The sequence below is a fragment of the Paenibacillus sp. ACRSA genome, assembly GCF_022346845.1.
GTDB lineage: Bacteria > Bacillota > Bacilli > Paenibacillales > Paenibacillaceae > Paenibacillus.
In genome coordinates, this window is record NZ_JAKRNP010000009.1 from 1 (window position 1) to 57,671 (window position 57,671).

The 57,671-nt window shown below is 43.0% G+C and carries 53 protein-coding genes, 1 pseudogene and 1 riboswitch (1 of these 55 running past the window's edge); of the genes and pseudogenes, 47 read left to right on the forward strand and 7 right to left on the reverse strand.

Annotation, left to right across the window (positions count from 1 at the left end):
* A pseudogene (locus MH215_RS21780) lies at nt 1-108 on the forward strand (IS30 family transposase); the annotation flags it as partial.
* A 322-nt stretch (nt 109-430) separates the two neighbouring features.
* Here the strand turns inward: MH215_RS21780 and MH215_RS21785 are convergent.
* Both MH215_RS21785 and MH215_RS21790 read right to left on the reverse strand, forming a co-directional pair.
* Nucleotides 431-1,927 (reverse strand): amidase, encoded by a 1,497-nt coding sequence (locus MH215_RS21785; RefSeq protein WP_239293283.1) that lies wholly within the window; start codon nt 1,925-1,927, stop codon nt 431-433.
* A 171-nt stretch (nt 1,928-2,098) separates the two neighbouring features.
* The gene (locus MH215_RS21790; protein WP_239293284.1) at nt 2,099-3,079 is read right to left on the reverse strand and encodes a DMT family transporter; all 981 of its coding nucleotides are present in this window, start codon (nt 3,077-3,079) and stop codon (nt 2,099-2,101) included.
* A 146-nt stretch (nt 3,080-3,225) separates the two neighbouring features.
* Nucleotides 3,226-3,371: riboswitch (FMN riboswitch) on the reverse strand.
* A gap of 438 nt (nt 3,372-3,809) precedes the next feature.
* Between MH215_RS21790 and MH215_RS21795 the strand changes: the two genes are divergently transcribed.
* The 6 genes from MH215_RS21795 (at nt 3,810) to MH215_RS21820 (ending at nt 10,534) form a co-directional block, all read left to right on the forward strand.
* Nucleotides 3,810-4,406, forward strand: coding sequence for a hypothetical protein (locus MH215_RS21795; protein ID WP_239293285.1), 597 nt, complete (start codon nt 3,810-3,812; stop codon nt 4,404-4,406).
* Complete coding sequence (locus MH215_RS21800; protein WP_239293286.1) at nt 4,403-4,600, forward strand: hypothetical protein; 198 nt, start codon at nt 4,403-4,405, stop codon at nt 4,598-4,600. Before MH215_RS21795 ends, MH215_RS21800 begins: the two co-directional genes overlap by 4 nt.
* Before the next feature lie 360 nt (nt 4,601-4,960).
* Nucleotides 4,961-6,328, forward strand: coding sequence for an amidohydrolase family protein (locus tag MH215_RS21805; protein WP_239293287.1), 1,368 nt, complete (start codon nt 4,961-4,963; stop codon nt 6,326-6,328).
* 449 nt (nt 6,329-6,777) lie between these two features.
* Complete coding sequence (gene bcaP, locus MH215_RS21810) at nt 6,778-8,178, forward strand: branched-chain amino acid transporter BcaP (protein WP_239293288.1); 1,401 nt, start codon at nt 6,778-6,780, stop codon at nt 8,176-8,178.
* Between the two features lie 307 nt (nt 8,179-8,485).
* Nucleotides 8,486-9,556, forward strand: coding sequence for a hypothetical protein (locus MH215_RS21815; protein WP_239293289.1), 1,071 nt, complete (start codon nt 8,486-8,488; stop codon nt 9,554-9,556).
* Between the two features lie 36 nt (nt 9,557-9,592).
* Nucleotides 9,593-10,534, forward strand: coding sequence for a tyrosine-type recombinase/integrase (locus tag MH215_RS21820; RefSeq protein WP_239293290.1), 942 nt, complete (start codon nt 9,593-9,595; stop codon nt 10,532-10,534).
* A 409-nt stretch (nt 10,535-10,943) separates the two neighbouring features.
* On the opposite strand, the gene MH215_RS21825 is transcribed toward MH215_RS21820, so the two are convergent.
* A complete protein-coding gene (locus MH215_RS21825) occupies nt 10,944-11,873 on the reverse strand; it encodes an L-lactate dehydrogenase (protein WP_239293291.1) in 930 nt (309 codons plus the stop codon).
* 322 nt (nt 11,874-12,195) lie between these two features.
* Between MH215_RS21825 and MH215_RS21830 the strand changes: the two genes are divergently transcribed.
* The 26 genes from MH215_RS21830 to MH215_RS21960 all read left to right on the forward strand — a co-directional run bounded on the left by MH215_RS21830 (nt 12,196) and on the right by MH215_RS21960 (nt 34,504).
* Nucleotides 12,196-13,473 carry a WD40/YVTN/BNR-like repeat-containing protein gene (locus tag MH215_RS21830; protein ID WP_056691564.1) on the forward strand — a complete coding sequence of 426 codons (1,278 nt, stop codon included), beginning with the start codon at nt 12,196-12,198 and terminating at the stop codon, nt 13,471-13,473.
* A gap of 135 nt (nt 13,474-13,608) precedes the next feature.
* On the forward strand, nt 13,609-13,818 hold the full coding sequence (locus MH215_RS21835) for a hypothetical protein (RefSeq protein ID WP_239293292.1): 210 nt from the start codon (nt 13,609-13,611) through the stop codon (nt 13,816-13,818).
* 233 nt (nt 13,819-14,051) lie between these two features.
* The gene (locus MH215_RS21840; RefSeq protein ID WP_239293293.1) at nt 14,052-14,615 is read left to right on the forward strand and encodes a histidine phosphatase family protein; all 564 of its coding nucleotides are present in this window, start codon (nt 14,052-14,054) and stop codon (nt 14,613-14,615) included.
* An 85-nt stretch (nt 14,616-14,700) separates the two neighbouring features.
* Nucleotides 14,701-15,096, forward strand: coding sequence for a VOC family protein (locus tag MH215_RS21845; RefSeq protein WP_239293294.1), 396 nt, complete (start codon nt 14,701-14,703; stop codon nt 15,094-15,096).
* 84 nt (nt 15,097-15,180) lie between these two features.
* Complete coding sequence (locus MH215_RS21850) at nt 15,181-15,540, forward strand: hypothetical protein (protein ID WP_239293295.1); 360 nt, start codon at nt 15,181-15,183, stop codon at nt 15,538-15,540.
* A 55-nt stretch (nt 15,541-15,595) separates the two neighbouring features.
* A complete protein-coding gene (locus MH215_RS21855) occupies nt 15,596-16,378 on the forward strand; it encodes a phosphotransferase family protein (RefSeq protein ID WP_239293296.1) in 783 nt (260 codons plus the stop codon).
* Nucleotides 16,379-16,513: 135 nt separating this feature from the next.
* Nucleotides 16,514-16,981, forward strand: a complete 468-nt coding sequence (locus MH215_RS21860) for a GNAT family N-acetyltransferase (protein WP_239293297.1) — start codon at nt 16,514-16,516, stop codon at nt 16,979-16,981.
* A gap of 56 nt (nt 16,982-17,037) precedes the next feature.
* Nucleotides 17,038-17,517, forward strand: a complete 480-nt coding sequence (locus tag MH215_RS21865) for an RNA polymerase subunit sigma (RefSeq protein ID WP_239293298.1) — start codon at nt 17,038-17,040, stop codon at nt 17,515-17,517.
* A 22-nt stretch (nt 17,518-17,539) separates the two neighbouring features.
* Nucleotides 17,540-18,616 carry a CHAP domain-containing protein gene (locus tag MH215_RS21870; protein ID WP_239293299.1) on the forward strand — a complete coding sequence of 359 codons (1,077 nt, stop codon included), beginning with the start codon at nt 17,540-17,542 and terminating at the stop codon, nt 18,614-18,616.
* A gap of 44 nt (nt 18,617-18,660) precedes the next feature.
* Nucleotides 18,661-19,434, forward strand: coding sequence for a sugar phosphate isomerase/epimerase family protein (locus MH215_RS21875; RefSeq protein WP_239293300.1), 774 nt, complete (start codon nt 18,661-18,663; stop codon nt 19,432-19,434).
* 94 nt (nt 19,435-19,528) lie between these two features.
* Nucleotides 19,529-20,275 (forward strand): class I SAM-dependent methyltransferase, encoded by a 747-nt coding sequence (locus MH215_RS21880; protein ID WP_239293301.1) that lies wholly within the window; start codon nt 19,529-19,531, stop codon nt 20,273-20,275.
* Nucleotides 20,276-20,323: 48 nt separating this feature from the next.
* Nucleotides 20,324-21,058 carry a class I SAM-dependent methyltransferase gene (locus MH215_RS21885; RefSeq protein ID WP_239293302.1) on the forward strand — a complete coding sequence of 245 codons (735 nt, stop codon included), beginning with the start codon at nt 20,324-20,326 and terminating at the stop codon, nt 21,056-21,058.
* Nucleotides 21,059-21,088: 30 nt separating this feature from the next.
* Nucleotides 21,089-21,589 (forward strand): GNAT family N-acetyltransferase, encoded by a 501-nt coding sequence (locus MH215_RS21890; protein WP_239293303.1) that lies wholly within the window; start codon nt 21,089-21,091, stop codon nt 21,587-21,589.
* 20 nt (nt 21,590-21,609) lie between these two features.
* Entirely contained in the window at nt 21,610-22,074 is a 465-nt protein-coding gene (locus tag MH215_RS21895) for an NUDIX domain-containing protein (protein WP_239293304.1), read from the forward strand.
* A 740-nt stretch (nt 22,075-22,814) separates the two neighbouring features.
* Entirely contained in the window at nt 22,815-23,972 is a 1,158-nt protein-coding gene (gene yqeK, locus MH215_RS29270; RefSeq protein ID WP_343224605.1) for a bis(5'-nucleosyl)-tetraphosphatase (symmetrical) YqeK, read from the forward strand.
* 119 nt (nt 23,973-24,091) lie between these two features.
* Nucleotides 24,092-24,670, forward strand: a complete 579-nt coding sequence (locus tag MH215_RS21910) for a cysteine peptidase family C39 domain-containing protein (RefSeq protein ID WP_239293305.1) — start codon at nt 24,092-24,094, stop codon at nt 24,668-24,670.
* A gap of 69 nt (nt 24,671-24,739) precedes the next feature.
* Nucleotides 24,740-25,156, forward strand: coding sequence for a DUF7674 family protein (locus MH215_RS21915; protein ID WP_239293306.1), 417 nt, complete (start codon nt 24,740-24,742; stop codon nt 25,154-25,156).
* 208 nt (nt 25,157-25,364) lie between these two features.
* Nucleotides 25,365-25,637 (forward strand): hypothetical protein, encoded by a 273-nt coding sequence (locus tag MH215_RS21920; RefSeq protein WP_239293307.1) that lies wholly within the window; start codon nt 25,365-25,367, stop codon nt 25,635-25,637.
* Nucleotides 25,638-25,801: 164 nt separating this feature from the next.
* Nucleotides 25,802-26,194, forward strand: coding sequence for a DUF2500 domain-containing protein (locus MH215_RS21925; protein WP_145047675.1), 393 nt, complete (start codon nt 25,802-25,804; stop codon nt 26,192-26,194).
* A 191-nt stretch (nt 26,195-26,385) separates the two neighbouring features.
* The gene (locus MH215_RS21930) at nt 26,386-27,135 is read left to right on the forward strand and encodes an SDR family NAD(P)-dependent oxidoreductase (protein ID WP_239293308.1); all 750 of its coding nucleotides are present in this window, start codon (nt 26,386-26,388) and stop codon (nt 27,133-27,135) included.
* Between the two features lie 204 nt (nt 27,136-27,339).
* Nucleotides 27,340-29,031, forward strand: a complete 1,692-nt coding sequence (locus MH215_RS21935) for a hypothetical protein (protein WP_239293309.1) — start codon at nt 27,340-27,342, stop codon at nt 29,029-29,031.
* A gap of 160 nt (nt 29,032-29,191) precedes the next feature.
* On the forward strand, nt 29,192-29,614 hold the full coding sequence (locus MH215_RS21940; RefSeq protein WP_239293310.1) for a cell wall hydrolase: 423 nt from the start codon (nt 29,192-29,194) through the stop codon (nt 29,612-29,614).
* A 55-nt stretch (nt 29,615-29,669) separates the two neighbouring features.
* Complete coding sequence (gene gerQ / locus MH215_RS21945) at nt 29,670-30,161, forward strand: spore coat protein GerQ (RefSeq protein WP_481857473.1); 492 nt, start codon at nt 29,670-29,672, stop codon at nt 30,159-30,161.
* Nucleotides 30,162-30,567: 406 nt separating this feature from the next.
* Nucleotides 30,568-32,139 (forward strand): sigma-70 family RNA polymerase sigma factor, encoded by a 1,572-nt coding sequence (locus MH215_RS29275; protein WP_239293311.1) that lies wholly within the window; start codon nt 30,568-30,570, stop codon nt 32,137-32,139.
* A gap of 295 nt (nt 32,140-32,434) precedes the next feature.
* Nucleotides 32,435-33,751 (forward strand): hemolysin family protein, encoded by a 1,317-nt coding sequence (locus MH215_RS21955; protein WP_275446285.1) that lies wholly within the window; start codon nt 32,435-32,437, stop codon nt 33,749-33,751.
* Between the two features lie 258 nt (nt 33,752-34,009).
* Nucleotides 34,010-34,504 carry a hypothetical protein gene (locus tag MH215_RS21960; RefSeq protein ID WP_239293312.1) on the forward strand — a complete coding sequence of 165 codons (495 nt, stop codon included), beginning with the start codon at nt 34,010-34,012 and terminating at the stop codon, nt 34,502-34,504.
* 8 nt (nt 34,505-34,512) lie between these two features.
* On the opposite strand, the gene MH215_RS21965 is transcribed toward MH215_RS21960, so the two are convergent.
* The 4 genes from MH215_RS21965 to MH215_RS21980 all read right to left on the reverse strand — a co-directional run bounded on the left by MH215_RS21965 (nt 34,513) and on the right by MH215_RS21980 (nt 38,856).
* Nucleotides 34,513-35,478, reverse strand: a complete 966-nt coding sequence (locus MH215_RS21965; RefSeq protein WP_239293313.1) for a hypothetical protein — start codon at nt 35,476-35,478, stop codon at nt 34,513-34,515.
* Nucleotides 35,456-36,046 (reverse strand): RNA polymerase sigma factor, encoded by a 591-nt coding sequence (locus tag MH215_RS21970; RefSeq protein ID WP_239293314.1) that lies wholly within the window; start codon nt 36,044-36,046, stop codon nt 35,456-35,458. The genes MH215_RS21965 and MH215_RS21970 overlap by 23 nt, the downstream gene beginning before the upstream one ends.
* 209 nt (nt 36,047-36,255) lie before the next feature.
* Nucleotides 36,256-37,488, reverse strand: coding sequence for an aminopeptidase (locus MH215_RS21975; protein ID WP_239293315.1), 1,233 nt, complete (start codon nt 37,486-37,488; stop codon nt 36,256-36,258).
* Between the two features lie 135 nt (nt 37,489-37,623).
* On the reverse strand, nt 37,624-38,856 hold the full coding sequence (locus tag MH215_RS21980; RefSeq protein WP_239293316.1) for an aminopeptidase: 1,233 nt from the start codon (nt 38,854-38,856) through the stop codon (nt 37,624-37,626).
* Between the two features lie 217 nt (nt 38,857-39,073).
* Here MH215_RS21980 and MH215_RS21985 point away from each other — a divergent pair, with 217 nt between their 5' ends.
* The 14 genes from MH215_RS21985 to MH215_RS22050 all read left to right on the forward strand — a co-directional run.
* Nucleotides 39,074-39,340 carry a hypothetical protein gene (locus tag MH215_RS21985; protein WP_186380910.1) on the forward strand — a complete coding sequence of 89 codons (267 nt, stop codon included), beginning with the start codon at nt 39,074-39,076 and terminating at the stop codon, nt 39,338-39,340.
* Between the two features lie 196 nt (nt 39,341-39,536).
* Nucleotides 39,537-40,346 (forward strand): MBL fold metallo-hydrolase, encoded by an 810-nt coding sequence (locus MH215_RS21990; protein WP_239293317.1) that lies wholly within the window; start codon nt 39,537-39,539, stop codon nt 40,344-40,346.
* A gap of 192 nt (nt 40,347-40,538) precedes the next feature.
* Nucleotides 40,539-41,549 carry an aldose 1-epimerase gene (locus MH215_RS21995; protein WP_239293318.1) on the forward strand — a complete coding sequence of 337 codons (1,011 nt, stop codon included), beginning with the start codon at nt 40,539-40,541 and terminating at the stop codon, nt 41,547-41,549.
* Nucleotides 41,550-41,874: 325 nt separating this feature from the next.
* The gene (gene fumC / locus MH215_RS22000) at nt 41,875-43,263 is read left to right on the forward strand and encodes a class II fumarate hydratase (protein WP_239293319.1); all 1,389 of its coding nucleotides are present in this window, start codon (nt 41,875-41,877) and stop codon (nt 43,261-43,263) included.
* A 198-nt stretch (nt 43,264-43,461) separates the two neighbouring features.
* Nucleotides 43,462-46,227, forward strand: a complete 2,766-nt coding sequence (locus MH215_RS22005; RefSeq protein ID WP_239293320.1) for a CHASE3 domain-containing protein — start codon at nt 43,462-43,464, stop codon at nt 46,225-46,227.
* A 265-nt stretch (nt 46,228-46,492) separates the two neighbouring features.
* Nucleotides 46,493-48,100: a PucR family transcriptional regulator gene (locus MH215_RS22010; RefSeq protein ID WP_239293321.1), complete on the forward strand. Its 1,608-nt coding sequence runs from the start codon at nt 46,493-46,495 to the stop codon at nt 48,098-48,100.
* A gap of 249 nt (nt 48,101-48,349) precedes the next feature.
* A complete protein-coding gene (uraD, locus tag MH215_RS22015) occupies nt 48,350-49,864 on the forward strand; it encodes a 2-oxo-4-hydroxy-4-carboxy-5-ureidoimidazoline decarboxylase (protein WP_239293322.1) in 1,515 nt (504 codons plus the stop codon).
* Complete coding sequence (gene uraH, locus MH215_RS22020; RefSeq protein WP_239293323.1) at nt 49,861-50,244, forward strand: hydroxyisourate hydrolase; 384 nt, start codon at nt 49,861-49,863, stop codon at nt 50,242-50,244. Before uraD ends, uraH begins: the two co-directional genes overlap by 4 nt.
* Nucleotides 50,245-50,348: 104 nt before the next feature.
* Complete coding sequence (locus tag MH215_RS22025) at nt 50,349-51,665, forward strand: Zn-dependent hydrolase (protein ID WP_239293324.1); 1,317 nt, start codon at nt 50,349-50,351, stop codon at nt 51,663-51,665.
* A gap of 90 nt (nt 51,666-51,755) precedes the next feature.
* Nucleotides 51,756-53,351: a gamma-glutamyltransferase gene (gene ggt, locus MH215_RS22030; RefSeq protein WP_239293325.1), complete on the forward strand. Its 1,596-nt coding sequence runs from the start codon at nt 51,756-51,758 to the stop codon at nt 53,349-53,351.
* A gap of 101 nt (nt 53,352-53,452) precedes the next feature.
* Nucleotides 53,453-54,775, forward strand: a complete 1,323-nt coding sequence (locus tag MH215_RS22035) for a 5'-deoxyadenosine deaminase (RefSeq protein WP_239293326.1) — start codon at nt 53,453-53,455, stop codon at nt 54,773-54,775.
* Between the two features lie 81 nt (nt 54,776-54,856).
* Complete coding sequence (locus MH215_RS22040) at nt 54,857-56,008, forward strand: XdhC family protein (RefSeq protein WP_239293327.1); 1,152 nt, start codon at nt 54,857-54,859, stop codon at nt 56,006-56,008.
* Complete coding sequence (locus MH215_RS22045; protein ID WP_239293328.1) at nt 55,974-56,636, forward strand: nucleotidyltransferase family protein; 663 nt, start codon at nt 55,974-55,976, stop codon at nt 56,634-56,636. Before MH215_RS22040 ends, MH215_RS22045 begins: the two co-directional genes overlap by 35 nt.
* Before the next feature lie 354 nt (nt 56,637-56,990).
* Nucleotides 56,991-57,671, forward strand: partial view of an FAD binding domain-containing protein gene (locus MH215_RS22050; RefSeq protein WP_239293329.1) — the 5' portion only. The gene runs 228 nt beyond the window's last position; 681 of the gene's 909 nt are visible here — the first part of the coding sequence; the start codon lies at nt 56,991-56,993; its stop codon lies beyond the right edge, outside the window.

The window sequence follows — 57,671 nt, forward strand, 5'->3', positions numbered from 1 at the left end:
GACGAGCTTGCCCGTTCACTCGATTTAATCAATAACAGACCCCGTAAATGTTTGGGATGGAAAACCGCTCACGAATCTTTTTCAAAGGAACTGTCGCACTTGGCTTGACAATTCGTCACATTCTAAAAAATACTAGAGTGTGATTTTATGTAAAAATGTAAAATAGGTAGAGTAAGGTAGTTTAATTTTACATCGTGCCTATTTCAATGTTCCAACATACTCATAATCCAATTGATAGGTCATTGACCGTATCCCATTTGAGTTCTCATTCGATTTCTCTAGGAGCTTACAGACAAACTAAGAATAACTTGTTGTAGATATTAAATCAGCTACTACAATCGCTTTAACACGATTGCAGCAGCTTATCTGATAGTGAGTCAGTAACTTCAATAACCTTAATAACTTCAATTAAGTCAACTCTAATCAGAGATCATGAAGGAAACAACGGGTTACCTTTCATGCCAATCCAGAGATCGGATGCCTCAAGCTGTCCAGCAAGATGCAACAGCCAGTCTTCGCGGCCTTTGGTGGCCATTACCTGAACACCCATCGGTAAACCTTCAGGAGTCATATGAACAGGTACACTCATAGCAGGCTGGCCCGTTAGATTTGCAAGCTGGGTATAAGGAGTGTACGTAAGACTTGGTTCGAACATTTCATAGATCAATTGCTGCTGTTCTATCTTGTCCAGATCACTTATTCGCATTAGATGCTGAATCTGCTCCGCATGAGGCGTGAGCTCTCCAATCTGAGGTGCTGGATAAGCATTAACTGGCGTAACATAGAAGTCATAACGGGTGAACAGGTTAGACATTTGTGCCGCCGCAACATCCCATTCCGCTAAACTATGGACAAACTCTGCTGCAGATACCTTTTTGCCTGCTTCAGCGAGAACCCATGACTCAATCTCCATATCGTCAGCCGTGAGCTCTCTACCCATAGCATGCTCCATAGAAGCAATCATCGCGGCCATTTCACCGCTATTCATCATATAATAGTTTTCCATCAACCGTACGCCATTAACTGGACTTAACTTCTCTTCAACCTCATGACCTTGCTCCTCCAACCAACGAACGACCTTATACACGGCTTGTATGGCTTCCTCACTTACAGAAGTCCCTACTGGAGAATCGGTAGTATAAGCAATTTTTAATTTGCGTTGATGAGGATAATTCAGATCTGCCAAGTAACTGCCAGGAAAGAGGGGAGCATGAAATGCAGCTTCTGGTTGAATAACTTGCAACGTATCTAACAGCGCAGCGCTGTCCCGGACAGTTCGGGATAATGCAAAATCAATCGAAGCGCCTTGCCATTGACGACCAACACCTGGTCCTACTGGAGTACGTCCACGTGTTGGCTTCAGACCAAACAACCCGCTGAAGGAGGCAGGGATGCGGATAGAACCACCTCCGTCACTGGCACCGGCTAGAGGTACAATTCCGGATGCTACTGCCGCAGCGGCGCCCCCGCTTGAACCTCCAGGAGAATGATTCGTATTCCATGGATTGCGTGTTGGGCCGTGTAAACGGGGCTCGGTAATATTTTTCAGCCCAAACTCTGGGGTGTTCGTATGTCCGATAATAATAAAACCAGCTTCACGTAATCGAGAGACAAAGTTAGAACTTCGTAACGCTCGATGATCTTTAAGAAGACGGGAGCCTGAAGTGAGGATCTGACCCTCTAGGGATTGAGAGATGTCCTTAAGTAGCAAAGGCACACCAGCAAAAGGTTGCTCCCCTGGGCGAATCATGCTTGCTTCCTGACGAGCTTGTACTTCATATGTACGAATTACCGCATTAAGCTGTGGATTCACTTCTTCGAGTCGTGCATATGCTGCTTCAAGCAGTTCAATTGGAGATACTTCTCGGGAGCGTACAAGCTCTGCTAAACCAATAGCATCGTAAGATGTATATGAAAATGAAGACATTAAGCATCTTTCCTTTCTAAGATGGATATCTAGTGTTCCATATGTCATCGTACCATCGGATTGCTGAAAAAACAAAAGCACTGTTCATCCAGTGGGATAAACAGTGCTGCGTTCATTTTATAATGTTTGAGAAGTTGACATATATGTTAGGAATGCATCCTGCGTAGGTAATTATTCTGTACGAAGCTTAGGGGCAGCATCAGCAACACTTGACGACCGCTCCTGCTGTCTGGAAATCGCAAAGAGTGCAATCCATATTAGGATAAAACCAACGAGTTGTTCCCATGTAATCAACGTACGGAAAGCGATCCAGTTCACTAGAACACCCGCCATCGGGAAACTAAGTTCCGCTAGCGTAGCGACAGAGGCTTTTGTAGAGGATAAGCCTTTATAATATAACAGCAAGCTCAATAGTCCAGGCAATAAAGCTTGACCCAATACATTAAGCACGACGGCCGCTTGTTCACCAGTTCCGGAGGGGAATGTCCATGCTGCTCCTTCATGCCATGTCATCAAGAAGAGGAGCGGCAGAGCGACTACGAACCGGAGAGAAGTAACGGTCTCATATCTTGCTTGCCCTAACATTAATCGTCCCATCACCGTAGATCCGCCCCAGAGAGCAGCTGCTCCTAAGGATAACAGGCTGCCTGCATGAATCCAGGTGTTCCAGTTTCCTAGAGGAAGTGTGAATCCAAACGTGAGCAAATAGGTACCTGCAAGTGCAATGAAGAAAAGTCCTCCGAAGCGACGTGGTAACGTTTCTTTCAAAAGCAGCTTCGCGAGCACAATGGCGAACAAGGGTTGCATTTTTTGCAACAAGAGAACGGTATTAGGATCGTTATTGGTGAGCGCCATGGTGAATAAAACCGTTGCTAGTGCTGATCCGCCCCAGGAAATGAAGATTACAGCAACCCAGTGTCTAGCACGTAGATTTTTCAGGTCTGCGCGGAATTTCCATAAGACAGGAATGGCGACTAGACTTACAATGATGTGCTCAATAAGTACAATTTGAGTTGAGGTCATCGTCTGAAGCAAAATAATACGGAACAATGGATCTACGCCCCATAATGCAGCGCCGATTACAACAAGCCAGAATCCAGTGTTACTTCGTTCTTTCCGATAAACCGTTGAGGCAGTTTGATTCTTTTCCATATTCAGGACTCCTTCGTCAGAACACGGAATCTTCAGTTGGCAAAATCGACAAAAGCCCCCGTTCTGGCGAATCACCAAATAAACGGGGGCTCATCCATGCATATGTCGTAGGGGAAGAGGACTTCCCGTAAAACGGCATGACATGTGTTGATCTTCTCTCATCCGGACTTTACCGTCGGCCTTGGAGTCTCACCAAGTCAGTCGCTGATAACTATATCAGTCAGCGAGTCGCGGGCTGGTTCCGAAGAACATCACCGCCGGTTGGGAATTGCACCCTACCCCGAAGATCCTATTCAATTGTTAGTGTGTTGAACAAGTTGTAACATCAATGATTTCATCTTAATCTTGTAAGCGCTAGCAGTTCAAGTGTTTTTTTCAGAATATGATATTCCAGCTTCCTTGCTGTCTACGAAGAAGAACAATGGCTCGGTATTCGTTGGAAGATACGATGGTTGTCATAATGAATATGGTTTACCAGTTGCCTGATGCTTAGTCCATCTGAAGGTGGAACCCAAGTAGCCTGTTCAGGTGATTTTATAGAAAGTCTATGAATAAAAAGGGGTTCAAACATCTTATGTATAATTATGTTAATATTACAATGATACGTAGTAAACTTCTAACGAATTGGATCAAGTGAGCAATATTTATCGTTCGGGTAGCATTAAATATGTAGCGTTCATCTGAAATGCATTAATTATTAAATTATTATGTAATTGTATGGAGGGATATTTTGCGAAAAGGTTTAATTATAGTTGGTCTATGCTTGCTTGTGATATTAGGATTTGGCGCGGTGCAAGGGTTGCATGTGAATGAAATCAACGCATTGCCTCATGATGGTCGGATTGTAAAATCCAAAGAAATTCATGGTTACGGCCAAGTGGTATTATTTGAAGATAATCAAGACCAGAGCTTTGGTATAGCCAAACTTGAAAAGAAGTTCGGTTTCTTGCATCGTTATGATGGAAGCTCATATGGTCGTACGGTCGAGGAAGGTAAGCCGTTTGAGGCTACTGGTCTAGGTGATCTTAATCACTTTGTAGTTGGTGTAGTAACAACCAGGGAATCCGACATCAAATACATAGCGGTGGGCAATCACCTGAAGGATGTTTCGTCTTCGCAATCTTACGAGCTCTCCCTTGAAGAAGTGAAAGCTAATCCGGATGACTATCAACTTGAAGAGATTGACGATCAGTATGCACTGTTTGTATTAGATGAGTATACCGAGGAGAACTGGACAATAAGAGCTTTTGATCAAGATGGAAATATCGTTGCAGACAAGATTTTTGGCGGGGAAGTAAGATACATGAATGAGGAGAGAGTCGATTGAAAAGAGTCATTTTTACTTTGAGTGGGATTGTTATCATTAGCTTTGCATTATTAATAGGGATTAACCTCATCGGTTCACCTTTTCCCATTGTTGTTGAGGAACATCCAGCGATTCCTGGAGATGGCGAAGTGAAGTATCATGAAGGAGACCATTCACTGCTTCAATTAATCTGGTGGGACGATGAGATTGATTGAAAGTATTCAATAGAATGGACTATACAAATGGACTATAAAGTATAGGTTTTATACGAAATGGAACTGTTTATGAAGTGTTGTGATTGCAGAAGTTTAGGTGTGTTCTGGGGTGGGTTTGGTGAGAAACCAAATGAGCATGTCCCAGTGCTAGACTCAAAGTGACTAAAAGATTCATAAAACCTTGTATAGCTACTTGCTACTCAAGGTTTTTTTAATTCCAAAATTTGCAAATATAGCGATGTAACTATATAATACATATATACTTTATAAAAATAAGTTGTGTAATAATGTCGTTCAGCACTGATCGTACCATCATGCAAGCCATATCCAACTAAAAAACTATGATTGGAGATGTGTCTAATGGGGAAAAGTTATTTGCTGAAAAATGGTTGTGTTGTTTCAATGGATGCCTCGGTTGGTCAGTACAAAAGAGCCGATGTCTTAATTGAGGATTCTATCATTATAGCTATTAAGCCTGATCTGGAGTGTGACGAAGCAGAGGTTATTGACGCATCTGATATGATTGTGCTCCCGGGACTTGTAGATACCCATCGTCATGTGTGGGAGTCTCTGGTTAAAACAACAGGAACGAATTGGTCACTGCCTGTGTATTTGCAGAATCTATATTATGGAGCCATGGGAAGCAAGCTTCGTCCTCAAGACAGCTACATTGCGAATTTATTGGGATCTTTGGAAGCGCTTAATGCAGGAGTGACGACGGTGTTGGATTGGAGTATGCCGTATTCTCCAGAGCACACAGATGAATTGATTCATGGACTTCAGGATGCGGGAATCCGTGCGGTATTCGCTCAGGGTGTACCTGGTGAAACGAATTACTGGAATAGAGATAGTATTCTTACATACTCCAACGATGTACGCAGAGTGAAGCAGCAATACTTCTCATCAAGGGATCAATTGCTGACGTTTGGACTTTCTATTCGAGGGCCGGAGTTCAGTCATTGGGATACAACAGTCAAGGAGATTCGTCTTGCAGAGGAACTAGATGCCATTTGTTCCATGCATGTAGGATTCGGGACTTGGGGAAGTGTAGATCGGTCAGTGACAAAGTTACATGAGGCAGGTCTACTAAGTCCGCAAATAAATGTAGTTCATGGTAATACGATGGGAATCGATGAGTACAAAATGCTTGCCGATCAAGGTGCTTCGCTTTCGGTTACCCCAGAGGTAGAGATGATGATGGGGCATGGATATCCAGCGACCGGACATTTTCTGGAGAATGGAGGCACGCCAACACTCGGTGTGGATGTGGTGACATCCACGGGTGGTGATATGTTTTCTCAGATGAAGTTTGCCCTGCAAGCAGAACGATCGAGAGTAAATGAACAATTGTTGCAGCAGGGAGAAATGCCTGGAGAACTGAACCTGCAGTCGAGTCAGGTGTTAAGATTCGCCACATCGGCTGGCGCACAAGCGTTGGGGCTTGGACATAAGATTGGCACACTGGCACCAGGCAAAGAGGCCGACCTGATTATGATTCGTACGACGGATTTGAATTTGTTCCCTGTTCATGATCCGATTGGAGCCATTGTACAATTCGCCAATCCATCAAACGTGGATACTGTATTTGTGGCAGGTCAACCGGTGAAGAGAGAAGGTAAGTTGTTGCATGTGGATTTAGATGCGGTTCGTCGTCAGGCATTGGAGAGTACCAGCTATCTCCTGTCACAATATCAGATGTCTGATGTGGATCGGATCATATTTTCGTAATCTTGAGATATTATAAAAATAAAGGTTAAACCAAGAGCCGCATGGGATCATGCGCTCTTTTTTTGTCCCGTAACGAGCATTAATCAGACAGGATTCGCGAGAGATGGACAGCGTAAATAAACGAAATAAGCTATTATTCACAAGTGTTCATATAACAACGAATTAAAACCGTTTTTTGGTTTGAAAAAGTGAATTAAAAACTGCGCATAATATAAATTATACGCAGTTTTCGTTTAGATCGATTTTTATTATCTTTCACGGGCAAGATATCGTGATAATTTACGCTTAAAAAGCACAACATACGACATCTCTAAATAAAAATTTAATAAAGCAACGCGATAACGTGTAGAATTGACTAGTTTTTTATAGGTGGTCGATAAGATAGAACAAACCACTTTTTTATAGAACAGTTGAACAGGTGATACTTTCACGACGAGAGGAAATTATGTATGAGCAAAAATGAGTCACAATCTTCATTGTTTCGCAAGAAACCCATTGCTGTAAGTGGGGAAGAGCGTAGTGCGCTGAAAAGAGTGTTAGGGCCGCTGGATCTGATGACCCTTGGTGTAGGTGCGATTATCGGAACGGGAATATTTGTTCTTACAGGTGTGGCTGCGGCTAAATACGCAGGGCCCGGTCTAGTTCTTTCCTTTTTGCTGGCAGGGCTAATCTGTGCTTTTGCTGCACTGTGTTATTCGGAATTTGCTTCAAGTGTACCCGCTTCGGGAAGTGCCTATACTTACAGCTATACTGCCTTTGGGGAAGTGATTGCTTGGATCCTTGGGTGGGATCTGATTCTGGAGTATGGCTTTGCAAGTGCGGCAGTTGCTAGTGGGTGGTCTGGTTATTTTCAAAGTCTACTATCTGGATTCGGATTGCACTTACCTCATGAGCTAACGAGCGCCTTTAGTCCAGAGAAGGGCACGTATTTTGATATCACAGCAGCGGTCATTACGTTGATTATTACCTTCTTGTTAACCCGAGGGGTGAAAGAAGCAGCTCGTGCGAATGGAATAATGGTTGCGCTGAAAATAATCGTTGTGTTGATCTTTATCGGTGTAGGTGTGTTCTATGTTCAGCCTGAACATTGGCAGCCATTTCTGCCTTTTGGTATTTCGGGTGTAACCGCTGGAGCGGCAACGGTATTCTTTGCGTATATTGGATTTGATGCTGTATCTACCGCAGCGGAAGAAGTGAAGATGCCTCAGCGCAATTTGCCGATTGGCATTATCGGTTCGCTCGCGATCTGTACCGTATTATATATTGTCGTTTCACTAATCCTTACGGGGATTGTGCCGTACCATATGTTGAATGTTAGTGATCCAGTAGCTTTTGCCTTTGAATTTGTTAACTTGCATGGCTTATCTTGGATTGTAGCACTAGGTGCCATTACAGGAATTACTACCGTATTACTTGTGATGATGTATGGTCAGACGCGATTATTGTACTCCATGTCAAGGGACGGGTTGTTATCTCCAGTATTCTCGAAAGTTAGTGGCAAAAGCCAGACTCCTGCCGTGGGTAGCTGGGTTGCGGGAATCGTTGTAGCGTTATTTTCTGGTTTCATCTCCCTCGGACATCTTGCAGAGTTGACCAATATCGGGACGTTGTTTGCCTTTGCGGTGGTCAGTCTGGGCATTATTGTACTCCGTAAAAACAATCCTGATCTCAAACGTGGCTTCCGTGTCCCATTCGTCCCATTGATTCCAATCCTCAGTGCAATCGGCTGTGTGTATCTCATGACTCGACTTGCGATGCTCACTTGGATTACGTTCTTCATCTGGTTACTAATTGGTCTGGGGATTTATTTCTTATACGGACGCCATCACAGTCATTTGAACTCGAAGTAATTCGAAAAGTAAACTTAATCTATAGGTCAAATGGAAACAAAATAGTTCATACCTCCTGAGTTTTCGCTTGTGCGAAAAAAGACAGGAGGTTTTTTATTTCGATTTTGGAGTTGAGAAATTCTAAGTGAATCATCTGCATTTAATTTTTACTATTTCAAGTGCAATTAACGGTTCCTAAGACCCGTGTAACGGGTAAGTATTAAGGTGCATGTAGACTCATATCGTTGGGCTGGGGTTGCGGCTTCTTTCAATATGACATATATTTGGGATTGTGACATGCCATCAGACAGAGGAGAGGGGATGTATCATGAATACATATTTACATACGAACCAGGATATGAATCCGAATTTCGGGTTTGCTTTAACAGATTCTGCTGTACTTGCAGAGGCGAAGTTGATCATCACACAGAAAACTGAAGTTGAGCATATAGAACTTGATATTGATCCACAACGATGCTTGAAGGACGGACGTAAAGTCTCGGTTGTTGCTCAGCAGCTTGATGCTCCTATCGTAAGACAAGATGCTTCTATTATATATGGTCAAGAACTGAGCTTTGTACAATATACAGTAAACTTAAATCCCGACACGAAGCTTTCCATAGGTGCTATTGAAGGTATAGACTATAGTGTAGACTTCGGATGGTCGGATTTTGCTGAAGGAGAGTATGAGCTTCGTATATCGATTCATAGGAAAACACCTCGGATTGCAGAAGTTCCATTGGAGCCAGAACAGATGGCTATGGTCAGATATGCTCAGGTGGTGACGGTCGTTATCGCACTATTCCCAGCGCAACCTACGCAAGAGCAACTTGCATCAGCACCAGTATGGACGAGAGACCATCATGTATTTGACTCCTATGGCAGTGCGGGCTTTATACTTGCAGATCTACCACGCATGGTTGCGCGTGTAGACGAGTTGCTTGGAGCCGGGGATCACAATTTAGTTGAACGTTTTAATGAAGGTGATCTGTCCGCTCAGCTATTAAATGAAGGCTTGATGGCTACTGCATGGGGCATTTCGCCATGGTGTTATTCCATCTATGCAGCTCCCGATGCGACTGCCCAGGCTAAGTTGCCGGTGGACAAGCTGGGAGAAGAACCTGTATGCAAGGGAATTTACCGTATTGCTGCTGAAACTACACAGTTAAGCATTATTCCTGCCAATGAGCTTGCGAACTGGCCGGCTTGCACGAAGAAAGCGTGGCCGCAAATTCAAGTTGCTGGTTCGGGAGAAACCCTGCATATGGCATTGGTTGTGCAAAATTGTGAGTCTGTAAACGGGCTACATGAGAACCCACTACCGTCATTTGTAATTACGCGTAGCGAGGGTCTGCCAGAGATCGTCGAACCGTTGATAAATATCGTTATTGTTGACTGACGGACATTACCAATAGAATTGTGGTGACAAACCTAGATGATATCTGAAGAGATCAGAGAGCAATATGCAGAGGAGCTTGAGGCTTTTCATATTTGGATGAAGGATGCCGGCTACACAGGTTATACCGTGAAATCCTATACGGGTGATGTGGCTGAATTTCTCGTTTCGATTAAAGGCAAATCGGTAGATCAGGTCAAAAAACTGCATGTGTTATCTTACTTGTCCCAAGCCAGGGAACGAGGAGTAAGTGATGCTACAAGAAATCGAAAACATGCAGCAATTCATTGCTTTTACAAATCACTCATTGAATTAGAGCTAGTAACAGCAAATCCTGCCTTCGGAATCAAGAAGTCCAAAACCGAGAAGAATCGTGCGCCCGTTTTCTTGGATGAGAGCGGGTTGGAACGTTTTCTGCAATCGGTTGAGGGGAAGTATCGAACACGGAATTTGGCTATTTTCCTGCTGATGGGGTATATGGGACTACGGGTTGGAGAGGTGCACGCCCTAAACTGCAAGGATTATAATGCAGACAGGCGCACGTTGGATGTCTTCGGGAAAGGCCGGAAGTGGCGCACATTGCCTGTTCCTGAAACGGTTGCGGATCTATTGTCCCAGGCTTTAGAGGAACGTTTAGCCCCATGGCGTTCGAAGGAAGAAGCGCTATTTGTTTCGCAAAAGGGTAAACGACTGTCTATTCGCAGCATTCAGCTCATCTCCACCGAGACCTTTGAACGATTCCAGGAAGAATCGCCGTCCACGCAGCGACAGAACTATTCTAGTCACAAGCTGCGGCACTCATTTGCTACGATGATGTTGCGCCGAGGGGCGGATTTACGAACGGTTCAAGAGCTGCTTGGTCACTCATCTATCCAAACTACAACCGTCTACACGCATGTCACCAGTCGGGAGAAAGAGGAAGCGATGGCGCTGCTTGATGTAAAAATACCTACCTTTAACGCTCAACCGATTCATGAATAACGAAGAAGCCGCAGATCGAAAGAGATGCGGTTTTTTCTTGTTTGAGGGGAGGGGAGTAGGTAGCTGTGCAGTTAAATGAAAATTATAATGAAGATCACTTTCTAGTCAAAAGGTTAGAATATTTATAGTTAGAAATTATAATATTATAAGAGAAGGTATTTTATTTACGTAATTAATATTATGTAAACTAATTTTCGGAGGATTACTCAATATACCACAGATACATTAAACTGTTAAATATATAAATATCATATTAGAAGATCTAATTTATACATTTCTATTTCTATCTCTTCACAAAAGCAGTAAAAAACCATCCAGATCTCACTGAGAAAGTAGATCCAGATGGTTGTGTTAGATGATTATTGTTTTACAGCTCAGTAATAATAGGGATTATGATGCCTTCAGGCTACTATTCTAAACCTGCAATTTGTTCTTTTAATTTGTTTGCGGAAGCCTGGAAAGCGATTTTTTCTTTCTCATTCAATGGCAGTGGTAGGATCTCGCGCACGCCGTGACGATCTACGACACACGGAACACCAAGATAGACATCAGATACGCCATTGTAATCTTCAAGCAAGGTAGATACATTCAGGACAGAGCCTTCATTCCCGAGGATTGCTGCAACGATACGATCGAGTGCTAGCGCGATTGCATAAGAAGTGGCACCTTTGGCATTAATAATCTCATAAGCTGCATTCTTGGTGCGATCAAAGATATCCTCTTGCGTTTCTTCATCCAGCTCTAGATTCGTTCCTGCAACGTTGGCAAGACTCCATACAGGTACTTCGGAATCCCCGTGCTCGCCGATGATATGGGCGTGGATGCTGCGCGGATCAATACCTTTATTCTTACCAATGAGGTAACGGAATCGTGCACTATCCAGCAATGTTCCTGATCCAATAACACGAGAGGCAGGCCAGCCACTTTGTTTCCAGGACGTATAGGAGAGGATATCTACAGGATTAGTAGCAATCAACAAAATACCATGAGAATTAACGGCTGTAATCTTCTCAATAATCTCTTTGAAAATGCTTGCATTTTTCTTCAGCAGATCGATGCGTGTCTCGCCAGGCTTCTGGGATGCGCCGGCTGTTATGATAATAATGTCAGCATCTTTGCAATCCGAATAATTGCCAGCCCATACTTTTACGCCCCCGGTAAAAGGAAGACCGTGGTTCATATCGAGCATTTCGCCTGTAGCTTTGTCATGATTCACATCCACAAATACCAACTCGGATGAGCGCTGTCTTAACATCAGCGTGTATCCCGTTGTTGTTCCTACCGCACCCATGCCTACAATAACGACACGACTGGGTTTAAGGTTCGTACTATTTGCCATGTTTATATCCTCTCCTTTTTGGGTGTACTTCCATCCATATTAAGGGATATCTTCCGGAAAAGCGAGGGATGTCTATAAACTTTTTCACACGAGATGTCTTTTTTAGAAATATTTCGTCGAAATGACTCGTGGTGCAGAGCACATAAAAATCAGACAATGGATTTCATTCAGTTAACATAGAGTCTAACGTCATAGAACACGTAGGAGCCTTTTCGACAAGATCTGTGGTAAAATGGGTGAAGTGGAATGGTGATGAATCGTAAAAAGACCCGAATAGATAGGCATGCACGCCTGCTTGTGGGATAAAGAGAGGTGAAACCACTTGCGTTTGCATTGGATTAAGATTGTGCAGACAGCATTGCTGACTATAGGCTTAGCAGCAGTACTCGCAGCCTGCACTGATTCAGAAGTAACACCGGTGGCACAGCCACCTCAGGAAACGGATGAGACGGGAAATACCGGACAAACCTTAACCGTTGTTCCCCCAGTTAACAGTACAGAAGCGGCTGATATGGCCAAGTATCAGATTCAGACTCGCTTGACCGATTTTCAGCTCCTGAATTCGAACGGTGGTTTGGCATGGGGAGTAACAAGAAATGCACTACGATTGTATTATACGCAGGATGAAGGAGTCACCTGGACGAATATTTCACCTTCAGAGAATGTCCAGTTTCCAGCCAATCCACAGTACGGCCAAAGTATATATTTTGTAGACCGTACACACGGATGGATCGTTCGTGAAGGCATGGGTGGAACGGATACTATTGTGCTTCGTACCAACAACGGTGGGGCAAGCTGGAGTTTATCCTCGTTATCTAAGACTGATAAGGTAACGGCAATTTCTTTTGTTTCTCCGGAAAAAGGATGGATTCTCACTACGGTAGATACCTCGATTGGTAAACAAGACAAAAAGCTGTATGTTACCGAAGATGGCGGAACTACCTGGAAACCGATGTCTGAGAGTGATAATGACGAACAGACTGGATTAGGAGAAATTCCTACACGTGGATATACAACAGGATTAACGTTTTCGGATGCGAATCATGGATTCTTGACTGCACTTGATTTTGGGACACCGAAGTTATACGTTACGACGAATGGTGGAGAGGATTGGAAGGTGGGTGCTTCGTTCTTCGATCGTGATAAATTCAGTGGATGTGGCAATTTTGGCATCAACTCACCCCAATTTTTCGGACGAGAAGCCAAAGGAGCTTGGATGCCATTGTCCTGTTCGACAGGAGATCGTACCAAGTTCAATGGATTTTTCACAGATGACGGAGGAAAGAGTTGGAGCTTGTCTACGTTCTCGCTCAATAAGCAGACGGGTCTGAATCGTAACCTTGCACCCACGTTTCTTAACGCTAACGATGGATGGACGATACATGAAGGTATAACCTACCATACAGAAGATGGAGGGAAGACCTGGAACGCGCTTCCGAGAAGTAAAGTGTTCGATCAGATTCAGGAAGACTATCCGGAGATCGTGAAGATCCAGATGGTGTCAACGAAGCTGGGGTGGGTGCTGGTGGAAAATACGGATACCAAACGATCCTTATTGTTGCAAACGGAAGATGGTGGCGTCCGCTGGAAAGTCCTATAATCACCAGGTACAATACACATTGTAAGTAGGAAACCTACGGGTTTCTTTTCTTTTTAGATACTTTGTGAAATAAATCACAAAATAAATACTTAAAGGATGTTATATTGAATTCAAGAAGAGATGGGAGTGATGAAGATGAGAACAAACGAACAAACTCAATTCACGCAGGCGGACGATTTAACCAGATATATGCTTCACTTATGCTACACTTGTGATGATGCCAATCGTTGCACAACCGAAGAAGCCGTGAAAGCTTGTATGGAAAATAACGCACAGGCAGACCAGCCAGAACCCGCTGAGGGTGCTGACGTAACTCGTGGATTTATGGATTTGATGTACGCCTAGGCAATAGGTAAGCTTGGAATAACATTCAAATATTCAGTCTAGATCACAAATTTCAACCGGAACGCTCCTTATAAGAGCGTTTCTTTTTTTGGTGGGAAAGGTTATTTTATCCTTCTGCTTACTTCGCAAAAATATCGGTATGCGTTATCATGTAGATACTGAAAGTTTAAATTGTCATAGATGGAGTAATGGATTACAGCTAATTACGTTTGGGAGACGGAGGCTGAACTGCAATGGAACTCATATTTATTCGTCATGGGCATGGGGAGCATCTTAATGATTATCCTAATCAATTGAATAAGATCCATCCCGGTCTTACGGAATTAGGTAAGATGCAGGTAAGTAAACTACGAACTGAATTAAGTTTTAATTCGGATGACGTGATCCTTGTAAGTCCGACCCAAAGGACAATAGAAACCGCTCTAATTCTAGCTGGTAATCGCAATATCATTGTTACACCTCTAGTTGGCCCGAGAATGTTTCCACAGAATCCAGAGTTTCCTTTCTTGAAGTGTGATTATATATATTCAAAGCAAGAAATTAGGAATGAATATAAGAATCTAACCATTCTTGATTTGGATTTAGATTGTTGGAACGAAGGGATTAATAGAATTGACGAGAATCTATTCAAAGCATTTGGAAATCAACTAATAGGCTGGATGAAACAGAACAATACAAGGCATTTTATCATATCTCATGATGGAAGCATAACCAATTATCGGATACTATTAGGAGAAGCTGGACTGACAAAATCAGAATTTTTGGGAGAAGCAGGAGTTTACAAGATGACCCTATGAACTAATTGAAGATTTAAGGAACGAATACTAAAAAGGCTTGTATAAACAACCCTGAAAGCTTAAACGATCATGGAGGGATTCAATCGTGGAACATGGGAGAATATTGGGGATCGCATACAATGTAGTACCTGTATCTAACCTGGAGAGATCAGCGGAATGGTTTGTTCGACATTTTGGATTCAACATTAGAAATCGGAGAGAAGGTTACTTAAGTTTGTTCAGAGATAATAGGCCAATTCTGGATCTCATACAGAGTGATAATGAAACAAGAGCTGTATTTGAAATAAATAACAAGAAGAGATGGGTCATCACCTTTTTTACCAATGATATAGCATCTTTACATAGATATTTGATCTCAGAAGATGTGAATGTCGGAAGTATTAGTGATGAAGGTCAATATGGTAAATTCTTTGTTCTAGAAGATCTAGACGGTAATGTATTCGATGTCTGGGAGCACAATGACTGTGAACTGATTTATTGAGCGATTACATTTCCGGAATTAAGTTGTGCAGAACTAGATAAGCAATCCGTTAAGACAAAGGAACTCTAGGATTGAAGAAAGAGAGTGGATGAAATCATGAGGTTCAGCTACAAGAATTTTTCCTGTGATGTAGAGATTTATCATAAAGGTGATGACTTTACTGTACGATTCTACGATAAAAATAAAGAACAGAATGAGCATCAAATGATGAATTTGGTCATCGTTGATCCGGGGTACGGTTTTCTTTGCTTGAAACATAAAGGGAAGGACTCAGCGCTATTAAGTGGGTTTCTAGATGAAGAAGTGTTCGTTTCGGAGGATTATGTAGATGAAGCACTTTGCATCATTGAGGATTTAAGTCCAACGTTCAAGGAAATATGCACTCCGTATCATATTAGGCTTTTTAAACAAACTAGCTTTGCTGAGTACAACGGGGAGTATTGAAATCGACATGTTGATCGGGCTCAAACCAGAGGGATTTTATCGAAAGGGTGTAAGGATGAATATTCAAGATATTCCAAAAGAGATCATTCAGCAGGTTGGTGAAGTTAAGAACATTACCTTTCCCAATAATCAAGGGCATACTTCGATCGTAGCTATTTTGCATACCCCAGATAAGAAGTACATCGTCAAAAAAACAGAAAGCCTCCTCTACAATAAGTGGTTGTCTGAAGAGTATGAAGCACTTCAACATCTCCGCCTTTTAGGGTTACCTATCCCGAAAGCGTATTCAATATATAGGCAGAATCAAACGAAATGGCTACTAATGGATCACATAGAGGGGATAACGTTCAGAGAATTTCTATCTAAAGCACCTGATCCTAAAGATAAAGAAAGAGCGATAGGTAACTTTGCGCGTTGTCTCAAGCAGATTCATGAAAGCTCATGTCCTACGGCATATATAAAGAGGGATACGACTTGGTTAGATAGCATGTTACTAAAAGCTAATTATAATCTGAAGAATTTTGCAGTTGACGGTACAGAAGCGCTTCTTAAACGGATCCAAGAAATAAGGCCAGCACCAATAACAAATACGTTAATTCATGGTGATTTTACGATAGACAATGTGTTAGTTCATGATGGTAATATTGTCGGTGTAATTGACTGGTCAGGCGCTGCTTACGGCGATCCTAGATATGATGTTGCATTAGCGATTAGACCGAAACATAACGCTTTCGAAGATGAGAGAGATAAGGAAGTATTTTATAACGCATATGGCAAGCTGAGATTAACGGATGAAGAGTATGACTACTTTGAAGACGGTCTATATAACTTCTTCTAATATTCTATCTACGGGAAGAATTCATGGTAGATAACTTAGGATAAGTGTCGTTTCGGAATTGTAAATAACCCCATTTTGCGCATAGGATGTCAATATAAATAAATAAGTAAGAATGGAAATGTAGGGAGTGTCATCATGCAATACATCGTAAGGAATGCTACTGTGAACGATATGGATGGACTTTGCTCTATTCGGAACAATAAAGGGCTTTTCACTAGATATCTTACACAGCAAGAGAAACAAGAGGCAATACTAGTCGTTGCTGCAACAGATCATATCATATTAGGATTCGGTGTTCTAAAATTAAGAGGCGAATCGGTTCCAAAATTAAGTGATCTATATGTTAAAGAGACGCATCGTGGGAACGGCATAGGATCAGCGTTGATAACGTATAGAGAATGTCTTGCGAAGCAGCGAGGTTGTACAGAAATGTACGTGAGTGTTGATCCCATTGAAAATCCCAAAATGATTAAACTTATTACTCATCACGGATATCATGCAATTTCAGCACCCTACTCCAAAGACGCTATTTATTTCAACGAAGATGGTACTAGCTACGAGAAGACGTATACCAGGATAGATATGAAAAAATTACTCAGCTAACGAGTAAGGACAGCAGAAGGTCTATCTTACGTCAAACAGGGAAGAAGGAGCTAATCATGAAATATGTGTTAGTCTTTATTTCTTTTTGCGCAATGATTATAGCCGGGTATGGTGATGTTAAGCCGCAGTCTAGTTTGTCTTTTGACTTAGAACAAGATGAGCAGCGGATCTATGAGCAATTAAAAGATGAATTAGATGAATCCGTATTGTTAGATGTAGAGCCCATGAGTGTTGCCAAAATGTATGTTTACTCCAGTTATCAGGGGGACTATGACGTTACTTACACCTTGTATACCCAAAGAGAAGGTTTTGTAGCTTGGTCGAGATTGGAAGATCAACAGATCCCAGCAAAGGATCGAGGTGATAAGGAGCAAATGATAACTAATTTCAGAAATATTGAACAAGGTGAATTTTACGAGCAAGGTGAATACGAAGGATATATAGAATATGAGAAAGAGGCAGGAGCAAAATCATATTTTGCAATGATTAAAGATGAAAACAACATATGGAAAGTAGCATTTATGCCGTTACAGTAGAGTAAATAGGATGGGATGATTTATGCGAATCGTAACATCACGGATGGATCAAATCCGTACACTTGTGAATGAAATGATATTCAATATGGATAGTTCTGTTCAACGACATCAAGCTTCGGTAGACCTTTATGGGGTGTCATCATATGCGTCGATTCTTGCACTAAAGAGAGGATTAGAGCCTGAGATTAGTGCAATCGCAGGATTGCTCCACCAATTTTATTATTATAAAACGGGAATTGCTCATTACCCTGGCGTGAATAGTGCTGAGACTGTAAGACCTTTATTAAGAGACTTGCAGATCTTCTATAAGGAGGAGCAGCGTAGCATTCTACGAGCAATATTCTACCAAGATCACCTTATGCAGGTTCATGACCCTTATGATGAAATCATCAAAGATGCTGTTATCCTTCATCAGTATGTCCAACATATTGACCAACCTATATCGCAGTCCTCTGCACAAAGGCTTGTAAATACGCTTAATGAACTATCCGTTTCAATCAATCATATAGACATAGATGAGATAACTGCTACGGATAGCTGCACTCACAGCAATATCATTGATAAACGTCAAGGGTTAGCCAATATAGCGGAACAGTTAGCAGGACAAGTTATTGTTGGCATCTCGGGGGATCAACGCTATTGTGAAATTTGTCAGTATTGGCCCGATCAAGATATACATAAAGTTTTACAAGGCAATTGGTGTGCGGCGTTTGTATATCATTGCTGTATGTTAGCAGGGATTGTTCTACCTATCCGTTACCCCAGTGGAAAATACCGTTTAGCTGGAGTTGGTGCAATGTTAGAATGGTCACAACTACCAGAAACAGGTTTTTTTCACCGTGATCAAGATTATAACTTCAAACCTGAACGTGGGGATATCGTTATATATGAGAAACTGTTATCTGACGACTCGCATGATCATGTAGGGATTGTGCTTGAACTTGACGATGATATTATACTAGTCGCCGAGGGGAACAAGGATAACGAGAACTATTCTGGCATAGTGAAGAGGAGCAGAAGTCATTGTATTCTAGGTTATATCCGAATCGACAATGAATATCTTTACAGTTTTAATGGCATATACGATCCTATACTTTAATTATAACTGACAGCAACAATTCAATCGAAGAGAGGAAGAGATGTATGGTAACGATCTATGATTGGTTTGGTTATGAAGTATCGATGAAGGAACGTTATGAGTTAATTAAAGAAGCTGGATTCGATGGTGTTCTATTATGGTGGAGTGAACATTTTGGTCGAGGGGACTACCGAAGCGGGCCGCAGCTTGCAAGAGAAGCAGGACTTATTATAGAAAATATCCACGCGCCAATCCATAATGAACATGATCTTTGGACTGATAATTTGAATGGCGAAAGCGTTACCAATAGTTACTTACAGTGTATCGTGGACTGCAACGCGTATGAGATGCCAACAATGGTTGTACATCTTCCGAGTGAAGATCATCCGTACAATACATTGGGAGTAGAGAGAGTTAAGAGAATAACAGAACAAGCAGAGCAATTTAATGTAAATGTGGCGTTTGAGAATTTAAGAAACTTTACTAATTTGTCGCAGGTACTTGATCAAGTGGATTCCAAGCGGATCGGTTTCTGTTATGACTGTGGACACCACTACCGCTATTATCCTAGCAAAGATTTGTTATCTATGTATGGTTCTAGATTAATGGCAGTACATTTACATGATGACAATGGAAGTTGGGAGCAACATGGGCTGCCTTTCGATGGATCCATTGATTGGTCTACAACCATGAATCAAATTGCAGGTACAGGTTATACGGGTGCAACTGCATTAGAGCCTATGAACTGGGACTATGAAGAGTTATCCATTAGAGCATTTTTGGAGAAAGCGTTTGTTAAAGCGCAGCAGCTGGAAGCTATTAGATTGTCTAATTCATAAAAATAAGAAATGAAGCAAATCTTGAAGCATCATATGTATGAAAGAGTACAGTCAGATGAGCATTCTTTTCTAGAAAAACGGGGGGGACAATAGGTTGAATAAGCAGAGTGTACACCAAACGAACACTTTATATTGGGATACCCAAGCAAATGATTTTTTAAAAGCAATCGTACTTCCGCTATATGGAGCATTTGTATCAGAAGAAAAACATCAGCTTTTCGGCGATGTCTCTGGCAAAAAGCTGTTAGAAATAGGCTGTGGCAATGGCCAATCTTTGCAGTACCACGGAGAGCGCCAAGCGGCTGAGCTATGGGGAATGGATATTTCTAAGAATCAAATTGAAAAGACAGAGCAGCATCTAACATCATGTGGTCTTTCAGCAACATTAATCTGTTCTCCGATGGAAGAAGAATGTGGCGTACCTGTTGACTATTTCGACATCGTGTATTCAATCTATGCGATAGGCTGGACAACCGACCTTGAAGGTACCTTCAAGAGAATCGCTTCGTATTTAAGACAAGACGGAGTATTCATTTTCAGCTGGTCCCACCCTATACATAGATGTATGGTTGAAGAAAATAATAGATTTATATTGAACAAGCCTTATCATGATGAATCCTGGTATTTGGTCAATCCCGCTGATGTTCAAGGCGAGTTAACCTTATCTGATCGGACATTATCCACATATATAAATGCACTGGCTACGGCAGGGTTTGTCATTGAACAAATGATCGAAGAAACAGATCAAGAAATCCTTCAACAGCACGCTGAAGAGAATAATCTCGCAAAAAGAGCATCGATGTTTCCAGTCACCTTTGTAATCAAGGCAAGAAAACGATAAAAGACAGTATGCTAGGTGTTTACCTCATGCAAAGGAGCAAAATAGAGAATGAGTTATTACGGAGAACTGTGCACTAGAATGTATGAAGTGGATAAATCGATTGCAGAAGGCAAAGAGCTTGATTTCTACCTTTCTTTTGCTGATCGAGAAGGTATTCGTGTACTTGAACCCATGTGCGGAAATGGGAGAATGCTGATTCCTTTTATGCAACGTGGCATTAACATTGAGGGATTTGATATTTCAGAGGATATGCTTAAGGTGTGTAGGGAGAAAGGCAATGCATTAAACTTAACACCTCAGGTCTACTTTCATAAAATCGAAGAGTTTGTTGCAGTTGATCAGTACGATCTAATTATGATTCCATTTGGTTCTTTCTCGTTATTGCCAACGGAACTGATTCATCTAAGTTTAGCGAATTTGAGGGGCGCACTAAAGGAAGATGGACGTCTCCTATTAACGATTATGTTAAAAGGTAACGAGATTGAGGAGATTGCAGACTGGAGAGAAGAGAGCCAAAAGAAATTGAACGATGAGACGATTGTTTTATATAAAAAAGCTCATTACGACCAGGAGAAGTCAACACTTATCACGAGGTTAAAGTACCAACTGATTAAAGATCAAATCATCGAGAAAACCGAGATTATGGATTTTCCTGTTCGCCTTTATGATATGGAAGAGTTTGAGCAACTCCTTAAAGCCAACGGTTTTCAACATATCCAGTTACATGAGGTGAAGGATGGCTATGGGGAAGGTACTTCTTTTCATGTGTTTGCGTGTTCCTAAAATTCATAGTTTGGGGAGAGGGGTAGCTGCATGGTTAAAATCAGGTTTGCTGCAAATGAGGATATCCCTTACATTCAATCCATAGCGCACGAGACATGGACGTGTACTTATGGTGAGATCTACAATGAGGAGTACATCCGTAATTTTATCAGTAGAGCGTATTCTAGTGAAAATTTACGTTTATCTATTGAGAGAGATCTTCAGAGTGCGAAGCGAAGTTTCTTAATTGCAGAATGTAATGAGAAACCTGTTGGATACGCTCAAACCAGACAAGTGTCTGAAGAGGAGTTTGAATTGTTACGAATTTATGTAAGACCTGAGTTTCACAAAATGGGCATTGGTAATGGTTTTATTCAAGAGTACATTCAAATCTTACAACCTATTCATCAATTATTCGCATGGGTCGGCAAAGACAATCTGGTAGGTAGGGCCTTTTATGAGAAGAGAGGCTTTGTAGTAGTTACAGAAAAGACTGAAACGATCCAAGGACAAAATAAAACGCAAGTGAAGTACGTATTGCACATATCCTAACCATGAATAGGACGGAAACGATGGGTAGAAATATTATTGTTACAGGCGGAGCCATTATCCAAGACGATTGTGGAAGAATACTATTACAGAGACGATCAGATTATGGTGATTGGGGATTGCCTGGTGGCGGAATGGAAGCTGGTGAGACCATTGAAGAGACTATGATTAGAGAAGTAAAAGAAGAGACGGGGCTTACGGTTAAGCAATATGATTTACATGCGATTTATACCGGAGAACGAATGAAGTATACATATCCTGACGGCAATAAAGTTGTATTTGTAATGTTCTTGTTTAACGTGGAAGCTGACTTGGATGGTAAACTCGCTGAGGATGGCTTGAATCTCACATATAGAGATCCACAAAATGAATCCTTACAGCTTATGTTTAAGAGCATTGAAGATATTATCGTGGACGACATCAATATTGTACAAAGACCTATTTTTTATGATCTGAAAGAAGAAATTACTGATCTGTTAAGAACATGATGAAAAGACATGAGATCAACTCAAATGGATAGAATTTTTGTATGGGAGGATTAGACAAAAGATGATGTCAGTACTCTTATCATTATTGTTAGTTCGTTCACCGAAAGTAATATTTACTCTCGATGAACTTGAACAGTATAAAGAGTTATCTAAACAGATAGATCAGAGCCAATTCATTGATTATTCATTGCATTATCCTAAGTCTCGCTTTTTGCATTATTTATCTCTGACAGGCAAATACGTTTTTCACGGCTCGAATCATCATGATCTTGAACATTTTGAACCGTTTGAACAGACACTATATACTGGTGAGATTACGAAGGCGGTCTTTGCTTCTACAGAGCCGTTGTGGGCTACGTTCTTTGCTATATTTGATAGGCACAAATTAGTAGGAAGTTTCCGTAATGGATGTATCCGTGGTCGAAATAGAACATATCATTATTATTCGATTAATGAATCCACGTTTCGAAATAACCCATGGACAGAGGGCATGATATACATCCTTCCCAAATCTGAATTCCAACCATCTGGAAAAGGATTGCTTCGATTTGACGAATGGATCTGTCTTCATTCAGTGACCCCAACGTGTAAGATGACAGTAACACGATCTGATTTTCAATTGATAAATAAAGTAGCTATACATAAGAATTCTGAGTCACTTTTTAAGACTTGGATTTTATATAAAATGCGAACCTTATTTAAGAGAAATAGCCAAGATCATAGTAAAGGTGGATCTCGATATGAATGAAGCTCTCCAAACATACCTAAAGCACATGCAATGTACAGGTGATCTCAAGAAAGACATTGAAGCCTTTTTTGCAGCGCATGAAGATGATGAAACTCTGGCACATACACTCTCGGTTGCTTCCGAAGCCAAACGTGTCGCTACACTTTATGGAGTTGATCCTGCAAAAGCGGAACAGGCTGCTTTACTTCACGATATTAGCAATGTTGTTCCTGTTACTGGAATGTTGGATTTAGCGAAGAAACTATCTATTGAAATTATGTATGAAGAGTACACCTATGGTCGCATCGTGCATCAGAAACTGTCCAAAGCTATGGCGAGGGAAATCTTCAACATCACCGATCAAGAGATATTAGACGCAATCGAATGTCATACAACTTTGAAAGCAAAAGCATCTCTCTTGGACAAGGTTCTCTTCATTTCAGACAAAATTTCTTGGAAACTTCCAGGGGATCATCAATACTTACTTGATGCTAGACACAAAGTGGATGAAATGAGATTAAATGAAGGCATTCTGATTTATCTGAATCAGGTATGGGAGAATCGTTTGAAGCTAAAATTGATACATCCATGGCTAATTCAAGCACGAGCAGAGCTTATGTCTACGTTTCCTGAATTAGAAACAGAACGATTTATACTAAGACAGATCACACATGATGATGCGAAAGATATATTTCAAACCTTTTCACTGGATGAGGTTACGAAATATTATGACGTGGAGAGCTTTACGAATATTGAACAAGCAGAGAAACTCATTCAAACCTGGCATCAGAGGTTCGAGAACAAACAGGCTATTCGCTGGGGGATCGCTCTGAAGTCTGACAACCGAGTTGTGGGGACATGTGGGTTTCACGGTTGGGCGAAGAATCATCATAAGGCTGCAATCGGGTATGAGCTCACGCCACAATTCTGGCGCCAAGGGGTTATGACAGAGGTCTTAGGGAAGATCATTGAGTATGGGTTCGATACGCTTGAATTAAACCGAATTGAAGCCTTTGTTGAACCTGAGAATGTAGGCTCAAGAAGGGTGCTTGAGAAGATAGGCTTCCAAGCAGAGGGTTTACTGAAGGATAATTACTACTGGAAGAACCGATTTGTAGATAACGTCATCTATGCTTTGATTAAAAAAGACTTTAAGAAGATGACAAGATGAGTTTCATAGCGAGATGAAACGAACACTGGATAATTCTTAGAAAAAGAACGTGAAATTGTACGATATAACCGGAGATTTTATTGAGCATAAATCAATCGTACTCATAAGGAGATACAACTATGTCACTTGGACTCATCATTGTACTTGTCGTGATTTGGTATTATTATAAGTTTCCGAGGAAAGATCAGATTGATACTCAGGCCGTCCCGAACGCTTATTTTATCGAATCGAACAACGAGATGCCTATGCAAGACCATTATGAATGTGCAGCATTTTCTAGTGCTTTTGTTCTGCGACACTTTGGGGTCGAAGCCGATGGTCAGAAATTATATGAGAAGTATCCAAGAAAATTGTTGGATGGAACCATTAGTCCTAAGGGGATCATTGTCTTTTTCAAAAGATTAGGGTATGATGCGTCCTACCTTCGGGGAGATGTTAACACGCTGAAGAAGCAAATAAGTCTAGGTAACCCTGTGATTATGTTCATCCGAGTGAACCCGAAGCAACGATATCTGCATTTTGTTCCAGTTGTAGGTTATGATGAAACGCATTTTTATTTAGTAGATTCATTAAGTCATACCATTAACTGTAACGAAGCGCATTATAATAGAAAAATTGCAATTCGTGAGCTGGATGGCTTATGGAGAACTTGGCTTCCTTTTTGCCAAAATTCGTATATCGTCGTTAAGCCCAAGTAGAGTCCGTTAGTTCGTTGGATAGAGGAGCATGGATAAGAGTAGATAGAAAAAGCAGAGAAGGAGAAGTAAATGATTGTGCTAGATAAGGTTATGAACCTGTTAATTGATAGTTGCCCTTCTTATAAGGAACGATCAGAGAATTATATGAAAGAAAATTACGAAGAAGGCGAAGAAAGGCTGCTATATGTGGAAATGTCTGATTTGGCTGAACATATTGTTGCTATGTATAAGAACAATCAAACCGATGAATTTGATAAGCTATTCGAAACCATAGAACTTCTACATACTGATGGAGACAGGGATGTTAGAGTGTTAGCATCCGTAGGTCTTTTGGAGGATATTCAGAATCATATTCTACGTGATGAGAAGTTGACATTGTCAGCATTTGAGACACATCTTGGATCAGTGTCACTTGAATGGTGGACACATTTAATAAATGCTTGGGAAGGCAAAAGTGACTACCTCGGTGGACCCGTTAAGAATTAGAAGCTATTCAAATTGTACTGAGTCCTTTCCTTGAGGAGCAAACAATAGCGGAGTCGAATAACCATCTGAAAAATGGATGAAGTATTATGATGTGGGTGTTTCTTCAAGCATGTTCAATCGCAAAACGGATCAAGAAAAAGAGCTGTTCATGATTGACCTGTTTGCAAAAGTATTGAAACAAATAGCGTAGGATGATGATCAGAAGGATATGGTGAGCAATACTCACGATCTGTTAAAGCAATTCGGCATCGAAGTAGAGATTACACATATCTCGAAGAAGACCAATACATTCAGCGCGAAAGTGACGTATCAAATTCGACCTTTAAATCAGAAATCACAAGCAATCGTAGTTTATCAAGATTTGGTCAGTCATGAGACAAGAAAATGTGTATTTCAAGAGTTGAACATGTATGAGGATCTATACTTCTTAGTAGCTTCGATCACGATAAAAAACGGAGCTTGTGCTTCAGACCAAGGTTAGTTCCGCCGAAAGATGAACGTTTATGTTCATTTTTCGGCTCTTTCGTTTTAGTTACTCAAATATTTAATCCAATGAACAAGTTTTATGCCTGGCCGCATATACATTACTGAAACAGGTCAAGACTTCGGCTTTCCTAGGTAATGTATATGAACGGAGGGAGAGACATGGGCATTGAATCATCATGGATGTTTGATTTGTTTGGAACGGTCTTTCCAATTGTGTTTGTACTGATTATAGGTATCGTATTATTATCCGTGGGCAAAGAAGTGTGGAGATGGGGACGTAATAATACCGAACCCTTACTTACGGTCCCTTCACGAATTACAGGCAGGAGAATGCAGGTTAGTCAGTCGCACGCTGAATCTGGCAGTTCAGCCCGTACATTATACTACGTCACTTTTGAAGTGGAGAGTGGGGATCGTCTCGAGTTCAAAGTGAGGGGAGAAGAGTACGGTCTATGCTCGGAGGGGGATGAAGGGCGTCTTTCCTTCAAGGGCACACGTTATGTAGGCTTTGAGCGTAACAATCGACGGTATACAGAGCGTGTGCACGGATAATTCGACTGGCTTGCGCCATCACGGCGCAAGCTTTTTTTAATGTCTTTTTGGTGGACAAGCGTTTCTTAACAGGGTAAACGTGTTTTTATATATAAGAGAGGTTCTTTTTCCTAATCACTGATGCCTTCATTCGACATAGGTTTGTCAGATAAGGGTCATCCTAATTCATAGATTATAGAGGAGGAATAGTTATGTCATTCACAGATCAAGTCGTCGTTGTGACAGGAGCTGCTCAGGGGATTGGCCGGAGTGTGGCTGAGGCTTACGCCGTTGCAGGTGCAAAAGTGGTATTGGCGGACTACCAGGAAGCAGAGGGCGCAGCAGCAGCGGCTTCCATACGCAATGAAGGGGGCGAAGCCATCTTTGTTCAGTGTGATGTCCGGAAAGAGGAAGAAATTATGAACCTGATCAACACAACGCTTGAGGAATACGATCAAATTAATATATTGATTAATAATGCAGGCGTCGCTAGATGGAAATCTCCTTACGAACTCACGGTAGATGAATGGGACGATGTGCTTAATACCAATGTAAGAAGTACCTTTCTTGCTAGCCGTGAAGCGGCGAAGCATATGAAGAATAATGAACATGGAGGTGCCATCATCAATATGGCATCGACAAGAGCATCGATGTCTGAGCCTGAGACGGAAGCTTATGCAGCATCCAAAGGAGCTATCGTCGCTCTTACACATGCTATGGCAGTCTCACTTGGTCAAGATCATATTCGGGTCAATTGTATCAGTCCAGGGTGGATTGAAACAGGAAACGTTGATGAATTGAAAAAAGCGGATCATGAGCAGCATCCTGCTGGACGTGTGGGCATTCCTTCGGATATCTCCCGCGCATGTTTATATTTGTCGGATCCGAGCAATACCTTTGTCACAGGGACCAACCTGATTATTGACGGAGGTATGACTCGAAAAATGATATATGAGGACTAAAACCGGGATTTATTCAATCTGGTACGTTGACTTTAATATATAGCACACTTAAGCCCAAGTTAAGCACTTGGGCTTATTTGATTTTAATAACTCGGTTGCTATAATGAATGTGATTTTATAACAATCTACGAATGGAGGGAATTTATGTTCGGGAAATCATCCCGGAGGCTACTTTGGCTCTTACTGCTGATTGGAGGGATCATCATGACTGGCTTTGAATCGACTGCTGAGGCTAGCCCTGATGTTAGAGCTGCCTGGGTGTGGCAGGCGAATTCGATCCGTGACGGAGGAGATGAGCTGCTTGCGAATGCAGCTAAACATAAGATTAACAGACTCTATGTAAATGTGAATATGAACCTTTCAAATGAGATATATCGTGAATTCATTGCCAAAGCGACTGAGGCGGGTATTACCGTGGAAGCACTCGGAGGCGACCCATCTTGGGCGATCGAAGGTCGTGAAGGTCCTATGCTTCGATTAGCTTCATGGGTGAGTGAGTATAATCTTGCGGTGGAAGCTGCAGAAAGGTTTGACGCGATTCATCTAGATATTAAGCCTTATGTTCTACCAGCGTGGAATACGGATGCGTCAGCGTTAGTGCAATCTTGGATGAATAATATGACCTTGTTACAGAAACAGGTAGAACAGACTGGAAACATTCAGGTGAATGTCGATTTACCATTTTGGCTCAATTCTTATACAGTAGCAGGGAAAAGAACAACCCAAGATGCGGATAACGAAACGTTATCGCACTGGTTCATTGGGCGGTTTGATCATATTACTTTGCTCGTATACCGTGATACTGCACAAGGCAATAACGGAATTATTCGCTTAATTGAAAAGGATATGAACGAGGCAGATGCCCAAGGCGTATCTGTAACTGTTGGGGTGAACACCAAACCAATGCCTGGTGAAGAGTTCACCACATTTGCAGATAAAGGAACAGCCGAGCTTGAAGCTGTATTGAGTGAAGTAGCAGATTCGTTCCGTGACCACACGTCTTATGCTGGAGCAGCAGTGCATGATATTGTGTACTGGAGCCAGTTAGCTCCAGAAGATGAACCGGCACCTGCTCCAGATAATCCAGTGAGTCAACCCAAAATCCGTGGAACTTACATCTGGGAGGCTTCTCAGGTAACTAACGATGGTGGGGAGCATATTCTCGAATTTGCTAGAGAAAAAAATATTAACTTCTTGTATGTACGCCTTGACCTGGAGCAGCCGTACTCTAGCTACCGATCATTTGTGAAGCGTGCTGCGGCACAAGGGATCGAGATTCATGCTATGGGCGGTCATCCGATCTGGGGGAAAGCCGAGAATCGCCCACGTATTCAACGTTTAATTGATTATGTAACGAATTATAACGCTGAAGTTGAAGCTGCTGAACAGTTTAAGGGGATTCATCTCGACATTGAGCCTTACACCTTGCCTGAATGGCAATCAGATCGGGATACGCTGTTAAGCGAGTGGGCAGCCAATATTGCTTATTTCCACGAAGAAACGAAAAGACATGGCGATTTGGAAACGAGTGCAGATTTGGCCATCTGGCTTGATACATTTCCACTGCCAGGTAAGGACGTCTCGGTCAGTGAGTTTATGATTGACACATTAGATCATGTGTCACTTATGGCATTCCGTAATTCAGCCGAAGGCTCCAACGGCATAGCGGCTGTTGTTAGTCAGGAGATGGAGATAGCTGATCGATTAGGCAAACCGTTAATGATTTCGGTCGAAATGAAGGAGAATTTTGAAGGCAAGCACATTTCCTTTTATGAGGCAGGCGCCTCAGAGATGGAACGTCAATTAGCTTTATTACCTAACCTTCTGTCTGATTTCCAAGCTTATCAAGGTAATATTGTACATGCTTATGATTATTGGGCAGAAGCCAAGCCTTAAATAGGCGGGTTATATAGGAAATTTGATCTCCTGGAATCTCACACGTGCTGAGGTTCCGGGCTTTTTTTTGTGAAAATTCGATATCATCTTGTCACCGAATAGGCTCCTGCACAATACGATATATGGTGATGAAGAGCTGATGCAGAGGAGGAAGCAGAACATGGCTGTAATCAAAGCCAACTCAGAAGATGTCAAGCTGCTTGCAAGGCTGTTGAGAGCAGAGGCTGAGGGTGACGGTGAGCAAGGCATGTTGTTAGTCGGTAACGTTGGCGTAAACCGAGTTCTGGTGGATTGCTTGGATTTTCGGGATATCCGGGATATTAATCGCATGGTGTTCCAGAACCCCGGTGGATTCGAGTCTACGCAGAAGGGTTATTTTTATCAGCGAGCCAGACAATCCGAGATTCGACTAGCCCAGCGCGTAATTAACGGGGAGCGCATATGGCCAGCCAGCAATTCGCTATGGTTTTTCCGTCCTGTAGGCGATTGCCCGCCAACGTGGTATGACCAGCAAAATACCGGCCGTTTCAAAGCACATTGTTTCTTTAGTCCTACAGGGGATGACTGTCCAGAGGTCTATTAGTACGTATTTGTTTAAGCTATTGCTGTTAAGAAATTAATTTTGGGAGGAATCATCAATGATTAATCAGCCATATCAGCCAACACAGGTAATGGGTCAACAAGCGAATTCGCAAGTACAAGGAACAGCTTACAAAATCGGTAACGGAGCACCTTCTATGTCCCCAACACCTGGAATGGTGTCACCAAGCTCTACATCTGTTCCGCCGCTCGTATCCAGTGGCAGCCCAATGACACCTACAGGAACTGTTGTAACAACAACAGCGCCACAGTTTGAACAATCTTACATCGAGAATATCCTGCGCCTTAATCTGGGTAAATTCGGTACATTCTATATGACGTATGAAGGAAACAAAGAATGGAATGCACGGATCTTCCAAGGTATTATTGAAGCAGCAGGTCGTGACCATATTATCATTAGTGATCCAAAAACAGGCAGACGTATTATGTTGCTGATGGTTAACTTCGACTACGCAACATTTGATGAGCCGCTGTTGTACCAATATCCAGGTGTTATTGGTAACTATCCGCAAGCACCGAGCAGACGTTAGTCCTTAACATATAGGACGATAAGTAACATACCTAGAACATAGTTCTCCATAGGCTGCTTCTGAGTGTAGCGTGAATTCTACATTCAGAAGCAGTCTTTTATTTTATTGCATATCTTAAATCTCTCGCTTCGGCGTTCTAAGAAACGCCCCAGTTTAAACTCAGACATAGCTCTATCTCGTTTTATTGATCTATACTTAGAATCGGATAAAAGGATTACAGCGTTACTTTCAACTCGAATGTCTAATCTACTACAGGTTTGAAAAATTTAATTCAATGAAGTAACCTTACGATCAAGTTGTGGCACTTATAGATAAGACATGAGCATTGGAACAGAAGATGCATCATGTTTGAGACTGACAGATAGAAGATTCAATACGTTCGACATAAGGAAGGAACTGGTTAGCAGTGAAATCATGGATTGAAGGTGCTGTGCGCGGTGAGCCCGATGCGTACGAGCATCTGGTTAAGCAATTCCGGGGGATGGCTCATACGGTAGCATTCCATATACTTAAGGACGAGTTTTGGGCTGAAGATGTCGTACAGGAAGCTTTCACCGAGGCGTTCTCGAATTTGACTCGTTTGGACAAGCCTGAGGCGTTTCCTGGTTGGTTCAAAGTGATTGTAGAGAGACAATGTTACCGCTGGTTGCGACGTAAACGGCATGCCACCATTCCTGTAGAGGAGCTCTCGCATATACACAAAGAAGATCAGACGAACGATCCCGAACAGCTAATGTTACTGAAGGAACAAAATCGTATGTTGTATGATTTAATTGGGAGTTTACCCTCATCGATGCAGCTTGTTGTAGACATGTTTTATTTCAAAGGGTACTCGCTGAGCGAAATTTCAGAATTTTTGAATGTATCTGTCTCGGCGTTGAAAAAAAGATTGTTTGATGCTCGCACAAAACTTAGACGCCACATCCCTGTGGCTGACGTAACTTCCGTATTTACCAATCTCTATGAAGGAGGAAAAGGCATGCTTCATATTACGAATGGCGATCATGCAGCAGAGCGTATCAGACAGAGTGGAATTCAGGGGGAAGTTCTCGTCTGGAAAGAGCTATACCCATTTGGCCCTGTCTATCGGGACATGGCGGAGCAGGAGGGAAGAAGTAGACGTGCAGCCTATCTAGAACATGAGCTAGGGATTCCTCAATCCGTTTATTTACAAATTGCTGAGCTGGAACAGAAACTCCACTCTTTGCATAACGAAAAGGAGATTGTTTTGTGGTTTGAGTATGACCTGTATGATCAAACGATGCTATCGTACCTACTACACTTTTTCCAAGGACAATCGCTCGGAGATACTACCCTGCATCTGTTATGCATTGATTCTCATCCCGAGATTGAACACTTCCGAGGGCTTGGACAACTCACACCTAAACAAATTGGTCGCTTATCCGGGACATGGCATGTCATCGGGGCTGAGGAAATGGAAGCTGGCCGTTTGTTCTGGGAAGCATACACCTCACCGAACATCCAGGATCATATCGAGTTCTTAACCAAAGACACATCTGCTTATCCCTTTGCACAACCTGCATTTCAGGCTCATCTATCCCGACTGCCTTCGATCCAGAATGGATTGGGGATCATCGAACAGACTACCTTAGAGGCGGTCAGAGAGGGGATCGGCCATCCTTATCCACTATTCAAGCATGTTGGTGACCAGCTTCATTGGCTTGGGATGGGGGATTTGGAGTATTGGGCTCATCTACGCAGAATGTCATCTGAGCCAGATGCTTTACTTTCGCTAACGGGTGCAACGAGCTTTCCTGATTTTCAGCAGCATAGTGATGAGTTTCGGAATGCCGTTCTCTCTTTAACCCCTATTGGAATTCAGGTATTAGATGAGGATGTGGATTGGGCAAGCCTTCGAAGAGAGAAAGCTTGGTTCGGCGGGTTAAGTAACGAGGAAGGCAAGGAACCGCGCTGGCGCTGGGATGTTATATCCAAGCGTGTAATTGTAGTAGAATAATTGCATCTAAAACCTGTTTCGTACTAATCAAATATGTTAAAGAAATGGCGTTTTCATGTTATTTGTAAAAGAAAAAGCTAGTTTACGTCATTTCAGTGTCATAGGACACGGATTGACTGTGTAGTTTAGAGTTATATAATAAAAGAAGCATATCCTTGTTATTCGACACAATAAGGGCGGAGGTGGAAGTATTGGGAAGTTGAAATTGCATATGAGCGGCAGAATGGCTAATATCCTACATTTTCGAAGGAGGTGGACCTATTTGCCGAAGAATAACGGCGAATAGGATGAACATTTGAGTGACCCCTTACCGAGTATTTTAAACTTAGTATTAATCGGTTTACTTGTATTGATGAATGGTTTCTTCGTATCGGCAGAATTCGCGATGGTCAAAGTTCGCGGTAGCCGCATCGAAGCTTTGGTGGAATCAGGCAACAAAAATGCAATTTATGCTTCCAACATTGTACGTAATCTAGATGCTTATCTATCTGCGTGTCAGTTAGGGATAACGCTAGCTTCACTGGGACTTGGGTGGCTGGGAGAACCGGCAATCGCTCACTTGCTTGAGCCTATGTTTACGGCATTTGGGTTAGGTCCTGTTTATGTGCATGGCGTTTCGATTGCCATTGCTTTTGTTATTATTACGATTTTGCATATTGTACTCGGGGAACTTGCTCCCAAAACGATAGCAATCCGTAAATCGGAGACGGTCACGTTATGGTCTGCGGCACTGCTTACCTTTTTCTACAAATTAATGTATCCCTTTATATGGGCTTTAAATGGAATGGCGAACAGCCTTTTGCGTATGTTCCGGATGGCACCGGCCTCCGAACTGGATGAAGCGCATAGCGAAGATGAAATACGCATTCTGATGAAAGAAAGCAATAAGAGCGGTTTAATTGACAATACTGAATTGGCGCTTGTTGATAATATATTTGATTTTACGGCAACGACCGCCCGTGAAATTATGATTCCGCGGACGGAAATGATCTGTCTGAACGCCAATCAGTCGATGCTGGAGAATTTGGAGATCGCCAGTGAAAGCATGAGAACCCGTTATCCGGTATATAACGGTGACAAGGATCATATCATCGGTTTTATTCACATTAAAGATCTGATGAAATCTCAATTAACCGATACGATCTCGGTCATTCGTCCAATTCTTGCCGTTCCCGATTCAACACCAATCAGTGACTTGCTCAAACGCATGCAGCGAGGTAAGACACAAATTGCGATTCTGATTGATGAGTATGGAGGAACCTCAGGACTTGTAACGCTTGAGGATATTATGGAAGAGATCGTTGGTGAGATTCAGGACGAATTCGATCAGGAACGTCCTGCGATTGAGCAAGTGGATGAAATGGAATACTCGATTGATGGGCTTATGCTGATTGAAGAAGTAAGTGAGCGTTTCGGACTAGAGATGGATCGATCGGATTATGACACGATTGGTGGATGGCTATACTCCAGAGTTGAAACAATTCCGCCTGAGGTGGGACAGTCGGTAGAGTACGATGGACATCTCTTCGTAATCCAGGAGACAGAGCACAAACGAATCTCACGTGTAAATGTGATTAAGTTAGAGATGTTAGTGGAAGAAGAAGGGGCTTGATATAAGCTCTAGAAACAGTGTGCATTAATATTAAAAGTCATCTACCCACAATAATAGAAACCGTACAGTGTTGTCATTCACTGTACGGTTTTTCTTTAAGAGATGAAAGTGCATGGTAATTAGAATGCTGATTTAATTATCAGCCCGAAATTCTTTTAAAAAATAATTGGATATAAAGGGTTTTATTTGAAACCAATCACCATTAAACTTCGTATATCAACTGTGGAAAGCTAAAATTTTGAATTGGAGGGTTATTAAATGTTGAAGAATAATATGAAGAATGTCACTAAAGTGACACTAGCAGTCGCATTAACTTTACCTTTGATCCTAGCCATGCCTAACGGTGAAATTCAAGCAGCCTCAAAAAGTCCTACCGTCGAATCAGGAGCGTTGACACCACCTCCACCAGAAGTGCAAAGCATCCAGAGTAATGCTCAACTAGATAATATTTATTATGCAAATGGATCGGTCATTCCAGGAGGAGGCCTCACTGCAAAAGTAAGTATAAATACGATCACTTACAGTCAGATGAACTATATTCAAGTAGATTATCGTCTCGAACGTTGGACTGGAACAGCATGGGTCACCTATCGTTCGAATTCTGTCACGAAAAGTAATATTTCTGCATTGAGTGCAGAAAGCAGTTGGACAGTTATAACGGGTTATTATTATCGAGTTGTGAGTGTTCACACTGCAAATGATGGTTCAACTGCAGAAAAAACTACGCACACATCACCAAGTATACTCTTTTAGCGAAGTCATTAATTGTTAAAGTGAAACTTTTGTTTCTGTAGATCGTTTGCAATTGCAAGTAATTCCGTTTTGCTAACGGTACCGTATATGCTAACATTGGTGGATCCCATCATCCACTGAAAAGTATTATAAGTAGATCCTGTTGAGAAAAACGCATCGCTACCGTCTTTTAAAGTGACTGTGGTAGTCTCACGAAGTATAGGATTTTCAATCACTTGACCAGGATGAATCCAAATAAAATCAAATTGAATTATTTCATCCTGTACATTTGTGCTTTCTATTGTGTAAAGAACTCGTAATTGGTCTGATTCAAAGTCACTATCCAGAGGGCGAGCCCCATCTATATCAAGCATAAGCTCGAACTTAATGTTATTAAATCGCTCAGGGATTGCTTTGGAGAGTAAGAAGTCACCATTAAACCCTGAGCGTGCTTCTTCCTCAGTGACTTTTACAGGAACTAGTGTCTGTGTGAAATCTCTTTCGAATTCAGACGCTTGTTCAACAGTCTCTTCTGAAAAAACTTTTGGGGCATCCTCAATACCTGGATTGGGTGGAGGTGGAGTTTTAGCAGTTGAAGGATCTGCACCAAGCATTTTTTCCGTACCATCTTTGATGACGATGGATTTCATCCCATTTCCCCAATCTTTTATCGTTTGCACAAAAGGAGATACCGCTTGTGTGCCGGCAGGGACACTAAACAGCAATGCACCTAGGGTAACGGATGCTGCCACAACACCAGATAACCAGAAGGTCTGTTTACGTTTTCTACGTTTGCCTATTCTATTAATCTCGGTTTGCACCTTGAGCCAAGATTCCTGCATGCTTTTGGTTTGTTCGTTGCTCGGGGTAGGGGGGGCTGAAGCAGCCCGGTGGAACGCTTCATCAAAAGCTAAATCGAAGGCATCATCAAAATAGTCATCTTCCAACTCTGCATATGACTCATGATCATGCTTATCTAATTTGCCTTTGCTCAATGCTGCCACCCCATTCCTTATGTAGTTGCTTCTTAATGTTTCCCCTAGCACGGAATAACCGTTGCTTAACAATCTCTTCCGATGTATTCAAAATCTCAGCCATCTCCCGATAAGAGAGTCCGTCTTTCCACCGCATCTCGATCAGAACTCGATATTCAGGTTTGAGCTGGCTGAGGTAAAACTCTATAGATTCTTGCATCATTTGTGTTTCAACTGTGGTCTCGACAGAAGCTGAAGTCTGATTAATCGTCTCCATATCTATAAAAACACTATCCGTGTCCAGTTGGTTACGGTTATTTTTATTTTTTCTCAAATAATTAATGGCTGTATTTCGGGTTACGACTTTAAGCCATGCTCTCAGTTTGACTTCACTCTCGAAAAGAGGTTTATTTTTAATGATTTTGATAAAAGCATCCTGAATGATGTCTTCAGCAGCAGCTCGCTCTTTGATAATATAAACGATGAGGCCATGTACCATATTGTAATATTCATAATACACTTCTTCCTGAAGTGTAGGGCTCAAATTATGGAAATCTGAGGCTAAGAGTAATTGGAGCCGATTAGCCATGATGTTCTCCTTTCTGGTGAATAATCCACAAACATTGGTATCATTACATTTTACAGCATTATATGGAAGTCTCACAATATCATCGTTTTACATACTGAGCGAAAAAAGAATAAAAAGAAGACTGCCTAATTAACCATAAATATGGTTAATTAGGCAGTCTCTTATAGTAGTTTCAAATATAAATGCTGTTGCTAGAATTCATGGTCCTATTAGAACGCCCAGTCACCTTTCAAGAAGATTGCTTCACGTTCACCACTTGTTGTAATGCCGTAGATATCTGTCTCGGGCGAACCCATCATGAAATCTACATGAGTGATACTCGTGTTCATACCACGTGCGGCGAGTTCTTCTGGGGACATCTTTTTGCCACCATCGATATTAAAGGCGTATGAACTACCGATTGCAAGATGACAGGATGCATTCTCATCATAGAGTGTTGTGTAATATAAAATGCCACTTTCGGAGATCGGTGAGTGGTAGGGTACCAGAGCAACTTCACCCAAGTAATGAGAGCCTTCGTCCATATTAATCAGACGTTCAAGCGTATCATGTCCTTCCTCCGCATGAAAATCAACAATCCGCCCATTCTCAAACGTAAGCGTGAAACGATCAATAATGCTTCCGCCATAACTTAATGGTTTCGTGCTGGATACTGTACCATTAACGCCGTGTTTTGCTGGAGCTGTGAACACTTCTTCTGTTGGGATATTAGCTACAAAAGGAGTACCTTGTTCATTCACACTTCCTGCCTGAGCCCAAATATGTCCTTCTGGAAGCTCAACGGTTAGATCGGTACCAGGTGAGATAAAGTGCAGTGCACGATACTTTTTGTTATTAAGCGCAACAGCCTTGTGTTCTAAGCGCTCGATATGCTTATCCCAAGCTTGGATAGGATCTTCTAAATCTGCCCGTACGGCAGCGAAGATGGCTTCCCATAGCTGTTCCATCTGCTTAGAGGCAGGAAGGTCTGGGAATACTTTAGCAGCCCAGTCAGGGGAAGGGCAGGCTACACCTGTCCAGCTCATTTTATCTGCCTGCTGATACTGACGGTATTTAGCAAGTGCCTGACCATAGGTTCGTTGATGTGTCGAAATACGTTCCGGATCAATTCCCTTCAACAAGTCAGGGCTTGATGATAGCACAGTTAAGAATGCCGCGTTGTTTGCAGCAAGCTCTTCAAGCTCAGCAGCATGCCATTTCGGAGGATCTTGGAATGATTGTTCCGGAGCCATCTTTAAACGAAGTCGATTCACAGTTTCGTCACTGAATTTTACGATGACTTTCTTGGCACCTGCTTCATACCCCTTGCGTACCAACAGGCGTACAAATTCAACGGTATCGATCATGGCACTAATCACAAAAATTTGTCCGGGTTGTACGTTTGCTCCTACTTTGACAGCGAGCTCCGCGTAACGATCCAGCTTTTGTTCAAATGTTAACATCTAATTGTCTCCTTACTTTAACCGTAGTCATTATCAAGCATTTTCAAGTCGAACCTAGCATGCCATGTTAAATTTATCGATAAAAACAAAGGAAGAGAGAGGAATGTTATCCTCTCTCATGAAATTCGCAGAGATTTAGAATGCCCAGTTTCCGTTTAGGAAGATGGCTTCTTCTTTACCTTCGGAAGTTACACCGTGAATATTCATTTCTCCAGATCCAATCATAAAGTCCACATGCGTAAGGCTAGAATTCAAGCCAGCGTCAATAAGTTCTTGCTTGGACATCGATTTTCCGCCTTCAAGACAGAATGCGTAGGCATTACCGATTGCCAAGTGGTTAGACGCATTCTCATCAAACAGCGTGTTGTAGAACAAAATATTCGTATCAGAGATCGGTGATTGATGAGGAACGAGAGCAACCTCGCCCAGATAGTGTGCACCTTCATCCATTTCGACCAGGTTTTTGAGAGCATCATATCCCTGTTCAGCGGAATAATCTACCACTCGGCCATTTTCAAATGTAAGGGAGAAGCCATCGATTAGGTTCCCACCATAGCTGAGTGGTTTGGTGCTACGAACAGTACCATTAACCCCTGATTTCAGAGGTGCGGTAAATACCTCTTCCGTAGGCATATTAGCAACGAACACATGACCTTGTTCATTGACACTGCCACCGGATACCCATAGATGCCCCTCTGGAAGTTCAATGGTCAAGTCAGTACCTGGAGCTGTGTAGTGAAGTTTCTTATATTTTTTCTGGTTAAGCAGATCAGCACGGGAATCAAGGTTGAGCAAATGTGTCTTCCATTCAGCGACAGCATCCTGTTCGCCAATACGAACCGTTTTGAAAATAACATCCCATAATTTATCGATTTGTTGCGCTTCTGGGACATCTGGGAAGACTTTAGCAGCCCATTCTGGTGATGGAACAGCAACGATTGACCAGCTAAATTTGTCCGCCATTTGTAGTGCACGATATTTTTCCAACGCTTTGGCACGCACTTTCTGGCTAGTTATGATTCGTTCCTGTGCAACACCGTTCAAGAGATCCGGATTCTCAGCAATAACGTGCAATACTGCTGCGCCTTCTTCCACAAGCTCGGTCATTTCAGCTGCAAACCACTTCGGCTCGATTGAGAAAGATTCTTCTGGAGCCAGATCATAGTGAAGACGAGTGACAACCTCATCGCTCCAATTCACTTTGACCAGTTTGGCACCTGTGTTATATGCTGCTTTTACGATGAGACGAACAAAATGTGCTGCAGAGATTGGTGCATTCACAACCAGTGTTTGTCCAGGGTGTACGTTGACCCCAACTTTTACGGCCAGTTCCGCATACTGCTGTAGGTTTGTTTCGAAATTATTCATGCTATATTCTCCTCCAATAATCATAAATTGTCGTAGCCCTCGTTGGCTGATACAGCCCTCATCATGTGTATGTAAGGATAATAAAAGCTCCTTCATTGAATAAGGTATACGTTGCTACGATATATATTGTACAATTAACCAATAATAATTACCAAACCAGGTTTACCATAAAATGTGGAGAACCGTTCTAGATGAGAGATTAAAGGAGAGAACGAGAGTGAATATTGAAGTAATTCGCGCTGAAATGCGCCGTGAAGATGAGAAATTGTATGTGGGAAATACAGTTTTTAAGGCAGAAGGAACCCAGTCACAGTATGAGATTACCTTTATGAGCAAAAACGGAAAGGATTGGGATTACAGTCTTCATTTCACCGAGCTATCCGGGGACGAAGAGGAATTGCTTCGGATGGACGAGCTGTTAGAGAATGATGATGATCTCTACAATCAGTTGCTTGATGCTGCACTGGATGCTTATCCTGCCTAAATGCAATAACTTATATGATTACATGTTATGGTTCTATTATGGAATCGCACTGACTATACTAGACGGTGTATGCCTGTTTAAGGGTGTACACCGTTTTATTTTATGGATAATGGAATAGAAATGCCAGAAAAGGGAAGTCTACGACAGAAGAATCGAGTATAGAGGGACAATCCGCCTGAATGGGAGGTAACCGTGAATGGCATCTGACAATCTGATTACATCAGGAATGACGGGGCTTGAAGAAGTCGCACACGATATCCTCAGTATGCGTACACTATTTGTGAATGTGATATTCATCGGTGAGCCAGGAAGCAGAAAATGGGTGCTTGTGGACACGGGAATGGCGAAGTTCACTGATCATATTGTTGAAGTTGCAGCAGAGCGATTCACCGGACCACCATCTGCCATCATTTTGACCCACGGGCATTTCGATCATGTAGGTACCGTCATTGAGCTTGAGCAGTTTTGGGGCGTACCCGTGTATGCACATTCGCAGGAAATTCCCTATTTGACGGGTCTGAAAGACTATCCGCCTGCTGATCCTACTGTTGGAGGTGGGATTATGGCACGATTGTCCTTTGCTTACCCGAATGAGGCGATTAATTTGGATGATCGAATTTTCAGTTTGCCGGATGATCATTCTGTTCCAGGAGCTCCTGGATGGAAATGGGTGCACACGCCAGGGCATACACCAGGGCACATCTCGCTGTTCCGGGATCAGGATCGAATCCTTATTGCTGGAGATGCCATTATCTCTGTGAAGCAAGAGTCGCTCTGGAGTGTTCTGCTTCAGGACAAACAGTTGCATGGACCACCGGCATATTTTACAACTGATTGGCAGGCAGCTCATCGATCCGTTCAACAGATTCGACAGCTCGATCCGAACATCGTCGTTACAGGTCATGGGCATTGTCTTACTGGCGAGATGTTAAGTGAATCACTGCGTAAGCTAGATCATGATTTTGAAGAAACGACGGTACCGGATCACGGGAAATATGTAGATTAAACTATACAAACAATAAGGATAATAAAACATAACCGAGTTAAGACAGCGGCACTGGATGCTTGCTGTCTTTTTCTATGTCATAGTTCGTTAATTGATGGATGTGTTCTATATCATAGATTGGTATTTTGTGCCCAGTCATGATATATTCGAGCCGTATAGTATAAACCTTAGTATGCACAGGAGGTACATATAATGACACATCAAAATCAAGCGGTTGAAGAACAATTTGGCGGTATCCCCGCTGTATGGCTTCGCTTTAATCAATTTGAAGCGGCAGTTATCCCAAGCGTAGGTGGGAACCTTGTAGCTTATCGGGATACTGAGCTGGGGCATCGCTATTTACGAGAGCCAGACCTGAACAATATGGATGAATTCCGAGCAGCACCAGCGGTGTACGGTATTCCGATTCTATCTCCTCCCAATCGGTATGAGGATGGACGTTTTCCTTGGGACGGGGAAATCTATCAACTTCCTGTAAATGAACCAGCAACAGGCAATCATCTACATGGTTTTCTACACGATGTGGAATGGAACGTAGAGGGATATGGCGTTAACGAGCTAGAGAGCTATGTACTGTTGAGTCAGGAAGTGAAAGAGGGACATCCTTTCTATAAGTATCTGCCATTTACGTTTACGGTGACACTTCGATACTCATTGAGTCAAGATGGACTGCAACAACAATTAAAAGTAAGAAATAACGGAACGAAGCGCATGCCTAATTTGTTTGCATTCCACACAGCGATTAGCGTACCTTTTGATTCAGCGAGTCAACGCTCGGATTATACAGCTAAAATTACGATTGGACAACGTCGTGAGTTGGATGAACGCTCCTTGCCTACAGGTGAATTTCAACCGCTTACACCGGATGAAGAGAAATTGAAGGCAGAAGGTGTGAGTCCGTTTTTTGCTGCGATGGACAACCATTACACGGCTGTACCTCAAAATGGACGTAACTATATGGAACTGACGGATCATCGTACGGGTCATAAGCTGGTTTATGATGTAGGCACGTCCTACAAACACTGGATGATCTGGAACAACAATATGGAGGATAACTTCTTCTGTCCTGAACCACAGATGAACCTTGTGAATGCACCGAATGTGAAAGGGGCTTCTGCAGAAGAGATCGGACTTATTGGTCTTGAAACCGGAGAGATCTTCGAGCAGACAAGTCGCTTATATCCAATCCCTGCTCAAAAATAATGTCACACTCGTTTTGCGGTACGCTTACAATTTTGTCGAAAAGGTGAAAATTAACCCTTATCTCATGTATACTATGGCTATATGGGTTTAACTAAACTTTTACACTAGAACGAAGAGGACAGAAATAACGTGGAGAAGCGAAGCGTTCGCCTTTATCCCCGGATTTCCCCTTTGAAAAGAGGAATCAAAAAAATCTGGGGATAACAGCGATCGGAAGGTTGTTCTGTCATCGTAGTGGTCAGTGTAAATCATTTTTAGTTAAACATATATAGATACACCCACTTTTGAGAAAACCCAGACCATTTTTTTGGAGGAGGAAAAGCAAGTGGAATACCGCATTGAAAGAGATACACTTGGAGAAATGAAAGTACCTGCTGACAGATTATGGGGAGCTCAAACCCAACGTAGTAAAGAGAATTTTCCGATCGGGCACGAACATATGCCAATGGAAATTATCCGCTCTCTCGCTATTTTGAAGAAAAGCGCTGCGGCGAGTAACCATAAATTAGGTAAGTTGTCTGCTGCCAAATCCGATGCAATCGCATACGCTGCCGATGAGATCATCGCTGGACGAATTGACGATCATTTTCCGCTTGTAGTATGGCAGACGGGTAGTGGTACACAATCCAATATGAATGTGAACGAAGTTATCGCCAATCTCGGTAACCAATTGCTAGAGCAAAAGGGGAAGGAAGAACGTCTTCATCCAAATGATGATGTCAACATGTCCCAGAGTTCGAATGATACGTTCCCAACAGCGCTGCATGTCGCAGGCGTACTTGCTGTTGAAGATCAACTTTTGCCAGCTATTGCTGTATTGAAGAAAACGTTGGCGGATAAATCTGAAGCGTTCAAAGATATCATTAAAATTGGACGTACTCACCTTCAGGATGCCACTCCGATTACATTGGGTCAAGAAATTAGCGGTTGGGAAGCGATGCTCGCGAAGAGTGAACGCATGATCCGCGAAAGTGTGCAATACATGAAGGAACTTGCGATTGGTGGTACAGCGGTAGGAACGGGCATTAATGCACATCCGGATTTTGGTGATTTCACTGCCAAAGAGATCGGCAAACATACAGGTAAGGATTTTGTATCGGCGCCGAACAAATTCCATGCGCTCACAAGCCATGATGAAGTCGTTTACGCACACGGTGCAGTAAAAGCGCTTGCAGCTGATCTCATGAAAATTGCCAACGATGTACGCTGGCTCGCTAGTGGTCCACGTAGTGGTTTGGGTGAAATTAGCATTCCAGAGAACGAACCAGGCAGCTCCATCATGCCGGGCAAAGTTAATCCTACGCAAAGTGAAGCGTTAACGATGGTCGTTACACAAGTCATGGGTAATGATGCAGCCATCGGATTCGCTGCGAGCCAAGGTAATTTTGAACTAAACGTATTCAAGCCCGTGATTATCTATAATTTCCTTCAATCGGTGCAATTGCTTGCAGATTCCATCATTGCCTTTAATGATAAGTGTGCAGTGGGCATTGAACCTAATCTGGGTCAGATTAAACATAACTTGAACAACTCGTTAATGTTGGTTACTGCACTCAATCCGCATATCGGTTACGAGAATGCAGCCAAAATTGCGAAGCTTGCGCATAAGGAAGGGCTGTCTCTGAAAGAAGCAGCATTGCAAACGGGGTTACTTACCGAAGAGCAATTTAATCAGTATGTAGACCCAGCGAAGATGATCGCGCCTAAAGCTTAAGGAATTAATATATTTATGAATAGAACGATGTGAAGCGGCCTGTGAGAACAGGTCGTTTTTTTCTTGTGAAGAATAATATAGGATAATGCTTGTCATTAATATACGCATGCATATAAAATACATATGCAAGTATAATAGTACGTGTTCAAAAAGTAACCCTATTGTAATTGATTGGTTTATATCATTGGAGGTTAAGTGGTGCTAAAAAGGAGAAGATTCACAATACGCTCCAAAATATTAATAGGTTATCTTGTGGTTGTATTGTTATTTGGAGCCGTTCTGCTAGTTCTGACAGCTCTGATTAACACATTACAGAAAGAAAATGACTTTATCAGCCATCATGACCTGGATGTACACAATTTGACCAACTCTATTGAAAAAGCTGTTCTCGATATGGAGACAGGACAGCGAGGGTTCATGCTTACTGGAAACGAGACGTACTTAGAACCTTACATACAAGGTCTCGCCCAATGGAATTCACATTATGAAGCACTCTATGAATTAGTGAATGACAACCGGTCGCAACAGCTCAGTCTTGAAAATATCAAGACACATATTAGCCGCTGGATTGAAGTGGCTGGTGAACCTTCCATTGAACTGAAGAGACAAGGTGATCAGGAGCAGGTACTAGCATTTTTTCAATCCGATCCTGGTAAAACCGAAATAGATCTATTAAGATCACAGCTCACGAACTTCCGAAATACAGAGATTGCTCTGACCGAAGCCAGGGTTACCGATCTAGCAGCCCGCAGCTCAACATTGCTGACGGTCATGTACAGCTTATGGGGAGTAATTGCAATACTGTCCGTTCTAGCGGCAATCGTAATCTCGGGAAATATTATTAAAACGTTACGCGAGGTCAAACAAACCATTAGTGAGATTTACAAAGGCGGAAACCTCACACAACGTATCCATGTACGCACCAATGACGAGGTAGGCGATCTGGGCAATGAGACGAACAAACTGCTGGATACCGTACAAGAGCAGAATCGTACAAAAGATCGTATTACTGAAATTGCTACGCTGATGCAGAACCCCACGACATTAGAGGGATTATCACGACGGTTTCTGAATGAGCTTGCCATGCTGTTAGATATTCCGTATAGCGTCTTATACTACTGGAAAGATAATCGACTGTTGCGTGTTGCTGCATATGCTGCTGATGGCGACAAAGAACGGTCACTAGGTAAAATTTCACTGGCACCTGGCGAGGGGCTTGTAGGACAAAGTGCGAATGAGCAACGAATGCTGCGCCTAAACGATCTGCCGCAAAATTACATTCGTATCTCGTCTGGGCTCGGACATGCACCTGCAACATCTCTTACGGTTATTCCTGTCATCTTCGAAGGAAAAACGATTGCTGTCATTGAACTTGCGTCGATGAAACCACTACAGGATAGCGAAATTACGCTACTCAACGAACTGATTAATATATTTGGTGTATCGCTTCATTCGACTGTTACGCGGATGGAACTGCAGCAGTTGTATGATGAGTCTCAGGTCCTTAATGAAGAGTTACAGGCACAATCTGAGAAGCTTCAGGTGCAGACGGAAGAAATGTTATCACAGACGGAGGAGCTTCAGATGCAGACCGAAGAGCTGTACATGCTGAATGAACGTCTAGAGGAACAAAAGAATGTGGCTGAGTCCTCAGCTAGTGAACTAGCTGAAGTCGCCGATCAATTACGCACAAGCTCAGGGTACAAATCCGAGTTTCTCGCCAATATGTCTCATGAACTACGCACTCCGCTCAATAGTATGTTAATTCTGTCAGAAATTCTAGCAGAGAACAAAAATCAGCACTTAAATAAAGAAGAGCAGAAATACGCATCAGTGATTCATGCATCCGGCAAAGATTTGCTTAATCTGATCAATGACATTCTCGATCTGTCCAAAGTCGAAGCGGGAGAGATGGAAGTCGATTTCAGTGACGTCTATCTGGACAGTTTGCCGGAGATGATGAATCAATATTTCTTAAAAACAGCTGAGCAAAAGGGAATTGATTTCCGCATCCAGTTGCACAGCAATCTCCCGGAAACGATTATCTCTGACGAGATGCGTTTGCATCAGATTCTTAGAAACTTACTCTCGAATGCATTCAAGTTTACGAAACAGGGTGAAGTTGCTCTTACCATTTCCAGAGTGAATTTACCTAGTGCAACGAAGAAGGGGCACGAGGACGAAGTTATTGCATTCTCGGTTAGTGATACAGGAATCGGTATTGCAGAACATAAGCTATTACAGATCTTTGACGCGTTCAAGCAGGCGGATGGAGATACAGCGCGGAAGTATGGGGGAACAGGTCTCGGACTTTCCATTTCCCAATCACTAGCGAGTTTGCTGGGAGGTTCCATCTCGGCAACGAGCCGGGAAGGGGAGGGCAGTGTATTTACTTTGTTCCTACCACTGCATCACGATGAACAAGAAGATGTGTATGATTCCAGACTCTTCGCGAATGAAGTCGCTTCTACTGCGCCTCAGCTTTCGGAGAATACATCTTCAAGAGTGCCACACACTTCGTCTGACATATCACCCAATGAGATGTTGTTGACACCTCTGGAAGAGTCACTGCTGCGCGGACGTCAGGTGCTTGTTGTAGACGATGATATTCGCAATGTTTATGCGCTAGCTAACGCGCTTGAACGGTATGATATGCGTGTGATCACTGCTCAGAACGGATACGAATGCCTCGAAATGCTGGAAAGTGGTGAGGCCAAGCCTGACATCATTATGATGGATATTATGATGCCAGAATTGGACGGCTACGAAACGACACGCCAGATTCGGAATAGATTAAATCTAACCAGTCTACCGATCATCGCGTTAACGGCGAAGGCAATGAAAGAGGATCGTGATAAGTGCCTTGCTGCAGGGGCATCGGATTACATCAGTAAACCGTTAAATATGAAAGAGGTCATATCTCGAATGAAATTATGGCTGAGCCATGAACCGCTCGGAATCTAGATTATCCTTCAAGATTGTGATTCATAATAATCGCCTTTAAACCCATGAACATGGTGTAGCGTAAGCTTGCCAGCGAGTCATGGGTTTTATTTTTTTAGATGTAAGCTATTTCCAAGATAATGATGTTATAATACTTAACAACATTCATGGTTATTGATGAAAATGTGATATGAGATAAGTGATAAAATTCATTATGACGTATAAAACAGGACTTCGCATTCAATTTATTTAACCTTACTTGTCATATATATGGGAGGTCATGTCCATGCAACTTACGGTAAAAGAAGCTTTGCAGGTATATCCTTTATCCGAGGCGAAATTGGTCGCAGGTGGAGAGGGAACTTCACGGATGATGAAATCCGTCAATGTCATGGACGCTCCAGATATCGCGGATTGGATTAAATCGGGAGAGCTTTTATTTACGACAGCTTTTATTATGAAAGACAATGAGACGGATGCGTTGCATCTGATGCGTAGATTGAATGATCGTGGCTGTGCAGGCCTTGGTATTAAGCTTGGTCGCTTCTGGGATTGTATTCCGCAGGGCATTATTGAAGAAGCTGATCGCTTACGTCTGCCACTTCTTGAACTTCCGTTTCAATTCACATTCTCAGATCAGATGAATGCCTTGTTCAAAGTAGAGCACGATCGTACGCATCGCTTGCTGCATGACGTGGTACAGAAGCAGAAGAAGCTAATGCATTTTGCTCTGCAACAGCAGCAGCACCGGAACGTATTTGCAGAGCTTGCCGCCGTATTAAACTACCCAATTGCTGTCATTGGGTCACGAGGACATGTATTGTACGGCAGTGATGGAATAGCAGGCGATGCCATTACTCAAGGTTGGCCGTGGAAATCTATTATGCACCGTGTAAAGTGGAACCAAGGTAGCTGTCATCGTGTACCGATCAAGCAAAGCGATGAGCAATACGGATTCTTGCTTGTATTCACGGATTCTGCCCTATCACTGCGAGCGGAGGAAGAGTTGTTCCAACAAGCTGCAGATGTACTTGCTTTTTATATGGATATGACGTATCGCGAACATATTAATCCGACAGTACAAGACGAGATGCGTACGTTGCTTACACAGTACTTGGAACATAAATTGAATGTTGAGGAATTAACAAAGCTGAGCGAAAACAAGGGTATTCATCTCTTTCAAGGCACATATCAGTGTGTGCTGATCACGCTAGAACCTTCCGTTTTTGCAGAGGGGAAATTGTTGAAGCAAATTCATCGTGAGCTACAATATAATCCATTAATGCAATTTACGGCTTCACAGCACTTCCAGATTGAAGATGCCATCCTGTCCATCTATACCTGTCCAACAGGTCGGGACTATGGGGAGGAATTATCTAGTTTTCTACTTAGTCGATTCGCCGACGTGCTGAAAGCACAAGATGCCAAAGGGGAGTCCTCCCCACGCTTCTGGATTTCCAAAATGAAGCATGAGCCGAAGTCGCTCCGAGAAGCTTACCAGGAGTGTTTGGATACACGTCAACTGGCGCGTCGATTCGGGATGAAGGATCGAGCCCTTCAGTTTGAGATGCTGGAATTCGCCTATGTGTTTCAATATGTACCAGATAACATTATGGAGAATTACTGCAACAAAGTATTAGAACCGTTATTAGCACGAGAAGGGGATCCTAATCAGGTCTTGATGAATACACTGGAATCTTTCATTGAAAATGATGGGTTAATTAATGAAGCGGCGAAGCAACTATATGTACACCGTAATACGGTTACCTACCGGATGGAGAAGGTTGGCAGCTTATTGCAGATGGACTTTAAGAAAACGAATGATCTGCTCAAATTAAAGCTGGTATTCACTTTCCGCAAGTTTATTCGCGATAAGACCACGATTAGATCTTGAAGTGAACTGGAATTAAGGTTATGCAATGTTCCAATAGGACATTTCTTCACATCAGTGACCGTAATCTCATGAGAGATTGCGGCTTTTTTTGTGTTTTCCCACTATGAGGAAGGTGTATTCCGTGCATTATAACCAAATTATAAACTTCATGTTATGTTATATGACAAAATTACGTCAATATCATTGCTGGGTGATAAGGCGATACGTAAAATGAAGAACAACAATTCACAGTAGACCGGAGGTTATCATATGAGCGAATTCATTAAACTCGTTAACAACTGGTCTATCACACAGTTTGTGCATACGTTTGGCGGTTTGTTTGAGGAATCACCTTGGGTGGCAGAGCTTACTTGGCCAACAAGACCATTCAATTCATTTGAACAGATGATGAAAGTCATGACGAGCATGGTTCTAGTTTCGAACGAGGACGCACAGCTAGAACTGTTGCGTAAACACCCTGATCTAGGAGCTAGAATTCACATGAGTAATCATTCGGTGAACGAACAGTCCGGTGCTGGTCTTGATCATCTAACCGAGGCACAGTACAACGAACTCCGACAATTAAATAAAGAATATACAAGCCGATTCGGCTTTCCTTTTATATTGGCAGTGAAGGGTCATACAACAGATTCAATTCTGGAGTCGATCCGGCAACGCAATCACCGTAGTCCAGAAGAAGAGTTCCAAACCGCACTCCAAGAGGTTTTCAAAATTGCTTCCATTCGTCTGGAGCAATGGATAGATCAGATGGGAGATGAACAGGAATTGGTAGTTCGAGCTGCAAAGACGCAGCAACGAACGATGTATTACGGAAAAGGGGACATCTGGATCTATCGTTCCTATGCGAAGCCGTTAACTGGAATACAGGTAATCCCTGAATCTCCTTTTGCCGGAAGGAGTAATATTTTATTCGGTATGAACGTTAAAGTCGCGATACAAGGGGATCATTTATTATCTTCTTTTGCAGGATCGGATATTTCCGACTCCCTTCCGACCGAAGCTATGAATCACTTCATTTTAAGGCATGCTTCCGAATACACCGGCGCTACAATGGAGGGGTTTCTCGCCTATGTAAGTGAGCGATTTCTTGTAACCTACCCACAGATAACTAAGATTCAGATGACAGGAGATCAGATTCTCTTGGAGGATACTCCGATTCAAACAGAAGGTGGTTATGGAGTAAGCGACCTGGTATTTCGTTATTCGCAGAACGATCGAGCCACGGCAGCAATTGAAGCACAACATGTGGGTGATCGCGTAGAGTTGAACAATCATTTTAGTGGGATTGCCGATCTTAGGCTTATCAAGGTTCAAGGTAATGAACTAGCAGATCTTAGTAGTGAAACGTATACAGCATCGTCAAAAACAACGAGTAGTCCGCTTGCTCTCTATCTAAGTGTGAACTGGCGTTACGCAGATCCAAGAGATGGGATACATGATGAACGGGGGCGTTACGTTCCTGCGGAGCAAGTAAGAGATGTAGCCGCTACTGCGTTCCATGATAGTACATCGGCATCAATTGAACATCTGCTGTACCAGATCGGACACCGGTTACTAAGTCGATTTGATCAATTGTGTGAGGTGTCCTTTGAATCCAATAGCCGAACGTGGGAGAACATTGTGAGCGTAATTCAGGAAAGTGAGAGTTCTCCAAGGGGAGCTGTATATACAGAGCCTAACCCTTCATATGGATTTCAGGGCTTCTCCATGACACGAGACGATCTGGAGAGCCATCCAATAAACTCCAAGGAAGAAGGTGCATGATGACTACAGCATCTACGGGACGAATTACAACACATGTGTTAGATACATCCCGAGGCATTCCTGCTGATGGGGTTCCAATTGCACTATATGCCCTAACCTGGGAAGTAGACAGGGAAATTAGAACCAAGATTGCAGAATCCATGACCAACCTTGATGGAAGATTAGACACCCCATTGATCGGAAACGGAGAACTGAGTATAGGAATTTATGAGATTCAGTTTAATGTCGAGAGTTATTATGCGCAGCGACCTTTGGGTGAAATGGCGCAGTCGTTATGGGGAGTGGTGCCGATTCGATTCACGGTATTGGACGCGACAAGTCATTATCATATTCCATTGTTAATTGCTCCAGGTGGCTACAGTACATACCGAGGAAGCTAAAGTTAACAAATTAACACCCAAATACAACAAGTGAATAACTGAGCCGCTTCTGGCTGTTGACTTCAGCCAAAGATGGTTCTCAAACGTGTTACAGAGGAGGTTGAATGATGACAGAATTTGACGTTCAACCACAACCGGGGTCGCCTGAAGACTATGTTCCTTTACCTGAACTGGAGCTTGTAGAATTACAAGCGATGCTGGATTGGCTATCCACCTACGGAGCAGATGCACAGGGCGGCGTCACTCGTTTATTGTATGACAACGCTTGGTCTGAAGCGCAGCATGCCCTAGCCAAACAGATGGCAGACAAAGGATTGGTTCCAGCGTTCGATCAGTCAGGCAACTTATATGGAACATTGAGCAGTGAAGGATCAACATCCTTCGATGCGGATAGAGAAGCTCCCTATCCCATTGTTACTGGCTCTCATATAGATTCAGTAGTTCATGGCGGAAAATATGATGGAGCATACGGTATTGTAGCCGGAATCCTTGCGCTCGAATACTTACACAAGCACTTCGGTAGACCGAAGCGGACACTAAAGGTAGTGTCACTTTGCGAAGAAGAAGGCAGCCGATTTCCCTTTGCATATTGGGGATCAAGGAGCATAACCGGCGTGACAATATTGAAGGAAGTCCAGCACCTGCTTGATCAACAAGGAGTATCCTTCTCTCAAGCGATCTTGGGAGCTGGTTTTGGACCAGATCGTGGCTTGGAGCCTGCTGCTCAAACCTATGGTGCATTTATTGAGCTCCATATTGAGCAGGGTCAAGTATTGGAACGACACTCCCGTTCGATTGGTATTGTATCCGATATCGTAGGCCAGAGAAGATACAACATTACCGTTATAGGTGAGGCGAACCATGCGGGTACTACACCCATGTTATGGCGCAAAGACGCACTTGCGGGTGCGGCAGACATGATTGTTGCGATTCGAAGGATTGCCCTTCAGACAGGCGAGCCGTTCGTAGCTACGGTAGGTCGCATCACAGCAGAGCCTGGTGTGGGTAATGTCGTTGCGGCCAAAGCTACATTCTCTCTTGATATTCGACATGTCAGACAAGAGATTTTAGATCGTTGTTGGCAGGATATGTTACAGGCTTTTCAACGTATTGCTGCCGAAGACCAGCTTCGTTTGAAATGGGAAGAACACCTCTCGGTTACACCAACCCCCATGAATGAGAAGATCCAGCAAAATATCCAAGAGATCTGTGAACGTGAGCAAATTTCTTATCTGCATATGCCTAGTGGGGCAGGACATGATTCACAAATTTTCCAGCCGGCTTGTCCAACAGCGATGATTTTTGTACCAAGTCAACAGGGCATTAGTCATAACCCTCGTGAATTTACAACAGAAACGGATCTAATGAATGGTTTTCGAGTACTGGTTCGGTTGCTCTATAAATATGGCTATGAGGATTGAAGGACATATCGTTTTACGTTTTACCATTAGGTAAATCCATATAGACGGAGAGACGGAGCCACATTTTTAGAACGGGAAAGGAGGAGCTTTATGCAGAATCAAATGCCGATATCAAGAGGGAATATGGTGACTTCTCCTCATTACCTGGCAAGCGCAGTGGGAAGCACGATCCTTGGACAGGGAGGAAATGCTTATGATGCAGCAATCTCAGTAAGTGCGGCACTCGGGGTGGTGTATCCACATATGACAGGGCCAGGAGGAGATGCCTTCTTCCTTATGCACGATGGAGCTACGGGAGAGATTACGGGTTATAACGGAAGTGGTCGCGCTGCCGCAGGGATCAATGCAGATACTTTCAAATCCATGGGCATGACCTCAATTCCTGTGCGGGGTGTGCTGAGTGCGATTACCGTACCTGGCATGGTTGATGCTTGGTGGGAAGTCTGGTCTCGCTATGGAAGGCTGCCCTGGGCGCAGTTGCTCGAACCGGCAATTCGTTATGCAGAGAAAGGGTGTCCCGTATCACGTGATCTCTGTATATGGCTGAAACGTAATGAAGCATTGATCATGGAGCAGACGTCGCTTCGAGCGTCATTCGCTCCATTAGGCATACTTTTGCAAGAAGGAGAGCTATTAGTTCAGCCTGAGCTTGCCTCTTCCCTGCGTAAGATTCAAGCCGATGGTCGAGAGAGCTTTTATAACGGAGAGCTGGCGAATCGTCTAACATCAGCTATTCGTGAAGATGGTGGCATGCTCGCACCTATTGATTTTGCTAGTCACAAAGGCGAGTGGGTGGAGCCAGTCAGCACAGATTACCGTGGCTATGAAGTACATCAGATGCCTCCCAATTCCCAAGGCTTCTCCCTGTTAATGATGCTGAATATGCTTGAACATGTTGATCTATCTTCAGTTCCACGGACATCACCAGAGTTCTACCATCTTGTGACAGAAGTGGTGAAGAAGGTTTTTCGAGACAGGGATCGATATCTTACAGATCCAGACTTTAGAGATATCCCGTTAGATCGTCTGTTATCCAAAGAATATGGGGATGAGCTATGGAGTGAGATTCACACATTCCCACCTGTGGCTCAACCCTTTTTATCTAAAATGATTGGTCAGGATACTGCTTATGCTGCAGTGGTGGATCAGGAAGGGAACGCAGTGTCGTTTATCCAGAGTCTATATTTCGATTTTGGTTCCGCGTATGTGCCTGGAGATACAGGTGTTATTATGCAGAATCGTGGATCTTTTTTCTCACTGAATTCGCTGGATGCGAACGTGCTAGAGCCTGGAAAAAGAACCTTCCATACACTTATGCCTGGGCTCGTCACACATCATGGGAAACCGTATATGCTTCTAGGCACACAAGGAGGAGAGGGGCAGCCTCAGACCCAAATATCTATTATTTCCGGTGTAATCGACTATGGATTGACGATTCAAGAGGCGATTAATCTGCCTCGCTGGTTGTATGGCCGGACGTGGGGAGAGAAAAGTGATCAGCTGCGCGTGGAGAACCGGTATCACAATGACATATGCGAGACCCTTACAAGCTGGGGACATAAAGTAGAAGTTAGAGCACCGTGGGATGACGTTATGGGCCAGTCGCAGGGTATTGTGATAAGTGCAGATGGAATGATTAGTGGCGCCGCAGACCCAAGAGGGGATGGTATGGCTATCGGCGGGTAACACGTCATTTATAGTGCCTAATGATACTAATGACAGTCAAATGATGAATAGTAACAATGCCATAAATAGAGACGGATCGCGAAATGATGGGGGAGATTACGATGGGAACAATTCTACTAAAAGGTGCACAGTTAGTCACGATGAATGCGGCAGAGGACGTATTCACTGGAGATCTACTAATCGAGGATAACAAAATCAAAGAAATCGCTGTGAATATTAATGTTGAAGCAGATCAAGTCATCGATGCGCGAGGCAAAGTGCTCCTGCCTGGTTTTATTCAGACCCATATTCATCTGTGTCAAACCTTATTTCGCGGACGTGCGGACGATCTGGAATTAATGGATTGGCTACGTCAACGGATCTGGCCGCTTGAAGCAGCTCATGATGAGGAATCCGTGTATTATTCGGCAATGCTTGGCTTAGGTGAGTTAATCTCAAGTGGAACTACAACCATTCTGGATATGGAAACGGTACACCATACAGAATCAGCATTTCAGGCCATGGCTGAGAGTGGAATACGTGTGATCTCAGGCAAGGTAATGATGGATCATGGTGATGAAGTTCCTGAACCTTTACGTGAAAATACCTCTACTTCATTACAGCAAAGTGTCGATCTGCTGGAAAAATGGAACGGGTTCGGCGGTGGACGGATTCAATATGCCTTTTGTCCACGATTTGTAGTGTCTTGCACAGAAGAATTGCTAATTGAAGTTCGTGACTTATCGAACCAATATCATGTGAAAGTGCATACGCATGCTTCTGAGAATCGCGGAGAAATCGAGATGGTTGAACACGAGCGTGGTATGCGTAACATCGTGTACCTTGATCATATTGGATTGGCTACTCCTAGACTGGTATTGGCTCATTGTGTGTGGCTCAGTGAAGAAGAGAAGGAGATCATCCGTAAACGCGGTGTCAAAGTCACTCACTGTCCAGGCTCGAACATGAAGCTATCCTCTGGTATTGCGGATATACCTGATCTGCTGAATCGACAAATTGCGGTAGGGATCGGTGCAGACGGCGCTCCATGCAACAATAACCTGGATATGTTTCAGGAAATGCGCCTAACTGCGCTAATTCAAAAGGTACCGCATGGCCCAACCGTCATGGATGCACGGACTGTGCTGCGGATGGCAACGATGGGAGGTGCAGAAGTGCTTGGCATGTCTAAGGAGATCGGAAGCCTTGAGGTTGGCAAAAAAGCAGATATGGTTCTGCTGGATTTGGATGATTTCCATACCTATCCCTCATATGAGACAGATGTGTATTCACGTGTAGTGTACTCAGCGACACGTAGCTGTGTAGACACCGTTATTATAGACGGAGCTATTGTGCTGAGCCATCGTAAAATCCAAACCATTGATCGAGGCATTGTCCTGCGTGAGTCGGATAAGAGCATTGCCAGATTGATGAAGCGGATCTAACCGATCTAACGAACTCAAAGTGTAATGAACATACATTCATCTTGGAGCTTAAACGGTTTTACAAGAGAGGTAGAGACGAATATGGAGATGCATGATCTGAGTGCAATTGTAGCGAACTGTACCAACCGCTACGTACTTGCCACAGCGATCAAGGTAGAGGGTCATGCTTATCGTAAACAAGGTGTCTCTATGCTTTTGACCGAAGATGGCAGCATGTATGGTAGCATCAGCCCAGGATGTCTGGAAAGTGATCTGCAGGCTCGTGTGGAGCGCATTCTAGATACTGGACAACTCGAGATCGTGGAATATGATATGCGTCCTGAAGATGATCTGTCTTGGGGAGAGACGGTGGGCTGTGGTGGATTGGTGATTGTACTGCTTGAGCCAGTTCAAGGCAAGCTGCACGCCATGTTAGTGGCGATGAACGAATATTTGCAAATGGGCACTCCGGTTGAATTTACGCGTAGATTTCAACAAGGGTTCTCCAAGATGGATTATCGACTGAGCCTCATACGCATAGAGGGTGACAAGGGTCATATTGATGAATCGGAACAGATTGCATTAATGGAGCACATTCGAATGAACGAATCTAACCATGCTACATCTCCGCCTATATCAATGCTGAACGAAATAGAAGTTGTGCGCAATGGGCGCAAGCTAGAATCAGCCTTTGTGGAAGCCAATCCGTGGGGTTTACCGTCTAAACTTACTTCCACTTATTATGCTAAACCCCGCTTAATCGTTATTGGCGCAGGTAATGATGTGCTCCCTGTAGTGAAGCTTGCCCAACTGGCAGGTTTTCGCATCGTGGTTGCTGACTGGAGAGAGTCGCTGTGTACTGCTGAACGTTTTCCTGACGTGGCGTTGTGTCTAGGATTTCCGCGCGAGATTCTGTCAGTTCTTCAGTTCCAGAGAGACGATCACATTCTCTTGATGAGTCATCAATTCCCAAGGGAACGAGAAGTGCTGGAGCTTCTGGTAGGCGTGGACTATGCATATCTAGGCATTATGGGTTCGAAGACAAGAACAGAGCGCCTATTAAACGGTTTACCACCATTATCCCATGTTCATTCGCCTGTTGGATTAAGCATCGGAGCAGAAGGGCCTGATGAGATTGCTATAAGTATCGCCGCAGAGCTTGTCGCCAGTAAACGGAGCGTGGCTGCATCGCGTCGAAAGGCTCAGAAGGAGGTTAAACATGGGACTGACGGGTATTCTACTTGCAGCAGGTAAAAGCTCTCGCTTGGGTCGGGATAAGTTGTCAGTGGTGATGCCTGACGGGAGGTCTTTGGCTGCGTGGTCTCTAGAGGCTGCACTCGATTCCGAGTTAGAGCGAGTTATATGTGTTGTCAAACCGGAGGATACCTTATCGTGGATCCCAAGACGCTGGCTGTGTGCAGCATCTTATACTTATCAACCTGAGGTGAAGCTGCTGATCTCCGTCTGTGATGATTATGCCATGGGCATGGCTCACTCGTTACATTGCGGCATACGAAATGCTAAGCAATACGAGCCAGATGGGTATATGGTGATGCTGGCAGATCAGCCACTTATAGAAACTCAGCAGATTAACGAGATCATAACGATCTTCGAAACAAATAAACATTCCGATTATGTTGCAGCCACAGAGTGCGAAGGTGGTAAACCGCCTGTTGCTTTTCGCTCACATCTGCTCGCTCAAATCTTATCTCTTCGTGGTGATGAGGGTGCAAGGAGAATCATGCGAAACTCCCAATTCACCGGCACATACGTCTCCTTATCTGATCCTAGCTTCTGGGATGCCGATACGGAAGATGAGTTAGAACGGATCGTGCACTACATGAAGCATCTTCATCCATCTCGAGATACACCCCTATTATAATTGAAGCACTAGGGAGAGGAATTGACTTCATCTTATCTGACTTCACCCTATCTTATAATAGATCTACCAGTCCAATGGACTGGTCTATTTGTGTTTTACTATGTCACATTTGGATCGTTCTATCATGCATTGAGCACAATTCTAACTTTTGTTTTATACATTTATCCAAAAGCATGTAAACATAATTGACGTTATAACTGTACTCCAATATGATTTGAACAATTATTCGGATCGTGTAGGCAATTCATATGCCAAACATGACGCATAATCGGACTAATTAAACGTATCAACGACATATGGGTCATAGCCAACCTCCTGTTAATGGAAGAGAGAGAAAGGAGTGGGATGATGGTCATGCCAGCGTACGGATCAGGCGCAATGCCAACAGTATGGCAGCCCCAGGATTTACATGAACTGAGCGAGGTGAGGAAAAGCCTTCAAAGTAGGTATTGTTTTGTCGCTGGTGGAACATTACTTCGAACGCAGTGGGAGGGTGGTTTAGTTGCTTCTCCTGAGCACTTGATATGCCTTTCCGAGCTTCCGGGTGTAAGTGATATATATGCTGAAGAGCAGCAGCTGGTGATTGGTGCATTGACTCGTCTGAACAGATGTGAGACAGATACGCTAGTGGCACAATTTCCGCTTTTGCAAGAGGCTATTCGCGTGATCGCTGCCCCTTCCATCCGAAACGTGGCAACATTAGGTGGCAATATTGTATCGGGTGTGGGTGACACGATTACTGCCTTGTTAGTTTACGATGCGCAGTTGAACTGGATGACAGATCAAGGTATGAAGAAGTGTAGCTTGGCCTCATGGCTAAATGGAGGAGAGGACGGACGTCGAAATCCGGAAGATGTATTGGTCTCCATTCATATTCCGATGCAAGATAAGGATTCGATGTCGGTTGGAATTGAACACCATAGTTCAAACAATAAGCAGATAAGTTACTATCGCAAGTTAGGGCGTCGTGAAACGTTTAGTGCTTCACTGGTGACGATCGCAATGCATGGTGAAATTGGTCCGGATGGTCGTTGG

What these genes read in the sequence shown, in the direction of transcription:
- MH215_RS21785 (WP_239293283.1), bottom strand. Translation starts at nt 1,927, where the DNA reads ATGTCTTCATTTTCATATACATCTTACGATGCTATTGGTTTAGCAGAG.
- MH215_RS21790 (WP_239293284.1), bottom strand. Translation starts at nt 3,079, where the DNA reads ATGGAAAAGAATCAAACTGCCTCAACGGTTTATCGGAAAGAACGAAGT.
- MH215_RS21805 (WP_239293287.1), top strand. Translation starts at nt 4,961, where the DNA reads ATGGGGAAAAGTTATTTGCTGAAAAATGGTTGTGTTGTTTCAATGGAT.
- bcaP (WP_239293288.1), top strand. Translation starts at nt 6,778, where the DNA reads ATGAGCAAAAATGAGTCACAATCTTCATTGTTTCGCAAGAAACCCATT.
- MH215_RS21815 (WP_239293289.1), top strand. Translation starts at nt 8,486, where the DNA reads ATGAATACATATTTACATACGAACCAGGATATGAATCCGAATTTCGGG.
- MH215_RS21820 (WP_239293290.1), top strand. Translation starts at nt 9,593, where the DNA reads ATGATATCTGAAGAGATCAGAGAGCAATATGCAGAGGAGCTTGAGGCT.
- MH215_RS21825 (WP_239293291.1), bottom strand. Translation starts at nt 11,873, where the DNA reads ATGGCAAATAGTACGAACCTTAAACCCAGTCGTGTCGTTATTGTAGGC.
- MH215_RS21835 (WP_239293292.1), top strand. Translation starts at nt 13,609, where the DNA reads ATGAGAACAAACGAACAAACTCAATTCACGCAGGCGGACGATTTAACC.
- MH215_RS21840 (WP_239293293.1), top strand. Translation starts at nt 14,052, where the DNA reads ATGGAACTCATATTTATTCGTCATGGGCATGGGGAGCATCTTAATGAT.
- MH215_RS21855 (WP_239293296.1), top strand. Translation starts at nt 15,596, where the DNA reads ATGAATATTCAAGATATTCCAAAAGAGATCATTCAGCAGGTTGGTGAA.
- MH215_RS21860 (WP_239293297.1), top strand. Translation starts at nt 16,514, where the DNA reads ATGCAATACATCGTAAGGAATGCTACTGTGAACGATATGGATGGACTT.
- MH215_RS21865 (WP_239293298.1), top strand. Translation starts at nt 17,038, where the DNA reads ATGAAATATGTGTTAGTCTTTATTTCTTTTTGCGCAATGATTATAGCC.
- MH215_RS21870 (WP_239293299.1), top strand. Translation starts at nt 17,540, where the DNA reads ATGCGAATCGTAACATCACGGATGGATCAAATCCGTACACTTGTGAAT.
- MH215_RS21875 (WP_239293300.1), top strand. Translation starts at nt 18,661, where the DNA reads ATGGTAACGATCTATGATTGGTTTGGTTATGAAGTATCGATGAAGGAA.
- MH215_RS21885 (WP_239293302.1), top strand. Translation starts at nt 20,324, where the DNA reads ATGAGTTATTACGGAGAACTGTGCACTAGAATGTATGAAGTGGATAAA.
- MH215_RS21890 (WP_239293303.1), top strand. Translation starts at nt 21,089, where the DNA reads ATGGTTAAAATCAGGTTTGCTGCAAATGAGGATATCCCTTACATTCAA.
- MH215_RS21895 (WP_239293304.1), top strand. Translation starts at nt 21,610, where the DNA reads ATGGGTAGAAATATTATTGTTACAGGCGGAGCCATTATCCAAGACGAT.
- yqeK (WP_343224605.1), top strand. Translation starts at nt 22,815, where the DNA reads ATGAATGAAGCTCTCCAAACATACCTAAAGCACATGCAATGTACAGGT.
- MH215_RS21910 (WP_239293305.1), top strand. Translation starts at nt 24,092, where the DNA reads ATGTCACTTGGACTCATCATTGTACTTGTCGTGATTTGGTATTATTAT.
- MH215_RS21915 (WP_239293306.1), top strand. Translation starts at nt 24,740, where the DNA reads ATGATTGTGCTAGATAAGGTTATGAACCTGTTAATTGATAGTTGCCCT.
- MH215_RS21920 (WP_239293307.1), top strand. Translation starts at nt 25,365, where the DNA reads ATGGTGAGCAATACTCACGATCTGTTAAAGCAATTCGGCATCGAAGTA.
- MH215_RS21925 (WP_145047675.1), top strand. Translation starts at nt 25,802, where the DNA reads ATGGGCATTGAATCATCATGGATGTTTGATTTGTTTGGAACGGTCTTT.
- MH215_RS21930 (WP_239293308.1), top strand. Translation starts at nt 26,386, where the DNA reads ATGTCATTCACAGATCAAGTCGTCGTTGTGACAGGAGCTGCTCAGGGG.
- MH215_RS21935 (WP_239293309.1), top strand. Translation starts at nt 27,340, where the DNA reads ATGACTGGCTTTGAATCGACTGCTGAGGCTAGCCCTGATGTTAGAGCT.
- MH215_RS21940 (WP_239293310.1), top strand. Translation starts at nt 29,192, where the DNA reads ATGGCTGTAATCAAAGCCAACTCAGAAGATGTCAAGCTGCTTGCAAGG.
- gerQ (WP_481857473.1), top strand. Translation starts at nt 29,670, where the DNA reads ATGATTAATCAGCCATATCAGCCAACACAGGTAATGGGTCAACAAGCG.
- MH215_RS21960 (WP_239293312.1), top strand. Translation starts at nt 34,010, where the DNA reads ATGTTGAAGAATAATATGAAGAATGTCACTAAAGTGACACTAGCAGTC.
- MH215_RS21970 (WP_239293314.1), bottom strand. Translation starts at nt 36,046, where the DNA reads ATGGCTAATCGGCTCCAATTACTCTTAGCCTCAGATTTCCATAATTTG.
- MH215_RS21975 (WP_239293315.1), bottom strand. Translation starts at nt 37,488, where the DNA reads ATGTTAACATTTGAACAAAAGCTGGATCGTTACGCGGAGCTCGCTGTC.
- MH215_RS21980 (WP_239293316.1), bottom strand. Translation starts at nt 38,856, where the DNA reads ATGAATAATTTCGAAACAAACCTACAGCAGTATGCGGAACTGGCCGTA.
- MH215_RS21990 (WP_239293317.1), top strand. Translation starts at nt 39,537, where the DNA reads ATGGCATCTGACAATCTGATTACATCAGGAATGACGGGGCTTGAAGAA.
- MH215_RS21995 (WP_239293318.1), top strand. Translation starts at nt 40,539, where the DNA reads ATGACACATCAAAATCAAGCGGTTGAAGAACAATTTGGCGGTATCCCC.
- MH215_RS22010 (WP_239293321.1), top strand. Translation starts at nt 46,493, where the DNA reads ATGCAACTTACGGTAAAAGAAGCTTTGCAGGTATATCCTTTATCCGAG.
- uraD (WP_239293322.1), top strand. Translation starts at nt 48,350, where the DNA reads ATGAGCGAATTCATTAAACTCGTTAACAACTGGTCTATCACACAGTTT.
- uraH (WP_239293323.1), top strand. Translation starts at nt 49,861, where the DNA reads ATGATGACTACAGCATCTACGGGACGAATTACAACACATGTGTTAGAT.
- MH215_RS22025 (WP_239293324.1), top strand. Translation starts at nt 50,349, where the DNA reads ATGATGACAGAATTTGACGTTCAACCACAACCGGGGTCGCCTGAAGAC.
- ggt (WP_239293325.1), top strand. Translation starts at nt 51,756, where the DNA reads ATGCAGAATCAAATGCCGATATCAAGAGGGAATATGGTGACTTCTCCT.
- MH215_RS22035 (WP_239293326.1), top strand. Translation starts at nt 53,453, where the DNA reads ATGGGAACAATTCTACTAAAAGGTGCACAGTTAGTCACGATGAATGCG.
- MH215_RS22040 (WP_239293327.1), top strand. Translation starts at nt 54,857, where the DNA reads ATGGAGATGCATGATCTGAGTGCAATTGTAGCGAACTGTACCAACCGC.
- MH215_RS22045 (WP_239293328.1), top strand. Translation starts at nt 55,974, where the DNA reads ATGGGACTGACGGGTATTCTACTTGCAGCAGGTAAAAGCTCTCGCTTG.